The organism is Mesorhizobium xinjiangense, from assembly GCF_009749525.1.
Taxonomy (GTDB): domain Bacteria; phylum Pseudomonadota; class Alphaproteobacteria; order Rhizobiales; family Rhizobiaceae; genus Mangrovimarina; species Mangrovimarina xinjiangensis.
Genome location: NZ_WOAC01000024.1, coordinates 1 through 56,029 on the forward strand (window position 1 = coordinate 1; position 56,029 = coordinate 56,029).

General features: G+C 63.5%; 55 protein-coding genes and 2 tRNA genes. 38 read left to right on the top strand and 19 right to left on the bottom strand.

The window, feature by feature from the left end; translation table 11 throughout:
• Window positions 1-906 precede the first annotated feature (906 nt).
• From GM909_RS21075 to GM909_RS21095, 5 genes are read right to left on the bottom strand one after another with little or no spacing between them, the layout of a single operon-like run.
• Complete coding sequence (locus GM909_RS21075) at window positions 907-2,112, bottom strand: molybdopterin molybdotransferase MoeA (RefSeq protein ID WP_157019195.1); 1,206 nt, start codon at window positions 2,110-2,112, stop codon at window positions 907-909.
• A 2-nt stretch (window positions 2,113-2,114) separates the two neighbouring features.
• Window positions 2,115-2,609: a cyclic pyranopterin monophosphate synthase MoaC gene (gene moaC / locus GM909_RS21080; protein ID WP_157019196.1), complete on the bottom strand. Its 495-nt coding sequence runs from the start codon at window positions 2,607-2,609 to the stop codon at window positions 2,115-2,117.
• A 10-nt stretch (window positions 2,610-2,619) separates the two neighbouring features.
• Window positions 2,620-3,438, bottom strand: coding sequence for an indole-3-glycerol phosphate synthase TrpC (gene trpC / locus GM909_RS21085; RefSeq protein WP_157019197.1), 819 nt, complete (start codon window positions 3,436-3,438; stop codon window positions 2,620-2,622).
• A 4-nt stretch (window positions 3,439-3,442) separates the two neighbouring features.
• Entirely contained in the window at window positions 3,443-4,462 is a 1,020-nt protein-coding gene (gene trpD, locus GM909_RS21090) for an anthranilate phosphoribosyltransferase (protein ID WP_157019198.1), read from the bottom strand.
• Between the two features lie 10 nt (window positions 4,463-4,472).
• Window positions 4,473-6,362, bottom strand: coding sequence for a peptidylprolyl isomerase (locus GM909_RS21095; protein WP_157019199.1), 1,890 nt, complete (start codon window positions 6,360-6,362; stop codon window positions 4,473-4,475).
• A 149-nt stretch (window positions 6,363-6,511) separates the two neighbouring features.
• Here GM909_RS21095 and tpiA point away from each other — a divergent pair, with 149 nt between their 5' ends.
• The 4 genes from tpiA (at window position 6,512) to GM909_RS21115 (ending at window position 10,799) form a co-directional block, all read left to right on the top strand.
• Window positions 6,512-7,276 (top strand): triose-phosphate isomerase, encoded by a 765-nt coding sequence (gene tpiA, locus GM909_RS21100; RefSeq protein ID WP_157019200.1) that lies wholly within the window; start codon window positions 6,512-6,514, stop codon window positions 7,274-7,276.
• 157 nt (window positions 7,277-7,433) lie between these two features.
• Window positions 7,434-7,856 (top strand): preprotein translocase subunit SecG, encoded by a 423-nt coding sequence (gene secG, locus GM909_RS21105; protein ID WP_157019201.1) that lies wholly within the window; start codon window positions 7,434-7,436, stop codon window positions 7,854-7,856.
• A gap of 215 nt (window positions 7,857-8,071) precedes the next feature.
• Window positions 8,072-9,022, top strand: a complete 951-nt coding sequence (locus tag GM909_RS21110; protein ID WP_157019202.1) for a cation diffusion facilitator family transporter — start codon at window positions 8,072-8,074, stop codon at window positions 9,020-9,022.
• A gap of 148 nt (window positions 9,023-9,170) precedes the next feature.
• Entirely contained in the window at window positions 9,171-10,799 is a 1,629-nt protein-coding gene (locus GM909_RS21115) for a CTP synthase (RefSeq protein WP_157019203.1), read from the top strand.
• A gap of 116 nt (window positions 10,800-10,915) precedes the next feature.
• Here GM909_RS21115 and GM909_RS21120 read toward each other — a convergent pair whose 3' ends face one another.
• The gene (locus tag GM909_RS21120) at window positions 10,916-11,740 is read right to left on the bottom strand and encodes a D-alanyl-D-alanine carboxypeptidase family protein (protein WP_157019204.1); all 825 of its coding nucleotides are present in this window, start codon (window positions 11,738-11,740) and stop codon (window positions 10,916-10,918) included.
• A gap of 260 nt (window positions 11,741-12,000) precedes the next feature.
• Here GM909_RS21120 and GM909_RS21125 point away from each other — a divergent pair, with 260 nt between their 5' ends.
• From GM909_RS21125 to GM909_RS21185, 13 genes are all read left to right on the top strand, one after another.
• Complete coding sequence (locus tag GM909_RS21125; RefSeq protein ID WP_157019205.1) at window positions 12,001-12,891, top strand: VOC family protein; 891 nt, start codon at window positions 12,001-12,003, stop codon at window positions 12,889-12,891.
• Complete coding sequence (gene kdsA, locus GM909_RS21130; RefSeq protein WP_157019206.1) at window positions 12,888-13,724, top strand: 3-deoxy-8-phosphooctulonate synthase; 837 nt, start codon at window positions 12,888-12,890, stop codon at window positions 13,722-13,724. Before GM909_RS21125 ends, kdsA begins: the two co-directional genes overlap by 4 nt.
• A 68-nt stretch (window positions 13,725-13,792) precedes the next feature.
• Entirely contained in the window at window positions 13,793-13,996 is a 204-nt protein-coding gene (locus GM909_RS21135) for a dodecin family protein (RefSeq protein ID WP_157019207.1), read from the top strand.
• Between the two features lie 238 nt (window positions 13,997-14,234).
• Entirely contained in the window at window positions 14,235-15,509 is a 1,275-nt protein-coding gene (gene eno / locus GM909_RS21140) for a phosphopyruvate hydratase (protein WP_157019208.1), read from the top strand.
• A gap of 152 nt (window positions 15,510-15,661) precedes the next feature.
• Window positions 15,662-15,988 (top strand): FtsB family cell division protein, encoded by a 327-nt coding sequence (locus GM909_RS21145; protein ID WP_157019209.1) that lies wholly within the window; start codon window positions 15,662-15,664, stop codon window positions 15,986-15,988.
• A gap of 180 nt (window positions 15,989-16,168) precedes the next feature.
• Window positions 16,169-17,209: a pyruvate dehydrogenase (acetyl-transferring) E1 component subunit alpha gene (gene pdhA, locus GM909_RS21150; protein ID WP_157019210.1), complete on the top strand. Its 1,041-nt coding sequence runs from the start codon at window positions 16,169-16,171 to the stop codon at window positions 17,207-17,209.
• Window positions 17,210-17,223: 14 nt separating this feature from the next.
• Entirely contained in the window at window positions 17,224-18,666 is a 1,443-nt protein-coding gene (locus GM909_RS21155) for a pyruvate dehydrogenase complex E1 component subunit beta (protein WP_157019211.1), read from the top strand.
• A 13-nt stretch (window positions 18,667-18,679) separates the two neighbouring features.
• Complete coding sequence (locus GM909_RS21160; RefSeq protein ID WP_157019212.1) at window positions 18,680-20,080, top strand: pyruvate dehydrogenase complex dihydrolipoamide acetyltransferase; 1,401 nt, start codon at window positions 18,680-18,682, stop codon at window positions 20,078-20,080.
• Window positions 20,081-20,136: 56 nt separating this feature from the next.
• Window positions 20,137-20,775 carry an SGNH/GDSL hydrolase family protein gene (locus tag GM909_RS21165; protein ID WP_157019213.1) on the top strand — a complete coding sequence of 213 codons (639 nt, stop codon included), beginning with the start codon at window positions 20,137-20,139 and terminating at the stop codon, window positions 20,773-20,775.
• A gap of 17 nt (window positions 20,776-20,792) precedes the next feature.
• Window positions 20,793-22,238, top strand: coding sequence for a dihydrolipoyl dehydrogenase (lpdA, locus tag GM909_RS21170; RefSeq protein WP_157019214.1), 1,446 nt, complete (start codon window positions 20,793-20,795; stop codon window positions 22,236-22,238).
• 114 nt (window positions 22,239-22,352) lie between these two features.
• Window positions 22,353-22,637, top strand: coding sequence for a GlsB/YeaQ/YmgE family stress response membrane protein (locus GM909_RS21175; protein ID WP_157019215.1), 285 nt, complete (start codon window positions 22,353-22,355; stop codon window positions 22,635-22,637).
• 66 nt (window positions 22,638-22,703) lie between these two features.
• A complete protein-coding gene (gene lipA, locus GM909_RS21180; RefSeq protein ID WP_157019216.1) occupies window positions 22,704-23,672 on the top strand; it encodes a lipoyl synthase in 969 nt (322 codons plus the stop codon).
• An 11-nt stretch (window positions 23,673-23,683) separates the two neighbouring features.
• On the top strand, window positions 23,684-24,160 hold the full coding sequence (locus tag GM909_RS21185; RefSeq protein WP_157019217.1) for a type II toxin-antitoxin system RatA family toxin: 477 nt from the start codon (window positions 23,684-23,686) through the stop codon (window positions 24,158-24,160).
• A gap of 25 nt (window positions 24,161-24,185) precedes the next feature.
• On the opposite strand, the gene GM909_RS21190 is transcribed toward GM909_RS21185, so the two are convergent.
• Both GM909_RS21190 and GM909_RS21195 read right to left on the bottom strand, forming a co-directional pair.
• On the bottom strand, window positions 24,186-24,677 hold the full coding sequence (locus tag GM909_RS21190) for a CinA family protein (RefSeq protein ID WP_157019218.1): 492 nt from the start codon (window positions 24,675-24,677) through the stop codon (window positions 24,186-24,188).
• Complete coding sequence (locus tag GM909_RS21195; RefSeq protein WP_157019219.1) at window positions 24,674-25,885, bottom strand: bifunctional 2-C-methyl-D-erythritol 4-phosphate cytidylyltransferase/2-C-methyl-D-erythritol 2,4-cyclodiphosphate synthase; 1,212 nt, start codon at window positions 25,883-25,885, stop codon at window positions 24,674-24,676. The genes GM909_RS21190 and GM909_RS21195 overlap by 4 nt, the downstream gene beginning before the upstream one ends.
• A gap of 157 nt (window positions 25,886-26,042) precedes the next feature.
• On the opposite strand from GM909_RS21195, the gene dusB reads away from it, so the two are divergent.
• From dusB to hflX, 9 genes are all read left to right on the top strand, one after another.
• Window positions 26,043-27,074 (top strand): tRNA dihydrouridine synthase DusB, encoded by a 1,032-nt coding sequence (gene dusB, locus GM909_RS21200; protein WP_157019220.1) that lies wholly within the window; start codon window positions 26,043-26,045, stop codon window positions 27,072-27,074.
• Window positions 27,071-28,216 carry a two-component system sensor histidine kinase NtrB gene (locus GM909_RS21205; RefSeq protein WP_157019221.1) on the top strand — a complete coding sequence of 382 codons (1,146 nt, stop codon included), beginning with the start codon at window positions 27,071-27,073 and terminating at the stop codon, window positions 28,214-28,216. Before dusB ends, GM909_RS21205 begins: the two co-directional genes overlap by 4 nt.
• Window positions 28,213-29,670, top strand: a complete 1,458-nt coding sequence (ntrC, locus tag GM909_RS21210; protein ID WP_157019222.1) for a nitrogen regulation protein NR(I) — start codon at window positions 28,213-28,215, stop codon at window positions 29,668-29,670. Before GM909_RS21205 ends, ntrC begins: the two co-directional genes overlap by 4 nt.
• Window positions 29,671-29,930: 260 nt before the next feature.
• Window positions 29,931-32,201, top strand: coding sequence for a sensor histidine kinase NtrY-like (locus GM909_RS21215; RefSeq protein ID WP_157019223.1), 2,271 nt, complete (start codon window positions 29,931-29,933; stop codon window positions 32,199-32,201).
• Window positions 32,202-32,215: 14 nt separating this feature from the next.
• Window positions 32,216-33,577, top strand: coding sequence for a nitrogen assimilation response regulator NtrX (gene ntrX, locus GM909_RS21220; RefSeq protein ID WP_157019224.1), 1,362 nt, complete (start codon window positions 32,216-32,218; stop codon window positions 33,575-33,577).
• Window positions 33,578-33,596: 19 nt separating this feature from the next.
• On the top strand, window positions 33,597-34,973 hold the full coding sequence (gene trkA / locus GM909_RS21225) for a Trk system potassium transporter TrkA (RefSeq protein WP_157019225.1): 1,377 nt from the start codon (window positions 33,597-33,599) through the stop codon (window positions 34,971-34,973).
• 50 nt (window positions 34,974-35,023) lie between these two features.
• On the top strand, window positions 35,024-35,887 hold the full coding sequence (locus GM909_RS21230) for a D-amino-acid transaminase (RefSeq protein WP_157019226.1): 864 nt from the start codon (window positions 35,024-35,026) through the stop codon (window positions 35,885-35,887).
• Between the two features lie 138 nt (window positions 35,888-36,025).
• Window positions 36,026-36,274, top strand: coding sequence for an RNA chaperone Hfq (gene hfq, locus GM909_RS21235; protein ID WP_198174338.1), 249 nt, complete (start codon window positions 36,026-36,028; stop codon window positions 36,272-36,274).
• Entirely contained in the window at window positions 36,275-37,660 is a 1,386-nt protein-coding gene (gene hflX / locus GM909_RS21240) for a GTPase HflX (protein ID WP_157019228.1), read from the top strand. It begins immediately after the preceding gene.
• 27 nt (window positions 37,661-37,687) lie between these two features.
• Here the strand turns inward: hflX and mazG are convergent, their stop codons facing one another.
• From mazG to modA, 6 genes are all read right to left on the bottom strand, one after another.
• Window positions 37,688-38,518, bottom strand: a complete 831-nt coding sequence (mazG, locus tag GM909_RS21245; protein WP_157019229.1) for a nucleoside triphosphate pyrophosphohydrolase — start codon at window positions 38,516-38,518, stop codon at window positions 37,688-37,690.
• Between the two features lie 124 nt (window positions 38,519-38,642).
• The gene (locus tag GM909_RS21250) at window positions 38,643-39,128 is read right to left on the bottom strand and encodes a MarR family winged helix-turn-helix transcriptional regulator (RefSeq protein ID WP_198174339.1); all 486 of its coding nucleotides are present in this window, start codon (window positions 39,126-39,128) and stop codon (window positions 38,643-38,645) included.
• 166 nt (window positions 39,129-39,294) lie between these two features.
• The gene (locus GM909_RS21255) at window positions 39,295-39,636 is read right to left on the bottom strand and encodes a winged helix-turn-helix domain-containing protein (RefSeq protein ID WP_157019231.1); all 342 of its coding nucleotides are present in this window, start codon (window positions 39,634-39,636) and stop codon (window positions 39,295-39,297) included.
• Between the two features lie 64 nt (window positions 39,637-39,700).
• Window positions 39,701-40,792, bottom strand: coding sequence for a molybdenum ABC transporter ATP-binding protein (modC, locus tag GM909_RS21260; RefSeq protein ID WP_157019232.1), 1,092 nt, complete (start codon window positions 40,790-40,792; stop codon window positions 39,701-39,703).
• Window positions 40,789-41,490: a molybdate ABC transporter permease subunit gene (modB, locus tag GM909_RS21265; RefSeq protein WP_157019268.1), complete on the bottom strand. Its 702-nt coding sequence runs from the start codon at window positions 41,488-41,490 to the stop codon at window positions 40,789-40,791. Before modB ends, modC begins: the two co-directional genes overlap by 4 nt.
• Before the next feature lie 147 nt (window positions 41,491-41,637).
• Complete coding sequence (gene modA / locus GM909_RS21270; RefSeq protein WP_235912007.1) at window positions 41,638-42,432, bottom strand: molybdate ABC transporter substrate-binding protein; 795 nt, start codon at window positions 42,430-42,432, stop codon at window positions 41,638-41,640.
• Between the two features lie 165 nt (window positions 42,433-42,597).
• On the opposite strand from modA, the gene GM909_RS21275 reads away from it, so the two are divergent.
• From GM909_RS21275 to GM909_RS21300, 6 genes are read left to right on the top strand one after another with little or no spacing between them, the layout of a single operon-like run.
• On the top strand, window positions 42,598-44,040 hold the full coding sequence (locus GM909_RS21275; protein ID WP_157019234.1) for a hypothetical protein: 1,443 nt from the start codon (window positions 42,598-42,600) through the stop codon (window positions 44,038-44,040).
• 55 nt (window positions 44,041-44,095) lie between these two features.
• Window positions 44,096-45,400, top strand: coding sequence for an ABC transporter substrate-binding protein (locus GM909_RS21280; protein ID WP_157019235.1), 1,305 nt, complete (start codon window positions 44,096-44,098; stop codon window positions 45,398-45,400).
• A 28-nt stretch (window positions 45,401-45,428) separates the two neighbouring features.
• Entirely contained in the window at window positions 45,429-46,310 is an 882-nt protein-coding gene (locus GM909_RS21285) for a branched-chain amino acid ABC transporter permease (protein ID WP_157019236.1), read from the top strand.
• The gene (locus GM909_RS21290; RefSeq protein ID WP_157019237.1) at window positions 46,310-47,272 is read left to right on the top strand and encodes a branched-chain amino acid ABC transporter permease; all 963 of its coding nucleotides are present in this window, start codon (window positions 46,310-46,312) and stop codon (window positions 47,270-47,272) included. The genes GM909_RS21285 and GM909_RS21290 overlap by 1 nt, the downstream gene beginning before the upstream one ends.
• Window positions 47,260-48,021, top strand: a complete 762-nt coding sequence (locus tag GM909_RS21295; protein ID WP_157019238.1) for an ABC transporter ATP-binding protein — start codon at window positions 47,260-47,262, stop codon at window positions 48,019-48,021. The genes GM909_RS21290 and GM909_RS21295 overlap by 13 nt, the downstream gene beginning before the upstream one ends.
• Window positions 48,014-48,721 carry an ABC transporter ATP-binding protein gene (locus GM909_RS21300; RefSeq protein WP_157019239.1) on the top strand — a complete coding sequence of 236 codons (708 nt, stop codon included), beginning with the start codon at window positions 48,014-48,016 and terminating at the stop codon, window positions 48,719-48,721. Before GM909_RS21295 ends, GM909_RS21300 begins: the two co-directional genes overlap by 8 nt.
• A 16-nt stretch (window positions 48,722-48,737) precedes the next feature.
• On the opposite strand, the gene pncA is transcribed toward GM909_RS21300, so the two are convergent.
• Together pncA and GM909_RS21310 are read right to left on the bottom strand one after the other, a co-directional pair.
• Window positions 48,738-49,337, bottom strand: coding sequence for a bifunctional nicotinamidase/pyrazinamidase (gene pncA / locus GM909_RS21305; protein ID WP_157019240.1), 600 nt, complete (start codon window positions 49,335-49,337; stop codon window positions 48,738-48,740).
• Between the two features lie 28 nt (window positions 49,338-49,365).
• Entirely contained in the window at window positions 49,366-49,530 is a 165-nt protein-coding gene (locus GM909_RS21310; RefSeq protein WP_157019241.1) for a hypothetical protein, read from the bottom strand.
• A 211-nt stretch (window positions 49,531-49,741) separates the two neighbouring features.
• Between GM909_RS21310 and GM909_RS21315 the strand changes: the two genes are divergently transcribed.
• Window positions 49,742-50,569 carry a ferredoxin--NADP reductase gene (locus tag GM909_RS21315; protein WP_157019242.1) on the top strand — a complete coding sequence of 276 codons (828 nt, stop codon included), beginning with the start codon at window positions 49,742-49,744 and terminating at the stop codon, window positions 50,567-50,569.
• Window positions 50,570-50,943: 374 nt separating this feature from the next.
• On the opposite strand, the gene GM909_RS21320 is transcribed toward GM909_RS21315, so the two are convergent.
• A complete protein-coding gene (locus GM909_RS21320) occupies window positions 50,944-51,258 on the bottom strand; it encodes a YMGG-like glycine zipper-containing protein (protein WP_157019243.1) in 315 nt (104 codons plus the stop codon).
• A 439-nt stretch (window positions 51,259-51,697) separates the two neighbouring features.
• On the opposite strand from GM909_RS21320, the gene GM909_RS21325 reads away from it, so the two are divergent.
• Window positions 51,698-52,129 carry a hypothetical protein gene (locus tag GM909_RS21325; RefSeq protein WP_157019244.1) on the top strand — a complete coding sequence of 144 codons (432 nt, stop codon included), beginning with the start codon at window positions 51,698-51,700 and terminating at the stop codon, window positions 52,127-52,129.
• Window positions 52,130-52,211: 82 nt separating this feature from the next.
• Window positions 52,212-52,592: a hypothetical protein gene (locus GM909_RS21330; protein WP_157019245.1), complete on the top strand. Its 381-nt coding sequence runs from the start codon at window positions 52,212-52,214 to the stop codon at window positions 52,590-52,592.
• A 181-nt stretch (window positions 52,593-52,773) separates the two neighbouring features.
• Here the strand turns inward: GM909_RS21330 and GM909_RS21335 are convergent.
• Window positions 52,774-52,848: transfer RNA gene (locus GM909_RS21335), tRNA-Asn, on the bottom strand.
• A 199-nt stretch (window positions 52,849-53,047) separates the two neighbouring features.
• On the opposite strand from GM909_RS21335, the gene GM909_RS21340 reads away from it, so the two are divergent.
• On the top strand, window positions 53,048-53,323 hold the full coding sequence (locus GM909_RS21340; protein ID WP_157019246.1) for a hypothetical protein: 276 nt from the start codon (window positions 53,048-53,050) through the stop codon (window positions 53,321-53,323).
• 70 nt (window positions 53,324-53,393) lie between these two features.
• Here GM909_RS21340 and GM909_RS21345 read toward each other — a convergent pair whose 3' ends face one another.
• Window positions 53,394-54,833 carry an amidase gene (locus tag GM909_RS21345; protein ID WP_157019247.1) on the bottom strand — a complete coding sequence of 480 codons (1,440 nt, stop codon included), beginning with the start codon at window positions 54,831-54,833 and terminating at the stop codon, window positions 53,394-53,396.
• A gap of 336 nt (window positions 54,834-55,169) precedes the next feature.
• On the opposite strand from GM909_RS21345, the gene GM909_RS21350 reads away from it, so the two are divergent.
• Both GM909_RS21350 and GM909_RS21355 read left to right on the top strand, forming a co-directional pair.
• Window positions 55,170-55,243 (top strand) — tRNA-Cys (locus GM909_RS21350).
• 83 nt (window positions 55,244-55,326) lie between these two features.
• Window positions 55,327-55,995: a protein-L-isoaspartate O-methyltransferase family protein gene (locus tag GM909_RS21355; protein ID WP_157019248.1), complete on the top strand. Its 669-nt coding sequence runs from the start codon at window positions 55,327-55,329 to the stop codon at window positions 55,993-55,995.
• Window positions 55,996-56,029 lie beyond the last annotated feature (34 nt).

The following is a 56,029-nucleotide window of genomic DNA, read 5'->3' on the forward strand; positions in this document are numbered from 1 at the left end:
GCCGACAAAACCGACACCTCGTTCATTGCCATCATCCATCTCGCAGCCGCCGTCATAAATTCACGATGAATCTCAACAGGCCTTAGTCCAGGGGAAGCGGGAAAACGAAGTAATCGATGCCTTCTATGCGGACTGCCGTACGCTTTCGTTTGCTGGCAACGATCCGCTGTTCTGGGTTCAAAGGTCTATATGCGCCATGCAAGGCGGTCAGTTTGACATCTCAAACCGTTTTGTTGAGACAGCATATGGGCTGGCAGAGAAGATGAGGAGTTTTGACACATATCAAATCGATAACCACACCGCTCGACTGTTGCTCTCGCAGTCCCTTGAAGAAGGTATAAGTCCCAACTGAGATAGGGAACAGCATGCACAGTCACTGTTGAGGTCGGTACTGGCACGAAAATCCGATGATCTATATCATCCTCTTTCCGTAATGCGTCTCTATGCAGATCTAGTAGACAAGTGGGATGATTGTATGTCGACCGCCCAGAGATCGGCATTGAAGAAGATTATCGACGAGGCTGTGAAGAGTATCGCCGGATTTCGACAAACAGGACGATTTAGAAATTTGCCGGGCCTTCAAGAACGGCTGGCTGCGGCTAGTAGGCGCCTCGCAAATCAGGCTATTTGATCTAATGTCATCACAGTAACGCCTATTAGACGTAGCGCCGATCGGGAGCCGCCATGGGGTGGACGCCTAGACGACGGGCGTCGTATATTCAACCAGCCGGCCATTCAATTCATGAAAAACGATACCTGTGTCGCGTGTCCCCATCGCAGTCTCAGCGGTGTTTCCGAGCGCTCATATTCGGCCGTTCCCGGCCGTTCCCAGCAAATCCCGGAATTGCCTGATTATTCCCGGTCAACGACAATTAATTACGGAAGGTACAGCGCAGCGATATACTGTCAGCGAAGCATGAGCAGCCGGCAGGGTTCGCCGTCTCGCGCCGGCGGGGCGTGCGGCGGGCGGATGATCAGCGCCCGGGCATCGGCGAGGATCCTCAGCATGGAGGAATCCTGGATTGGCGCGGGGGTCGCCACCAGCCGGCCGGCCTCTTCGTTTATGGTGGCGCGCAGATAGTCCTGGCGGTGATCGTTTGCCGGCACCGGTTCCGCCAACACCCCGGGGCGGATATCGGGCCGCTCGTCGCGGCCGGCAAGGCGCGCCAGGAGCGGCTTGAGGAAGACATGCGAGCAGACAAGGCTGGCGACCGGATTGCCGGGCAGGCCGAGAATGCGTCGCGTGCCGAGCCGCCCGGCCATCAGCGGCTTGCCTGGACGCATGGCGATCTTCCAGAAATCCATCGCCGCGCCCTTTGCCGTCAGAACGTCATGGACGAGATCGTGGTCGCCGACCGACGCGCCGCCGAGCGTGACGATCACGTCGGCCTGCGCACTGACCGCCCGGTCGACAGCGGCCGCGATGGCATGGCGCTCGTCGGGCGCGATGCCGAGATCGAGCGTGCGCGCGCCCGCGGCGCGGGCCAGGGCGGCCACGCCATAGGCGTTGGAGGAGACGATCTGGCCGGGCCCCGGTTCGCTGCCGGGGGGCCTGAGTTCGTCGCCGGTCGCCAGGATCGCGACGAGCGGCCGGGCAACCACCTGCAGCCGCTCGTGATTGGCAGCCGCCGCGAGCGACAGGGCGGCCGGATCGAGCCGGCGCCCGTTGCCGAGCAGCAACTCGCCTTCGAGAAAGTCGAGCCCGCGCGGACGCACATTGCGGCCCGGGTCGACCGGCTCGAGAACCTCGATCACGCCGTCTTCGATCATGCGGGCGTTTTCCTGGATGAGCACGCTGTCGGCGCCTTCTGGCACCGGCGCGCCGGTCAGGATGCGCACGGCTTCGCCTTCGCCGACCGTGCCGTCGAAGGGGTGTCCGGCCGGTGCCGCGCCGACGACCCGCAAGCGGGCACCGGGTTTGTCGGTGTCGGCGGCGCGCACGGCAAAGCCGTCCATGGCCGAGGCGTTGAACGGCGGCTGGGTGCGCTGCGCGTGAAGCGTTTCGGCCAGGATGCGGTCGGCACAGTCGGCAAGCGGCAGGCTTTCCGCGCCGAGCCGGTGGGCGCCGGTCAGAAGCCGCTCCAGCGCTTCCTGGACCGGGACCAGGCTCATGGTCAGGCCCCGTCGGCGCGCCAGGCGCCCGACTTGCCGCCGGACTTTTCGAGCAACCTGACATTGGTGATGGTCATGCCGCGGTCGAGTGCCTTGGCCATGTCGTAGATGGTCAGGCAGGCGACGCTGGCGGCTGTCAGAGCCTCCATTTCCACGCCCGTCTGTCCCGTCACTTTCGTCATTGCGCGCACGCGCAGGCCCGGCAAGGCCTCGTCCGGGTCGATGTCCACCGTCACCTTGGTCAAGAGCAGCGGATGGCAGAGCGGCACCAGTTCGTGGGTCTTCTTCGCCGCCATGATGCCGGCGATGCGTGCCGTCGCCAGCACATCGCCCTTCTTGGCGTTGCCGGCCATGATGGTGTCGAGGGTTTGCGCCTGCATGACGATGGAGCCCTCCGCGACGGCGACGCGCTCGGTTTCGGCCTTTGTGCCGACATCCACCATATGCGCTTCGCCTGAGGCGCCGATATGGGTAAGCGTGGCGGGGCGACGCGTCATGACAATACCTTTACACCGCGTGCGCGGCCTCCGCTGCATCCCCTGTCAGAAGGGTCCGGGTCGCCGCGGCCACGTCGTCCTGGCGCATCAGGCTTTCCCCGACGAGAAACGCGTTGATGCCGTGCGTCGACAGATCGCGGCAGTCGGCATGGGCAAAAATGCCGCTCTCGCCGACCAGGATGCGCTCGGCGGGCGCCAGGCGGGAAAGCCGGCGCGCAGTGTCGAGGCTGACCTCGAAAGTGCGCAGGTTACGGTTGTTGATGCCGAGAAGCGGCGAGGAAAGCTTGAGCGCGCGCTCCATCTCGGTTTCGTCGTGAACTTCCACAAGCACGTCCATGCCGAGCTCGAAGGCGGTCTCCTCCAGGGCCCGCGCCTCATCGTCGGTGAGGCTCGCCATGATGATCAAAATGGCGTCGGCGCCCCACAACCGGGCCTCGAAGACCTGGTAGGGTTCGAACATGAAATCCTTGCGCAGCGCGGGCAGGGCGGTCGCCGCGCGCGCCGCCGTCAGAAACTCCGGCGTGCCCTGAAAGGACGGTGCGTCTGTGAGCACGGACAGGCAGGCCGCGCCGCCCGCCTGGTACGCTTCGGCCAGTCGCGGCGGATCGAAGTCGGGGCGGATCAGGCCCTTCGACGGGCTGGCCTTCTTGATCTCGGCAATCAGCGCGAATTCGCCTTTCGCAATCCTCGATCTGATGGCTTCGGCAAAGCCGCGCGGCCGGTCGGCATCGCCGAGCCGCGCCTTGATCTCGGCCAGCGGCAGCCGTGCCTTGGCGGCGGCGATCTCCTCGCGTTTATAGGCCGCGATCGTCTTGAGAATGTCGGCCATCGCCTCAGCCCGCCTTGCTGTTGGAGACGGCGACGAGCCGCTCCAGTGCCGCCGCTGCCTTGCCGCTGTCGATCGATTTGGCGGCAAGCGCGATGCCGTCTTTGAGGCTCGCGGCCCGCTCGGCCACGACGAAGCCGGCGCCGGCATTCATCAGCACGATGTCGCGATAGGCATTGCGCTCGCCTGAAAGCACGCCCTTGAGCGCGCGCGCATTGTGCTCGGCATCGCCACCCTTGAGTTGGGAAATGGAAACGCGCTTCAGGCCGACTTCTTCGGGCGTCACCGTGAATTCGCGCACTTCGCCGTCCTCGAGTGCGGCCACATTGGTTTCGCCGGCCGTGGTGATCTCGTCGAGCCCATCGCCATAGACGACCCAGGCGGCTTGCGAGCCGAGCGTCTTCAGCACCTCGGCGACCGGCCGCACCCATTCGGCGGCATAGACGCCGACCATCTGGCGCTTGACGCCGGCTGGATTGGACAGCGGACCGAGCAGGTTGAAGATCGTGCGCGTGCCGAGTTCCACCCTTGCCGGTCCGACATGCCGCATGGCCGCATGGTGTTTGGGCGCGAACATGAAACCCAGCCCCGCCTCGCGGATGCAGGCGGAGATCTGCGGCGCGTCGATCTCCAGATCGATGCCCAGGCAGGCCAGCGCGTCGGCCGCTCCCGAACGCGAGGACAGTGCCCGGTTGCCGTGCTTGGCGACCGGCACACCGCCGCCGGCGATCACGAAGGCGGCACAGGTGGAGATGTTGTAGGAGCCGGACGCATCGCCGCCCGTGCCGACGATGTCGATTGCGTCGTCGGGCGCCTCGACGCGCAACATCTTGTCGCGCATCGTCGCCACGGCGCCTGAAATCTCGTCAACCGTTTCTCCGCGCACCCGCAGCGCCATCAGGAAGCCGCCGATCTGCGCCGGGGTCGCTTCACCCGACATGACAATGTCGAAGGCCTCGCGCGCCTCCTCGAAGGTCAGGGGGGCGCCGTTGGCGACCTTGGCGAGATGTGATTTGAGATCACTCATCCGACCGGCCCTAGAAGCTCAGCGCCTGCTGCATGGCATTGCGGTTGACGGTCACCGCATATTCGCCCTGCAGGCGCGCCACGAGCTGGTCGAGCAGGTCGTCGGCCATGCCGGATTGATATTCCGTGCGGCCCTCCGGCGGAACCGATTCCGCGCTCGCTCCGGCCGGCTCGAAGACTTCCGCCACCATGAAGACGATCTGATTATCACCAGTCGGGCCGGGGACGACCCCGCTGTCGCCTTGCCCGACGCCGAACACCGCCGTGACACCGGCGGAGCCCAGCTCCGGATCGTCGACGCCGCGCCGCACGCCGCGTTTGATCTGCTTTTCAAGCGAGAGTTCGGCCGCGATGGTATCGAGGCTCGTCCCGTCGGCGATCTGCTTTTCGATTTCGCGCGCCTTGGCCGAGAGCCGCGACGCGATCTCGGCCGACGTCCAGTCGGCCACGACCCTGTCGCGCACCTCGTCGAGCGCGCGCTCGCGCCGCGGCGTGACGTCCTTGACCTCGTAGAACAGGAAGCCGGACGAGCCGATGTTGATAGCCGGATTCTCAATATCCGCTTCGGTCTCGAAGGCTTCCTTGAGCAGCTGCGCCGATTCGGGAAGGTCGTTCAGTACCGTTCCGTCGGGCGTCTGGCCGGACCTGTCGACCGCATCGACCGCGACGGCTTCGAGCCCGAGGCGGCCTGCCGCTTCCTCGATCGTCTCGCCGGCCGCACGGGCATCCTCGTAGCGGTCATGCACGTCGAGCAGAACCCGGCTTGCCTCCGCCAGAGCCAGTTCGTTGCGGATCTGATCGGCGACCTGGGGCAGCGGCTCCATGGATTCCGCCACGATGTCGGTCACGCGCAGGATGAGCGGCCCGAAGGCACCGTCGACGACGCCGCTGACCGCATTTTTCTGCAGGTCGAAGGCCACTTCGGCGACGGCCGGATCGCCGACGCGCGACTTTTCGATTCGCCCGAGCTTCACATCGTCCATCGACTTGCCTTCGCTGGCCACGATCTCCTCGAAGGATGCGCCGGCGCTGATACGCTCATGCGCCTGTTGGGCCGCTTCTGTGGTGGCAAATACGAGTTGCTCGATCTCGCGGCGCTCGGGCGTCGTGTAGGCGCTTTGGCGCGATTCGTAATCCTCTCTGACCTGCTCGTCCGTGATGGCGGCCGGATCCGCAATGTCGTCAGGCTCGAGCTTCACATAGACGATCTTGCGGTATTCGGGTGCCTCGTAGCGCGCCTTGTTTTCCTCGAACCAGGCCGAAAGGGCTTCCTTCGAAGGTTCCTCGATCGGCTGGACCAGCGAAGGGGGCAGGGCGAGGAATTCAACTGTGCGGTCCTCGCCCTGATAAAGGGCGACGGCGCGCAGGAACGTGTCCGGCACACTCATGCCGTCGGACACGGCTTCCACGATCTGCTGGCGGATCGCAACCTGCTCGCGGTTTTTCAGATAATCCTCCGGGCGCATGCCGACCTGGCTGAGAACGAACTCGAACTGATTGCGGTCGAATTGCCCGGAGGGGCCGCGGAAGGCGGGATCTTCCGCCGTGAGTGCCGCGATACGGTCCTTGGACAGGCCAAGTCCCATCTTGCGTGCCTGCTCGTCCAACACCGCGCCGGCCACGAGCTGGCTCAGCACCTGGGCATCGATGCCGAGCGCGGATGCCTGCTCGCGCGTGATGCGGCTGCCGAAGCGCTGCGACATGAGGGAAATCTGGCGGTCATAGGCGAGCCGGTAATCCATCGCCGACACTTCCGTGTCGCCGGCCGCCACCACGGTGGTGGACCCCAATCCGCCGGTCATCTGTCCCGAAATGCCCCAGACGGCGAAGCTCAGCACCAGCAGCAGAAGGAGAAGCTTCGCCACCCACGTTCCGGCGGCCTTTCGAAGTGAATCAAGCATGTATCGTCCGCGTCTCGTTTGCGGCCGCTCAGTTGCGGCGGCCCGACGCGAAGCAAATAGCGTTCTTGGCCGCCAGTGTCGATTGCTTTATGCCCGCAATTTGGTAGGCAGGCTGCCGGCCGGAGGGGCCACAAGCGAGGTTACGCCGCATGACGAAGCGAAACCGCCCGCTGGTCGCGGGCAACTGGAAAATGAACGGCACGGCCGCGTCGCTCGACATGTTGGGCGCGATCGGCAAGGCATTTGCCGAAGGTCTCGATAAACAGGCCGAAGCATTGATCTGTGTTCCGGCGACGCTGGTTCACCGGGCCCACGCAGCCGTGTCGGGCCTTCCCGTCGGCATTGGCGGCCAGGATTGCCACGCCGCGGCGAGCGGTGCGCATACGGGCGACATCTCGGCCGAGATGCTGAAAGACGCCGGGGCCGCCCATGTCATCGTCGGTCATTCGGAGCGTCGCACCGACCATGGCGAGACCGACGAAACGGTCGCCGCCAAGGCGGAAGCGGCCTGGCGCGGCGGATTGATCGCGATCATCTGCGTCGGAGAGACGCGGGAAGAGCGCGAGGCGGGCCGGGCGCTCGACGTGCTGTCGCGTCAGATCGTCGGATCGGTGCCGGCCGCCGCCAATGCGCAAAACACGGTCGTGGCCTACGAGCCGGTCTGGGCGATCGGAACGGGGCTGACGCCGACCCTCGACGATGTTGCAGACGCCCATGCCCACATCCGCGCCGAGCTGACGCGTCGGATCGGGCAGGAAGCGGAGGCGATGCGCATTCTCTACGGCGGATCGGTCAAGCCGTCCAATGCGGGCGAATTGCTGGCGCTCGATGATGTAGATGGCGGGCTGATCGGCGGTGCGAGCCTCAAGGCGGACGATTTCATCGCCATTGCGGAAAGCTTGACTGTCCGGTAACGAGGCGGTGCTGATTGCCTTGCGGCACGACCTTGCCCATATAGAAGACGGGACGCGGGGCATGCCAGGCTTGGAAATAAGCCAAAAGGCGTGTATTGAGCCGCGTCTCGATCTCGGCGGCGCCCGAAATTCTCACTAAACAATCACGGACGGCAACATGGATACCGTGCTCATTGTCATTCATCTCATGGTCGTGCTCGCCCTGGTGGGCGTCGTCCTGCTGCAGCGCTCGGAAGGCGGTGGGCTCGGTATCGGCGGCGGTTCCGGCTTCATGACGGCGCGCGGCGCGGCCAATGCGTTGACGCGGGCAACGGCGATCCTTGCTGCAGCCTTCTTTGCCACGTCGCTCGGCCTTTCGCTGATGGCGCGCTACGGCGAACAACCGACCGACATTCTCGACCGGCTCCCCGCGCAGAGCGGTCAGCAGCAGCAGCAGGAAGGCGGCGAGGGCGTTCTCGACCAGCTTGGCGGTTCGTCCACACCAGAAGCTCCCACGAGCGATGGCGCGGATGAAGGCGCTGCCGCTCCCTCGGACGTTCCCGCGCCGGAGCAGCCCGCCGAAATCCCGAGCGCCCAGTAACGCGCTACCATTGCTGACATTTTTCGGGGGTGGCTGGTTCGACCGGCCACCCTTGTTCTTGGGTGCAGCGCAAGTGGACCATCAACAGCAGATTGGCCAAGGGCGGCGATTTCCCTCTATACTGGCAGCGCTCATATGTTGACCGCCGACCCGGCTTTGCGTCATCGGGCAGCGGAGATTGCAGCGATATGGGTGAAGCTGAGAGGGGCAGACAGATGGCGTCACAATCCGGCTCCCGCCTGGTCATCTACGCGGCGCTCATCGGCAATTTCCTGATCGCCGTCACGAAATTCGTTGCCTCCTGGATCACCGGTAGCTCGGCCATGCTGTCGGAGGGTGTGCATTCCCTCGTCGACACCGGCAACGAGTTGCTGCTTCTCCACGGCTTGCGCCGCTCCGAGCAGGCGCCCGACCGCACGCATCCGTTCGGCTATGGACGCGAGCTCTATTTCTGGTCCTTCATCGTCGCGCTGCTGGTCTTCGCGCTGGGCGCGGGCGTCGCCTTCTACGAGGGCGTCACACATATCCTCGACCCCGAGCCGGCCGACAATGTGACGGTCAACTATGCGGTGCTGGCCATATCGGCCGTCTTCGAAGGCGTAAGCTGGTGGATCGGTCTCAAGGAGTTCAACCGCCGGCGCGGGCGGCTGGGCTTCTTCGAAGCGGCACGGCAAAGCAAGGACCCGAGCGTCTATACCGTGCTTTTCGAGGACAGCGCCGCGCTTCTCGGTCTCGCAATCGCCTTTCTCGGCATCCTGTTCGCGCAGCTTCTCGACATGCCGCAACTGGACGGCGTGGCGTCGATCGGCATCGGCTGCGTGCTGGGCGCGACCGCGGTGTTCCTGGCGCGCGAGAGCAAGGGGCTGTTGATGGGCGAGCCGGCGCTGCCACAGGTCGAGCGTGCCTTGACGGCGATCGTCGAGACGGATGCGGCGGTGGAGAGGGTGAACGGTATCCTGACGGTTCATCTCGGCCCCGAGCAGATCGTTGCCGGCCTGAGCGTCGAATTCGAGGACCGGCTCGACGCGACCGAAATCGAGGCCTGCGTGGAACGGCTGGAGGCGCGATTGCGCCGCGAGATACCCGCAATCACCGCCTTCTTCGTCAAACCGCAGACGGCGCGCGGGTGGGCGAGGCGGGCAATGGCGCTGGAGGATGGCCGTTGATCCCGGTCAGGCCACGGGCACGAAGGAGTCGGCCACTACGGGATCGGCGCGTTCCCGTATTTTTGCATGGGGGCTATTCGCCAAAATGGATGGAGGACGCAATTTTGCACTGGCGGAATCAATTCGCGCGCGCTAAGCCCTAACTCCCATGGCGCGATATGTATTCATCACTGGCGGCGTGGTTTCTTCCCTCGGAAAAGGCATCGCTGCGGCAGCACTTGGGGCTCTCCTGCAGGCACGCGGATACCGCGTGCGCATCCGCAAGCTCGACCCCTATCTCAACGTCGATCCGGGCACGATGTCGCCCTATCAGCATGGTGAGGTCTTCGTTACCGACGACGGGGCGGAGACCGATCTCGATCTTGGCCATTATGAGCGCTTCACCGGGCGCTCGGCCAACCAGCAGGACAACATAACCACCGGCCGCATCTACCAGAACATCATCGAGAAGGAGCGGCGCGGAGATTATCTGGGGGCCACGGTCCAGGTCATCCCGCACGTCACCGACGAGATCAAGAATTTCGTCCTGGAGGGCAACGAGGACTACGATTTCGTCCTGTGCGAGATCGGCGGCACGGTCGGCGACATCGAGGCCATGCCGTTTCTCGAGGCGATCCGTCAGCTCGGCAACGATCTGCCGCGCAACAACGCCGTCTATGTCCATCTGACCCTGATGCCGTGGATTCCGGCGGCGGGCGAGCTCAAGACCAAGCCGACCCAGCATTCGGTGAAGGAACTGCGCTCCATCGGCATAGCGCCCGACATCCTGCTCGTGCGCGCCGACCGGGATATCCCGGCCGACGAGCGGCGCAAGCTCTCTCTGTTCTGCAATGTGCGCGAATCCGCCGTCATCCAGGCGCTTGACGTGGCGCATATCTACGATGTGCCGATGGCCTATCACAAGGAAGGGCTCGACACGGAAGTGCTGGCCGCCTTCGGCATCGACCCGGCGCCCAAGCCGCGCATGGAGCGCTGGCAGGAGATCACCCAGCGCATCCATCATCCCGAAGGCGAGGTGACGATTGCCGTGGTCGGCAAGTATACCGGCCTCAAGGATGCCTATAAGTCGCTGATCGAGGCGCTTTCGCATGGCGGCATGGCCAACCGCGTGCGCGTCAAGCTCGACTGGATCGAAAGCGAGATCTTCGAGAAGGAGGACCCGTCTCCCTGGCTGGAGAAGGTGCACGGCATCCTGGTGCCCGGCGGCTTCGGCGAGCGTGGATCGGAAGGCAAGATCCTGGCCGCCAAGTTCGCCCGCGAGCGCAAGGTGCCATATTTCGGCATCTGTTTCGGCATGCAGATGGCCTGTATCGAGGCCGCGCGCTCGCTGGCCGGCATCGACAAGGCATCCTCGACCGAGTTCGGGCCGACGCCGGAGCCGGTGGTCGGGCTGATGACGGAATGGCTGAAGGGCAACATGCTGGAAAAGCGCACCGCCGCCGGCGATCTCGGCGGCACGATGCGGCTGGGAGCATATGAGGCGCGGCTTGCGGAGGGGTCACGGATCGCCGGGATCTATGGCGGCACGCAGATTTCCGAGCGCCATCGCCACCGCTACGAGGTCAATATCGATTACAAGCAGCGGCTGGAGGAGTGCGGGCTGGTCTTCGGCGGCATGTCGCCCGACGGCGTCCTGCCGGAGACGATCGAATATGCGGACCATCCCTGGTTTATCGGCGTGCAGTACCATCCGGAGCTGAAAAGCCGGCCTTTCGAGCCGCATCCGCTGTTTGCAAGCTTCATCGAAGCTGCCGTGGAGCAGTCGCGACTCGTCTGAGGCCCGGCGCGCATATCTTTGCTTCAAACGTTTCCGTTTGAAGCGAACGCGCGCCAGATCAATATGCTGGAGCATGTACCTTTCGCCCAAACGATTCCGTTTGAGCGGGACATGCTCTATCGCTGCACCGATTTGGGCAGGTACCGCCGGACAAGCTCTTCCATATAGGCATTGCGGCTGTCGGCCGTCTTCCCGCCCATCACCACGGCGACAACGCGCTTGCCGTCCTGATCGACGGAGGCGGCGAGATTGTATCCGGAGGCGCGGATATAGCCGGTCTTGATGCCGTTGGCGCCGCGCACGGTCTCCAGGATGTCGTTGTGGCCTTTGATGGTCCGGCCATTATAGGCGAAGACGCGCTTGGCGAAATAGTCGTAATATTGCGGAAAATCGCGCCGCAGCGAGATGCCGAGCCGCGCCATGTCTTCCGCCGTCGTGACCTGCGCGTCGTCGGGCAGGCCGGACGCGTTGCGAAACCGTGTCCGGTTCATGCCGAGCGCGCGCGCCTTCGCCGTCATCATCTCGGCGAAGCGTTCCTCCGTTCCGCCCAGATATTCGGCCACCGCGCAGGCGACGTCATTGGCCGATTTGACGACCAGGGCCGTGATCGCGGCCTCGGCGTCGATGCTGTCGCCGGAGCGGAAGCCGATTTTCGAGGGTGGGCGGCGTGCCGCTTGGGCAGAAATCGGGATCTGTGTGTGGAGAGACATGCGGCCCTGCTGCATTGCCTCGAACATCATGTAGAGCGTCATCATCTTGGTCAGCGATGCGGGATAACGCTCCGCCGTCGCGTTGTAGGCATACATGACGCGGCCGGTGTTGCCGTCAACCACGATGGCTGCGTGTTTCGGCGAGTCCGGCACTTCCAGCGCCGCCGGTTCGAGCACCTGGCTCGTCGTGCAGGCCGTCGCAATCAGGCCAGCAAGGATGAGTGCAACCATCCGCGGCCATATGTGCCCGTACGCAAAAATTCGGAATCCCCTCTCCACAAGGCCCATATCCATCTCGCCGGCCCGAACCGGCGCCCTCATGCCTGTCGCGTTCCCCCGCCAAACCAATGGCCCACATTCTTGCCATGGTTGATCGGTTTCGGCAAAAGCCAGTTGTGGTCAGTCCACAGACAGGTGACCGTGAGGCGCGAACCGGCATTGCGCGGCGATGGCCGCTTGAACATGCCGTCCAATCGGTGCAAAGCATCCGCATGACTTCTGCTGAGACATCGCCCCGTTCCATCGACCACCTCGTCTTGCCGACTGCGCGGCTCGACACGGCACGTGAAAGGTTGAGCGCCCTCGGCTTTACCGTGGCGCCCAACGGCGTACACCCCTTTGGGACCGAGAATGCTTGCGTCTATCTGGCGGACGGCACCTTTCTGGAGCCGCTGATCGTGGGCGATGCCGAAAAGGCCCGTGAGGCAGTCGGGGCCGGCAATGTCTTCGTCGCCCGGGACGAGGAATTTCGCCGGCAGGTCGGCGAGGAGGGGTTTTCGGCGCTGGTCTTTGCAAGCGATGATGCGCGCGCCGATCACAGCGCCTTTGCCGATGCCGGTATGTCGGCAGGCGAAATGCTCGCCTTTTCAAGGCCCTTCGTCGACGGTGTCGGCCGCGCCGACACCGCGTCCTTCCTGCTCGCCTTCGCCGCGATCGGCGAAGCCGCGCCCTTCTTCTTCGCCTGCGAACGCGTCAATGCGCCCGATGTCGACCGTGCGTCGCTCGAGCGCCATGACAACGGCGTCGTCTCGATCGCCGGCGTGACGATCGTGGCGGACGATCCCGATCGCATCATCGGCAAGGTGGCGACCATCGCCGGGGCGGCGCCGGGGAATGCGGTAGAAAGCCGGCGGTTGGAACTGTCTGGCGGGGCGGTGATCGACGTCGTCGATCCCGCGGCCTTTGCCCGGCACACGGGGACGAACGCGCCGCGCATTTCCGGTTTCGCGCTGGCGGCGGTGACCTTTCGCGTCGCCGATCCGGCCGTCGCCGAGCGCCTTTTGAAGGCCAATGGGATCGGCTGCGAAAAGCGGGGCGGAAGCCTCATCGTTCCGGCTGCGGCCGGTCAGGGAGCCGTCTTCATGTTCGAGGAAGTGCAATGAACGCGCCACATTCGACCGTCACCGTTGGCAATGTTGCTTTCGACAACAAGGCGCCGCTGGCCTTGATCGCCGGGCCCTGCCAGATGGAATCGCGCCAGCATGCCTTCGACATGGCCGGCGCACTGAAAGACCTGACCCAGACGCTCGGTATCGGTCTGGTCTATAAATCCAGCTTCGACAAGGCCAACCGCACGTCGCTCGGCGCTACGCGCGGCGCTGGGCTGGAAGCGGCGCTGCCCGTGTTCGCAGACCTGCGCAAGGAATTCGGTCTACCGATCCTGACCGACATTCATAACGAGGAGCAGTGCGCCCTCGTTGCCGAAGTAGTCGACGTCCTGCAGATCCCGGCCTTCCTGTCGCGCCAGACCGACCTGCTGGTCGCGGCGGCGAAGACCGGCAAGGTGGTCAACGTCAAGAAGGGTCAGTTCCTGGCGCCGTGGGACATGAAGAACGTCATCGGTAAGGTGACCGAGTCCGGCAACTCCAATGTCCTGGTGACCGAGCGCGGCGCATCCTTCGGCTACAACACGCTCGTCTCCGACATGCGTGCCCTGCCGATCATGGCCGATATGGGGGCGCCGGTGATCTTCGACGCCACCCATTCCGTGCAGCAGCCTGGCGGGCAGGGTGGTTCCTCGGGTGGCGAGCGGCGGTTCGTGAAGACGCTTGCGTCGGCCGCTGTGGCTGTCGGCGTCGCCGGCGTCTTCATCGAAACGCATCACGATCCCGACAATTCGACTTCGTCGGACGGCCCCAACATGGTGCCCCTGAAGGATATGCCGGCACTGATCGAAAAGCTCATGGCCTTCGACAAGGTCGCGAAGGGAAGCTGATGCCGGCGGTTGAGCTTGCGCTTTGCCGGCTGTAGGCTTTGCCGAGCGGGGGACGATGGGAGGATACCATGACAGTCGCCCGCGTTACCGAGATCACGGCGGATTCGGACAAGAGCTTCGAGGATGCCGTGGAAAAAGGCGTCGCCCGTGCGGTCAAGACGCTGAAGCACGTCTCAGGTGCCTGGATCCAGGAGCAAAAGGTCGTCGTCGAGAACGGCAAGATCACCGGCTACCGGGTCAATATGAAGGTGACCTTCATCCTGATGGACTGAACGGCCGATCCCGGCCCTCGTCGTCGGCGGTGCCTGCCGGGTGCCGCTGACCCGCGGTGACGCGGTGTCGGCAAGCGTGATTTGCTCTTATTGCCTGCGTAACACGATCGTGTCGCCTGCTGCCATTCCAAAGGCATTGTCGGCGCCGGCGAATCTCGGGCGCGCGGATTGTATTTTCGCGGTCATTGAGTAAGACGGGCACGGCTTTTCCAACCAGTTGAAGCGAGGGATCTTCGAGATGACCGCCATCGTTGACATTACCGGCCGCGAAATACTCGACAGCCGCGGAAATCCGACCGTCGAGGTCGATGTCGTGCTCGAAGACGGGGCGACGGGCCGCGCGGCGGTCCCCTCCGGCGCCTCGACCGGCGCGCATGAGGCGGTCGAACTGCGTGACGGCGGCCCGCGTTATCTCGGCAAGGGCGTTTTGCGCGCCGTCGATGCCGTCAACGGCGAACTGTTCGAGGCCCTTGGCGGTCTCGACGCGGAAGACCAGATCCATATCGATCGCACGATGATCGAACTCGACGGCACGCCAAACAAGAGCCGGCTGGGCGCCAACGCCATTCTCGGCATATCGCTGGCCGTAGCCAAGGCGGCTGCGCAATCGGCCGGTCTGCCGCTCTACCGCTATGTCGGCGGCGCGGGCGCGCATGTGCTTCCCGTGCCGATGATGAACATCATCAATGGCGGTGCCCATGCCGACAATCCGATCGATTTCCAGGAATTCATGATCATGCCGGTCGGCGCGCAAACCCTGCGCGACGCGGTGCGTTGGGGTTCGGAAATCTTCCACACGCTGAAAAAGGGTCTGAAGGACGCCGGCCACAACACCAATGTCGGCGACGAGGGCGGTTTCGCGCCGAACCTGAAGAATGCGCAGGCATCGCTCGACTTCATCATGGCCTCGATCGAAAAGGCCGGCTACCGCCCGGGTGACGACGTCGCCATTGCGCTTGATTGCGCGGCGACCGAGTTCTTCAAGGACGGCGCCTATGTCTATGAGGGCGAGAAGAAGTCGCGCGACCCCAAGGCGCAGGCAAAGTACCTCGCCAAACTCGTCGGCGACTACCCGATCATCTCGATCGAGGACGGTATGGGCGAGGACGATTGGGACGGCTGGAAGATCCTCACCGATCTCGTCGGCAGCAAGGCGCAGCTTGTCGGCGACGATCTCTTCGTCACCAATTCGTCGCGCCTGCGCGACGGCATCCGCATGGGGGTGGCCAATTCGATCCTCGTCAAGGTCAACCAGATCGGCTCGCTGACGGAAACGCTGGATGCCGTCGAGACGGCGCACAAGGCGGCCTACACCGCGGTCATGTCGCACCGCTCCGGTGAGACCGAGGACTCCACCATTGCCGATCTGGCCGTGGCCACCAATTGCGGGCAGATCAAGACGGGGTCGCTGGCGCGTTCCGACCGGCTGGCCAAGTACAACCAGCTCATTCGCATCGAAGAAGAACTCGGCACCCAGGCGAGCTATGCGGGACGGACGATCCTGCGCGGCTGAGGCCGGCAGCGATTCCGGTGTCGAAGGGCGGGACGTTGTCCCGTCCTTTTTCATGTCGAATCGTCCGACGTTTTGCGGCCGTCGCACGCCCATCCTAACCCGCTGTTAAGCACGTCCGCCCGATATTGGCGCAAAGAGGATTGCGTTCAGGCATGTGGACCCGCCAACACAAGAAAAGAAACACCGGGCGCTTCATCGTGCCCGCATTGTCCGTCCTGTTTCTCAGCTATTTCGGCTTTCACGCCTATCACGGCGAATTCGGCATCTATTCGAAGTACCAGCTCGAGGCGCGCGAGGCCGAATTGACCGCGATCCTCGACCGTACGCGCGCCGAGCGCATCCGACTGGAGCGCAGGGTCCAGCTTCTGCACGACGGCACGCTGGACAAGGACATGCTGGACGAACAGGCGCGCCGCGCGCTCAACCTGTCGCATCCCGACGAGGTGACGATCATGAAATCATTCATCGGCGCCAATTAACCGAAATCGGGTTAATTGTTGATATTTGTAATATTTTGAAACATTTGCTGCATGACAGCCATGCGTTTTTCCGCATGGCTCATCGCTCGCCTGCATGCTAGCTTCATGCGGAATTGGGGGGTGCAGCACGCGCGAAACTCCCCGCTATGTCCGTCAAGAGACATGTCCAGGGAGTGAAGCATGGCCGCGACGAAGCGAACGTCTGCGAAATCCAAATCCTCATCCGATTCACCTGTATCCCTCAAAGCGCCGAAGCCGGCCGATTTTACCAAGGAGCAGGAGCTTGACGCCTATCGCGGCATGCTCTTGATCCGCCGCTTCGAGGAGAAGGCGGGCCAGCTCTACGGCATGGGTTTCATCGGCGGCTTCTGTCACCTCTATATCGGCCAGGAGGCGGTCGTCACCGGCCTCAAGATGGCGATCGAGAAGGGCGACCAGATGGTCACCGCCTATCGCGATCACGGCCATATGCTGGCCATGGAGATGTCGCCGCGTGGCGTGATGGCCGAGCTTACCGGCCGCCGGGGCGGCTATTCCAGGGGCAAGGGCGGCTCCATGCATATGTTCTCCAAGGAGAAGAATTTTTATGGCGGCCACGGCATCGTCGGCGCCCAGGTGCCGATCGGCACCGGCATGGCGTTTGCCAATCAGTATCGCGAGAACGCGAATGTCTCGCTGACTTTCTTCGGTGACGGCGCGGCCAATCAGGGCCAGGTCTATGAGAGCTTCAACATGGCTTCGCTGTGGAAGCTGCCGGTGATCTACGTCATCGAGAACAACCGTTATGCGATGGGCACGTCGGTGTCGCGTTCCTCGGCCGAGACGGATTTCTCGCATCGCGGCCTGTCGTTCAAGATTCCGGGCATCCAGATCGACGGCATGGATGTGCGCGCCGTCAAGGCGGCCGGCGAGATGGCGGCCGAATGGTGCCGCGCCGGCAAGGGGCCGATCATCCTCGAAATGCAGACCTACCGCTATCGCGGGCATTCCATGTCCGACCCGGCAAAGTACCGCTCCAAGGACGAAGTGCAGAAGATGCGCTCCGAGCACGATCCGATCGAGCAGGTCAAAAGTCGCCTGGTCGAGAAGACGTGGGCGAGCGAGGACGATCTCAAGGCGATCGACAAGGAGGTGCGCGACATCGTTGCCGATGCGGCCGAGTTCGCGCAGTCCGATCCGGAGCCGGATGTGTCCGAGCTCTACACGGACATCACGCACTGACGGGAGGGTAGCACATGCCGATCGAAATTCTCATGCCTGCACTCTCCCCCACGATGGAAGAGGGCAATTTGTCGAAATGGCTCAAGAAAGAGGGCGACAAGGTCGAACCGGGTGACGTGATCGCCGAAATCGAGACCGACAAGGCGACGATGGAAGTGGAAGCTGTCGATGAAGGCACGCTGGGCAAGATCCTCGTTGCCGAGGGAGCCGAAGGCGTGAAGGTCAACGAGCCGATCGCCGTGCTTCTGGCCGATGGCGAAAGCGCCGACGATCTTTCCCTCCCCCTTGAGGGGAGGGAGGCGAGCGCAGCGAGCAGGGAGGGGTCGCAGAAGTCGGCCGAGGCGTCGGTCGACCCCACCCCGGCCGGCGAGCCGGCCGACCCTCCCCTCAAGGGGGAGGGTAAAGGCGCGAAGGCGCCCGCCGCTCCCAAGAGGGAAGTCGCGGCCGATCCGGATATTCCGGAGGGCACCGAGATGGTCCAGACCACCGTGCGCGAAGCCTTGCGCGACGCAATGGCCGAGGAGATGCGCCGCGACGCGGATGTCTTCGTCATGGGCGAGGAGGTCGCCGAGTACGAGGGCGCCTACAAGATCACGCAGGGCCTTCTCAAGGAATTCGGCGCCAAGCGCGTGGTCGATACGCCCATCACCGAGCATGGCTTTGCCGGCGTCGGCGTTGGCGCGGCCTTTGCCGGGCTGAAGCCGATCGTCGAGTTCATGACCTTCAACTTCGCCATGCAGGCCGTCGACCAGATCGTCAATTCGGCTGCCAAGACGCTTTATATGTCGGGCGGCCAGATGGGCGCGCCGATGGTCTTTCGCGGGCCCAATGGCGCCGCCGCACGCGTGGCCGCCCAGCACAGCCAGGACTACGCCGCCTGGTACAGCCATATTCCGGGCCTGAAGGTGATCCAGCCCTACACGGCGGCCGACGCCAAGGGGCTCTTGAAGGCGGCGATCCGCGATCCCAACCCGGTCATCTTCCTCGAAAACGAGATCCTTTACGGCCATACCTTCGACGTTCCCAAGCTCGACGACTTCGTGCTGCCGATCGGCAAGGCGCGCATTCACCGGCCGGGCAAGGACGTCACCATCGTTTCCTTCGGCATCGGCATGACCTATGCCGTCAAGGCGGCGGAGGAACTGGAAGGGCAGGGGATCGACGCCGAGGTGATCGATCTCAGGACCATCCGGCCGATGGACCTCGATACGGTCATCGAGTCGGTCAAGAAGACGAACCGGCTGGTCACCATCGAGGAAGGCTACCCGCAATCCTCCGTCGGCGATTTCATCGCCAACCAGGTCTCGCAGCGCGCCTTCGACCATCTCGACGCGCCGGTGACGACGATCGCCGGCAAGGACGTGCCGATGCCCTATGCGGCAAACCTGGAAAAGCTCGCGCTGCCCAGCGTGGCGGAGGTCGTCGAGGCGGTGAAAGCCGTCACGTACCGGTCGTAGGGGAGGGCAAGCCATGCCGATCAACATCACCATGCCGGCCCTCTCACCAACGATGGAAGAGGGCAATCTCGCCAAGTGGCTGGTTAAGGAGGGCGACACGGTCGCCCCCGGCGACGTGATAGCCGAGATCGAGACCGACAAGGCGACGATGGAAGTCGAAGCCGTCGACGAGGGAACGGTCGCCAAGATCGTCGTGCCCGAAGGTACGGAGGCCGTGAAGGTCAACGCGCTGATCGCGGTATTGGCCGAGGAGGGCGAGGACGCCGCCGAAGCCGCGAAGGCCGCCGGCGACGGAGCATCAAAGGCGAAATCGGCCGACGACGGGGCCGCGGAGAAAGCGGAAACTCCCTCTTCTTCCGTTGAGGGGGAGGCGTCTGCGACGCAAACGGAGGCGGGTGCCGACGCCAAGCCCTCAGAATCGACACCCACCCCGGCGCCCAGCGCCGTCTCTTCCCCCAAGGAGGAGAGAAAAGACGGCCGCGTCTTCGCTTCGCCGCTTGCCCGGCGCATCGCCAAGGACGCCGGCGTAGATATTGCGGCTCTCTCCGGCTCTGGCCCCAAGGGCCGCGTCGTCAAGGCCGACGTCGAAAAGGCGATTTCCGAAGGTGGCATACCGAAGGCTGCGGCCGAGGCCAAGGCGCCGGCCGGCCCCGCGCTCAAGCCGATGTCGGACGACGCGGTGCTGAAACTGTTCGAGGAGGGTTCCTACGACCTCGTTCCGCATGACAATATGCGCAAGACCATCGCCCGCCGGCTGGTCGAGGCCAAGTCGACCATCCCGCATTTCTACCTGACCGTCGATTGCGAGATCGACGCGCTTCTGGCGCTGCGCAAGCAGCTCAACGACGCCGCACCCGTCCGCAAGGGCGAAAAGGGCGATGTGCCGGCTTACAAGCTGTCCGTCAACGACATGATCATCAAGGCGATGGCCATGGCGCTCATGGCGGTGCCGGAGGCCAACGCCTCGTGGACCGAAGCCAACATGGTCAAGCATCACCATGCCGATGTCGGCGTCGCGGTCTCGATCCCGGGCGGGCTCATCACGCCGATCGTGAAAAAGGCTGATGAGAAGACCTTGTCGGTCATTTCGAACGAGATGAAGGACCTCGCCGCGCGCGCCCGTTCCCGCAAGTTGAAGCCCGAAGAATATCAGGGCGGCACGACAGCGGTCTCCAATCTCGGCATGTTCGGCATCAAGGACTTTTCCGCCGTCATCAACCCGCCGCATGCGACCATCCTGGCCGTCGGCGCCGGCGAGCAGCGGGCGGTGGTCAAGGACGGGGAGATCAAACCCGCCACCATCATGTCGGTGACGCTGTCGACGGACCACCGCGCCGTCGACGGGGCGCTCGGCGCCGAACTGCTCGCCGCCTTCAAGACCTATATCGAAAACCCGATGGGGATGCTGGTGTAGCAACGCTATCCCTTCCCCATTGGGGAAGGGGTTCAGCATGGCGAGAAGGGGACAGCATGAAGACCATCCTCTGCTATGGCGATTCGCTGACCTGGGGCTACGATCCGCGTGGGCCGGGACGCCATGCCTTGCACGATCGCTGGCCGAATGCCCTCGAGGCCGCGCTCGGCGCGGACGTCCATGTGATCGCTGAAGGGCTCAACGGACGCACGACCGTTTTCGATGATTTTGCCGCCGGCGCCGATCGCAATGGCGCGCGCACCCTGCCGACGCTGCTGATGACCCATGCGCCGCTCGACCTCGTCATCCTGATGCTCGGCACCAATGACATGAAACCCTTCATCTGCGGCCATGCGATCGGCGCCAAGCAAGGCATGCAGCGCCTGATCGACATCGTGCGCGGGCATGACTATCCGCTGGACGCCGAGCCGCCCGAAATCCTCATCATGTCGCCGCCCGCCCTGTGCGAGACGGCGGACCCGGATTTCGCAGCCCTGTTCGCCGGCGGGATCAGGCAGTCGCAAATGCTGGCGAGCCTTTATTCCGATCTCGCCGACATTGAAGGGTGCGGCTTTTTCGACGCCGGATCGGTGGCTGTGACGAGCCCGGCCGACGGTGTCCATCTCGATGCCGACAACACACGTGCCATCGGTCGCGGTCTCGAGCCGATCGTGCGCGTGATGCTGGGCATGTGACAAGCAAGGAGATCAAAGTGGCCGACAACTACGATGTCATCATCATCGGCTCCGGCCCCGGCGGCTATGTGACGGCGGTGCGTTCGGCGCAGCTCGGCTTCAAGACGGCGATCGTCGAGCGCGAGCATCTGGGCGGCATCTGCTGCAACTGGGGCTGCATCCCGACCAAGGCGCTGCTGCGCTCGGCCGAGATCATGCACTATGCCGAGGACGCCAAGAGCTACGGCCTGACGATCGAAGGTACGGTGAAGGCGGACCTGAAGGCGATCGTCGAGCGCTCGCGCGGCGTGGCCGAGCGCATGAATGGCGGCGTCGGCATGCTGATGAAGAAGAACAAGGTCGACGTCATCTGGGGCGAGGCGAAGCTGACCAAGCCGGGCGAAATCACCGTTTCCAAGCCGTCGAAGAAGCCGATGGAGCCGCAGGCGCCCCTCCCGAAGAACATCAAGGGCGAGGGAAACTATACGGCCAAGCACATCATTCTGGCGACCGGCGCCCGGCCGCGTGTGCTGCCGGGCATCGAGCCCGACGGCAAGCTCATCTGGACCTATTTCGAGGCCCTCGTGCCGAAGGAAATGCCGAAGTCGCTCATCGTCATGGGCTCGGGCGCCATCGGCATCGAGTTCGCCAGCTTCTACCGAACGCTCGGCGTCGAGGTAACGGTGGTGGAACTGTTGCCGCAGGTCATGCCGGTCGAGGACGCCGAGATCTCGAAATTCGCCCAGAAGCGGTTCGAGAAGCAGGGCATGAAGATCCTGCTCGATGCCAAGGTGACGAAGGTCGAGAAAGGTGGCAATTCCGTCACCGCCCATGTCGAGACAAAGGGCGGCAAGGTGGAGAAGATCACTGCAGATCGGATGATTTCAGCCGTCGGCGTGCAGGGCAACATTGAAAATCTCGGCCTGGAAGAGCTGGGCGTGAAGACGGACCGCGACTGCGTCGCGATCGACGAATGGTGCCGCACCAATGTGCCCGGCCTCTATGCCATCGGCGACGTCGCCGGCCCGCCGATGCTGGCCCACAAGGCCGAGCACGAGGGCGTCGTCTGTGTCGAGAAGATCGCCGGATTGCCGGGCCTTCACCCGCTGGACAAATCGCTCGTGCCGGGCTGCACCTATTGCCAGCCCCAGGTCGCCTCGGTCGGTCTGACCGAAGCCAAGGCAAAGGAGGCCGGCCACGATATCCGTGTCGGACGCTTCCCCTTCGTCGCCAACGGCAAGGCCATCGCGCTCGGCGAGGACCAGGGCCTGGTCAAGACGATCTTCGACAGGAAGACGGGCCAGCTTCTCGGTGCCCATATGGTGGGCGCCGAGGTGACCGAGCTCATCCAGGGCTTCGTCGTCGCCATGAACCTGGAGACGACGGAGGAAGAGCTGATGCACACGATCTTCCCGCACCCGACCCTGTCGGAAACGATGAAGGAAAGCGTGCTCGACGCCTATGGCCGGGCGTTGAACATGTGAAGCGGCGGCGCGCCTGTCCGCCGGGGGTGTTAAGGCCCGGCCGGGCGCCATATATTCGGTTCCGGAAAACTGCGTCATTGTGACGGCGGCCATGTCCGGCAAGAGGAGCTGACGATGGATCAAAGCATGGGAATCATGGGCATGCCGGGCGTCGGCTTCTTCGGCATGCTGCTGGTCGGCTTTCTCGCCGGCTACGTGGCCGAGCGCACGATGAACCGCGACCACGGCCTGTTGACCAACATCCTCGTTGGCATTGCCGGCTCATTCGTCGGCGGAACGCTGGCGAGCCTGATCGGAATCCATTATCAGGGCTTTTTGGGCAATCTGGTCGTGGCGATTGCCGGCGCCGTCCTCATCCTTTGGTTCTTTGGCCGCTCGCAAAAGGGCGCACGAAACTAGAAGCAATTCCGGGCAATCGGATATCCGTCCGGAACTGCGAAGCGATGAACCGATCTAGGAAATTCCATGGTCACCGTACTCGATACCGTTTCACCCCGTCCCAGGCTGCGCCATCCCGAAAAGGCGCATCGCCCGGACCAGGAGGTGCTGCGCAAGCCCGACTGGATCCGCGTGCGCGCACCGGTTTCCAAGGGCTATTCCGAGACGCGCCAGATCGTGCGCGAGCACAATCTGGTGACGGTGTGCGAGGAGGCGGGCTGCCCCAATATCGGCGAATGCTGGGACAAGAAGCACGCCACCTTCATGATCATGGGCGAGATCTGCACGCGCGCCTGCGCGTTTTGCAACGTCGCCACCGGCAGGCCGCTGCCGCTCGACGGATCGGAACCCGAAAGCGTCGCCAAGGCGGTCGCCAAGATGGAACTCAACCACGTCGTCATCACGTCGGTTGACCGCGATGATCTTGCTGACGGCGGCGCGCAGCATTTCGCAGACGTCATCCATGCCATTCGTGACCGTGCTCCCGGCACGACCATTGAAATTCTCACGCCTGATTTTCTGCGCAAGGATGGCGCATTGGAAGTGGTCGTTGCCGCAAGGCCGGACGTATTCAATCACAACCTCGAGACCGTTCCGTCGAACTATCTGACGGTCAGGCCAGGTGCGCGCTATTTCCACTCGATCCGGCTCCTGCAGCGGGTCAAGGAACTCGATCCGACGATGTTCACCAAGTCCGGCATCATGGTCGGGCTCGGCGAGGAGCGCAACGAGGTGCTGCAGCTCATGGACGACCTCAGGACCGCCGATGTCGACTTCCTGACCATCGGCCAGTATCTGCAGCCGACGAAGAAGCACCATCCGGTGAAGACGTTCGTCACCCCGGACGCGTTCAAGTCCTACGAGACGGTGGCCTACACCAAGGGTTTCCTGATGGTCTCATCGAGCCCGCTTACGCGTTCTTCGCACCATGCCGGCGAGGATTTTGCCAAGCTGAAGGCGGCGCGCGAGAAGAAGGTTCCGGCTGGCAGCGCCTGAAACCACCAATCATGCCCAAATTCGAAACAGAACGCCAAGTGCCCCATCCGCCGGAGAAAATGTTCGCGCTCGTCGCCGACATCGAGCGCTACCCCGAATTCGTGCCGATGTGCGAGGCGCTCAGCGTGCGTTCGCGCAAGGAAGGCCACGGGGTGACGATCGCGATCGCCGACATGACCGTCGGCTACAAGGCGCTTCGCGAGACCTTCACCAGCCAGGTGATCGCGCGCGCGGCCGATTGCGCCATCAACGTCAAATATCTCGACGGGCCGTTTCGCTATCTCGACAACAAATGGCGCTTCGAGCCGGACGGCAAGGGCGGCACGATCATCCATTTCTTCATCGACTACGAGTTCAAGAGCCGCATTCTCGGTGCGATGATGGGCGCCATGTTCGACCGCGCATTCCGCATGTTCTCCTCGGCGTTCGAAACGCGCGCCGACGAGATTTACGGCCCGAGCATGTCCCGCTCAAACGGAATCGTTTGAGCGAAAGGTACATGTTCCAATAAATCTATCCGGCGCGCCTCAGCATCTTGAGCATCAATTCCAACGCCGTGCGCACCGTCTCGCGCCGTATGAAGGCGCGGCCCCGGTCGTCGAACTGCCGCTGTTCGGCAATCACTTCGTCGCCATGGGCAAGTCCGAACCAGACGAGCCCGACCGGCTTTTCCGCCGAGCCGCCGCCGGGTCCGGCAACGCCGGTCACGGCAACTGCGATGGACGCGCGGGAGTGGGCCACGGCGCCGGAGGCCATTTCAAGCGCGGTCTCGCGCGATACCGCGCCATGCGTTTCGAGCGTGGCCGCCCGCACGCCCAGCATCTCGCGCTTGGCCTCGTTGGAATAGGTGACGAAGCCGCGGTCGACGGCGGTGGACGAGCCGGCAATGTCGGTCAACGCGGCGACGATCATGCCGCCGGTGCACGATTCGGCGGTCGCCAGCATGATGCCGCGTTCGGTGCATGCCGCCAGAACGTCGCGCGCCAATGGTTCGATCCCGTTCATTCGGCGAGGCTCCCTGGATAGACGACGCTCGCCGTCGCGATCGCCGCGATGCCTTCCTCGCGGCCGACAAAGCCGAGCTTTTCGTTCGTCGTCGCCTTGATTGAGATCCGCTCGGCGGCGATGCCGAGCATGCGTGCGATCGCGTCCTGCATGGCGGCGCGATGCGGACCGATCTTCGGCGCCTCGCAGATGAGCGTGATGTCGGCATTGGCGATGCGCCCGCCCTTCGAACGCACGATACCGGCTGCATGCTCTGCGAAGATGTGCGAGGCCGCGCCGCGCCATTGCGGGTCCGACGGTGGGAAATGCGTTCCGATATCGCCTTCGCCGCAGGTCGCCAGAAGCGCGTCCGTCAGTGCGTGAAGCCCGACATCGGCGTCTGAATGGCCCGACAGCTTCGCATGATGCGGGATCGCCACGCCGCACAGCGTGACATGGTCGCCCGGTTCGAATGAATGGACGTCGTAGCCATTGCCGGTTCGCACATCGGGAAAATTCGTCATGCTGCCCGCCAACCTCTCATCTGCCATTGCGATGTCGCGCGCCCAGGTCAGTTTGACATTGTCGGGCGAACCCTCGACGACGCGCACATCGAGCCCGGCCCATTCGGCGATTGCCGCGTCGTCGGTGAAATCCTGCCGGTCTTGTGCCGCCGCCTTCTCGTGGGCGTCGAGTATGACGGCGAAGGGAAAGCCCTGCGGGGTTTGCGCGGCGAAAAGGCCCTGGCGATCGACCGTGCCTTCAATCATTCCGGATTCGCCGGCGCGCTTGAGCGTGTCGGAGACGGCGAGCGCCGGCAGGGCGCCGCTCTGCGCCGACAGCGCATCGATCACGCGGCCGATCACCGCGTGGTCGACAAATGGACGCACGCCGTCGTGAATGAGCACGGAACGCGGAGCGGGGGCTTGCAGGGCCTGCAAGGCCTTGAGCGTCGAGGCCTGGCGCGTCGGCCCGCCTGTCACCACCTGAATACGGCCGCCCATGTCGTCGGCAGTCGCCTCGAAGAGCGCACGGTCGTCGGCGTGAATGGCGACGACGATCCTGCCGATCGCCGGGTGAGAGGCGAAGGCATCGAGCGTATGTTTGAGTATGGCCTTGCCGCCGATCGATCGGTATTGCTTCGGCCCGTCGGCTGAATGTCCGGCCCGTTCACCGCGCCCTGCGGCGACGATGACGGCTGCAATTTCGTCGGGCTGGCCGCTGGGCATGTCGATCCTCGTGTCGGATGCGTCACGCTTAATCGTCCATTGCTGGCATGGCCAGAAATTTCGTCGGGTTGAGCCGTTGGTGCGGAATTCTGCATTGCAACATCGATGCAGAATGTCTACTGAATAAGCAAAAGAGTGATTTGCGCGGTTTTTGTGCATGTTTGAAATCGCTGATCTTGCAGCGCCATTGGCGTTGGGCAGAACGACAATTCCAAATCGGGTTTTCTTGGCGCCGCTGTCCGGCATCACGGATCGCGCCTTTCGTTCCCGTGCGCATGAACACGGTGCCGGTATGGTCGTTTCCGAAATGATCGCGAGCGGCGAACTGGCCCGGGGACGCACGGATTCGCTTCGCCGCCTGGAGCGCGCGGAGCAGCCGCTGCATGTCGTGCAACTGGCCGGGCGCGAGGCGCGCTGGATGGCCGAGGGCGCGCGCATCGCGGTGGCCGAGGGCGCCGACATCGTCGATATCAATATGGGCTGTCCGGCCAAGAAGGTGACGGGCGGCTATTGCGGGTCGGCCCTGATGCGCGATCTCGACCTTGCGCAAGCGCTGATCGAGGCGGTGGTGCAGGCGGTCGACGTGCCGGTGACGGTCAAGATGCGGCTTGGCTGGGACGATGCGGCGCTGGTGGCGCCGGAGTTGGCGCGCCGCGCCGAGCAGGCGGGCGTCGCCATGGTGACCGTGCACGGGCGCACGCGCTGCCAGTTCTACAAGGGTGCGGCCGACTGGTCGGCCATCGCCGCCGTCAAGCAGGCGGTTCGCATACCGGTGGTGGCCAATGGCGACATTTGTTCGGCTGGTGATGCCGCCGAGGCGCTGCGCCGGTCGGGCGCGGATGCCGTCATGGTCGGGCGCGGCCATTGCGGTGCGCCCTGGCTTGCCGGCGTGATCGCCGCGGCGGCGAAAGGATCGGCAGCAGAAGCTGTGCCGCGCTCGCCGGCAGAACGTGCCGATTATGTCACGAGCCATTACGAGGACATGCTGTCGCTCTATGGGGTGGCCACGGGCGTGCGCCACGCGCGCAAGCATCTCGGATGGTATCTCGACCGTCACGCTCCGGAGCTTAGCGGGGAGTGGCGCACGCGCATCATGACGTCGCTCGAGCCGCGCGAGGTGGTCGACTTGATGCGCCGGGCGCTCGCTGCCGAGCCCGGTCGCGCGAATTCGGAAAGGATAGCCGCATGAGCGCCGCACCGCTCGCCCAGTCGTCGAAGCCGGACGCGGCGCAGATCGTTCTCAACACGATCCGTCATCCCGTCATCATGGTCGATGAGGCGGGCTACATCACCTATGCCAATTCCGATGCCGAGGACTTCTTCCGCTTGAGCGCCGTCATCCTGGCGCGCAACACGATCGATGGCTTCATCCCCTTCGGCAGCCCGCTTCTGGCGCTGATCGAGCAGGTGCGCGAGCGCCAGTCGCCGGTCAACGAATATCGCGTCGACATCTCTTCGCCCAAGCTGGGAAGCGACCGCCTGGTCGATCTTTATGTCGCGCCCGTGCCGGAAGTGCCTGGATCGGTCGTCGTCATGTTCCAGGAACGCTCGATGGCCGACAAGATCGACCGCCAGATGACGCATCGCGGCGCGGCGCGCTCGGTCACCGGCCTGGCGGCGATGCTGGCGCACGAGATCAAGAACCCGCTGTCGGGCATCCGCGGCGCCGCGCAGCTTCTTGAAGGCGCCGTCGGCGACGAGGACAGGGCGCTGACACGGCTGATCACCGACGAGACCGACCGCATCGTCGCGCTGGTCGACCGGATGGAGGTGTTTTCCGACGAACGCCCCATCGAGCGCATGCCGGTCAATATCCACGTGGTGCTCGATCACGTGAAGGCGATCGCGCAGAACGGCTTTGCCAAAGGCATCAAGATCGTCGAGGACTACGATCCTTCGCTGCCGCCCGTCTACGGCAATCGCGATCAGCTCATCCAGGTCTTCCTGAACCTGGTGAAAAACGCTGCCGAGGCGCTCGGCTCCCAGCCCGGCGGCGAGATCACGCTGTCCACCGCCTTCCGTCCCGGCATCCGGCTTTCCGTGCCCGGCACGCAGGATCGCGTTTCCCTGCCGCTCGAATTCTGCGTCCACGACAATGGCGGCGGCGTGCCCGACGACATCCTGCCGATCCTGTTCGATCCCTTCATCACCACCAAACAGAATGGCTCGGGGCTTGGTCTGGCGCTGGTGGCCAAGATCGTCGGCGAACATGGTGGCGTGATCGAATGCGATTCCTCGCCGCGCGGAACGACTTTTCGAATTCTCATGCCGGCCTGGAGGGAAGACAGTTTCGCTTCCGGCCAGGAACACGAAGGAGCCAGTGAACGATGAATCGCGGCAGTATTCTAGTCGCCGACGACGACGCCGCCATCCGCACCGTGCTCAACCAGGCACTGTCGAGGGTCGGTCACGACGTGCGTGTAACCTCGAATGCCGCGACGCTGTGGCGCTGGGTGGCGGCGGGCGAGGGCGATCTCGTCATCACCGACGTGGTGATGCCCGACGAGAACGCCTTCGATATGCTGCCGCGCATCAAGAAGGCGCGCCCGCAGCTTCCCGTCATCGTCATGAGCGCCCAGAACACTTTCATGACGGCCATCCGCGCTTCGGAGAAGGGCGCCTACGAATATCTGCCCAAGCCGTTCGACCTGTCCGAGCTGCTCAACATCGTCAATCGCGCCCTGTCCGAGCCCAAGCAGGAGCGGATCGAACAGCGCAACGACGATCAGCCCGAATCCATGCCGCTGGTCGGCCGCTCGGCCGCGATGCAGGACATCTACCGCATGCTGGCGCGCATGATGCAGACCGATCTCACCGTGATGATCACGGGTGAATCGGGAACCGGCAAGGAACTGGTGGCGCGCGCCCTGCACGAATATGGCCGCCGCCGCAACGGGCCTTTCGTCGCCATCAACATGGCCGCCATTCCGCGCGATCTCATCGAGTCTGAACTTTTCGGTCATGAGAAGGGCGCCTTCACGGGTGCGCAGAACCGCTCGACGGGACGTTTCGAGCAGGCCGAGGGCGGAACGCTTTTCCTCGACGAGATCGGCGACATGCCGATGGAGGCGCAAACCAGGCTGCTGCGCGTTTTGCAGCAGGGGGAGTACACCACCGTCGGCGGCCGCACTCCCATCAGGTCCGATGTGCGCATCGTTGCCGCGACCAACAAGGATCTGCGCACGCTGATCAATCAGGGACTGTTTCGCGAGGATCTGTTCTACCGGCTGAATGTGGTGCCGCTCCGGCTTCCGCCGCTGCGCGAGCGCGCCGAGGACGTGCCGGACCTGGTGCGCCACTTCTTCAAGGCCGTCGAAAGCGAGGGGCTGCAGCCGAAACGCATATCGACGGCGGGCGTCGACCTGTTGAAGCGCTATGGCTGGCCGGGCAATGTGCGTGAGCTGGAGAACCTGGTTCGCCGGCTGGCGGCGCTCTATCCGCAGGATGAAATCACCGCCGAGATCATCGATTCCGAACTGAACGCCGCCGGTGCGCCGGCGCCTGGAGCGTCGGCCTCCGCTCTGCCCGACGACATCTCCATCGGCCAGGCCGTTGAGCATTTTCTGCAGCGCTATTTCTCGTCATTCGGCGAGGAATTGCCGCCCGCCGGGCTCTATCAGCGCGTGCTGGCCGAGGTTGAATACCCGCTGGTGCTCGCGTCGATGACGGCCACCAGGGGCAACCAGATCCGCGCGGCGGAACTGCTCGGTCTCAACCGCAACACGCTGCGCAAGAAGATCAGAGAGCTCGGCGTCAATGTCTACAGAACCTCGCGACACGGCTGACGGGGCGATTTTTCTTCCCCGCGCTCCCATGCCAGTGGTTCGTTTCCAACATTTGCATCCCGTTTGTATCGGCTCTGAGGGCAAATATTGGAAACAAAAGAACCACTAGCAAGTCTATGATTCCAGTGGAACTTTTGAATTTGACATTCGATCTCTGGTGCGACATCGAGTGGGTATCGAATGTCAAATTCGTTCCACTAGTTGCAGAATCGCCACATTGCGTTGCATTGCTGCAACGCAGACCTTGATTCGCGTGGGCCATGGCGACCGATACAGATTCCCTGCCGAGAGCTTCCTATCTGGCGACACGTGCGCCGGGGGAGGGTCGTCGTCTGATGGCGCTGCCCGGCGTCGTCGCGGTGATTGCCGCGCTGATCAGTGCGGCCGTCTCCTTCGTCATCCTGGTCGGCCTGGGGCCGGTTGCGCCGACGAGGCAGGTCACGCTGACGCTGATTGCGATCAACTCGGCGCTCATCCTGCTTCTAGTCGTTCTGATCGGACGCGAGATTCATCGCATCCTCATGGCCAGGCGGCGCGGCAAGGCGGCGGCGCGACTTCATGTGCGTATCGTCGCCCTGTTTTCCCTGGTCGCCGCCATTCCGGCGATCATCGTTGCCCTCGTCGCCTCGATCACGCTCGATGTCGGGTTGGACCGATGGTTCGAGATCAGGACCAAGGCGATCGTCGGCTCCTCCCTGTCGATCGCCGAGTCCTATGTTCAGGAGAACGCGCGCAATCTGCAGAACACCGCACTCTCCATGGCCGTCGATCTCGATCGCAACCGGGTTCTTTACGGTCTCGACCGGACGGGTTTCCAGCAACTGCTCAACCAGCAGGCGGTCGGGCGCGGCCTGGCCCATGCGGCGCTGGTACATGGTGATGGATCGATCATCATGCGGGCCGACACTCGCGCCGATTTTCCGATGCCCGATCCGCCACCGGGCTCCGTGCGTGATGCTGCCAGCGGCGATGCGGTGCTGATCGAGCCGCGCACGCGCAACATCGTGGGCTCCGTCATCAAGCTGCGCGAGATCGACGACGCCTATCTGTATACGATCCGGCTGGTCGATCCCGAGGTCATCCGTGCCCGCCAGATCGTGCGCGCCAATGTCGACGACTATCGCGATCTGGAGACAAGCCGGGCGACGGTGCAGCTTGCCTTTGCGCTGGTCTATCTGGGACTGACGCTCATCATTGTTCTGTCGGCGATCTGGACCGGCATTGCCGTTGCCGACAGGCTCGTGCGGCCGATCCGCAGATTGATCGGCGCCGCCGACGAGGTGGCGACCGGCAATCTCGACGTTTCGGTGCCGGTGCGCAACTCCGACGGCGACGTGGCCTCGCTTGGCGACACGTTCAACAAGATGCTGCTGCAGTTGAAGTCGCAGCGCAACGAACTGGTCGCGGCCAAGGATCAGATCGACGAGCGCCGGCGCTTCTCCGAGGCGGTGCTCGCCAGCGTCAGCGCCGGAATCATCGGCGTCAACACCGATGGCGCCATCACCATCGTCAACCGATCGGCCGAAACCATGCTCGGCATTCGTGCGGCGAAATCGCTCGGCGAGAAATTGCAGAACGTCCTCCCAGATGTGGGCAGCGTGTTCGAGATCGCGCGCGGTTCGGGCCGATCGGTCTACCGCGATCAGGTGACGTTCTTCCGATTGGGAGCCGAGCGCACCTTCAATATCCAGATCACGGTCGAGAAGGGGGATGCGGATGAAGATGCCCCGTCCTATGTGGTGACGGTCGACGACATCACGGATCTCGTCCAGGCGCAGCGGGCAACCGCCTGGGCCGACGTGGCGCGCCGCATCGCGCACGAAATCAAGAATCCGCTGACGCCGATCCAACTGTCGGCCGAGCGCATCAGGCGGCGCTACGGCAAGGTCATTACCGAGGACCGCGAGGTCTTCGACCAGTGCACGGAAACCATCATCCGCCAGGTCGGCGATATCGGCCGCATGGTCGACGAGTTCTCCGCTTTTGCGCGCATGCCCAAGCCGACGATGCAGGCCATGGATCTGCGCGAAGCACTGCGCGAAGCGTCATTCCTGGTCGAGGTGAGCCGCTCCGACATCGCTTTCGAGCGCGATTTCGGTGATGAACCGCTGCTGGGGACTTTTGACAGCCGGCTGATGAGCCAGGCTTTCGGCAATCTGATCAAGAACGCCGCCGAAGCGATCGAATCGGACGACACGCGCGCATCCGACGAACCGGGTGTCGTGCGCATCTCCGCGCGCCGGGAAAATGACACGATTACCATAGATGTGGCCGACAACGGCAAGGGATTGCCGCGCGAAAACCGCCAGCGTCTCCTCGAGCCCTACATGACGACGCGCGACAAGGGCACGGGGTTGGGTCTGGCCATCGTCAAGAAGATTGTTGAGGACCACGGAGGCCGGCTGGAGCTCCATGACGCTCCGGCCGAATTTCACGGAGGGCGAGGGGCGCTCATCCGCATCGTCTTGCCGGCGGCGGCCGTCGGGGACGAGGCGAAAATGGACAGAAACGAGCAGACAACTGATGTTTGAACGGAAGGTTTGATATGGCGTCGGACATCCTGGTCGTCGACGACGAAGAAGACATTCGTGAACTCGTCGCCGGCATTTTGAGCGATGAAGGCCATGAAACGCGCACGGCCCATGATGGTGACAGCGCCCTTGCCGCCATTGCCGAGCGCGTTCCGCGGCTCATCTTCCTGGACATTTGGCTGCAGGGATCGCGCCTCGACGGCCTGGCCCTGCTCGACGAGATCAAGACGATCCATCCCGGCGTTCCGGTGGTGATGATCTCCGGCCACGGAACGATCGAGACGGCGGTCTCTGCGATCAAGCGTGGCGCCTACGATTTCATCGAGAAGCCGTTCAAGGCCGACCGGCTGATCCTGGTCTGCGAGCGCGCGCTGGAAACGCAGAAGCTGCGGCGCGAATTGTCCGATCTCAAGAAGCGCTCGCCCGATACGTTCGATCTGGTCGGCATGTCGCCGGCGATGAACCAGCTTCGTCATTCGATCGAACGCATCGCGCCGACCAACAGCCGCGTCATGATCATCGGCCCGTCCGGTTCGGGCAAGGAAGCGGTGTCTCGTGCCATCCACGCCCTGTCGGCGCGCAAGGATGGCCCGTTCGTCTCGCTCAACGCGGCCACGATTACCCCCGAACGCATGGAAATCGAGCTCTTCGGCACCGAGCCCAACGGGACCGAGCGCAAGGTGGGTGCGCTCGAGGAGGCGCATCGCGGCACGCTCTATCTCGATGAGATCGCCGATATGCCGCGCGAGACCCAGAACAAGATCATGCGCGTGCTGGTGGAGCAGCAGTTCGAGCGTGTCGGCGGTGCCAAGCGCGTGAAGGTCGATGTGCGCATCATCTCCTCCACGGCGCAGAATCTGGAGGCGATGATCGCCGAGGGCCGCTTCCGCGAGGACCTCTATCACCGCCTGGCGGTCGTGCCGGTCGTGGTGCCGCCGCTTGCCGAGCGGCGAGAGGACATTCCCTATCTGGTCGACCATTTCATGAAGCAGGTCGCCCGCCAGAGCGGCATCAAATACCGCCGCGTCGGCGAGGATGCGCTGGCCGTGCTGCAGGCGCATGGCTGGCCGGGCAATGTGCGCCAGTTGCGCAACAATGTCGAACGACTGATGATCCTGGCGCGCGGCGACGACGTTGAAGCGCCGATCACGGCCGATCTGCTGCCCGCGGAGATCGGCGATGTGATGCCGCGCGCGCCCAACCAGTCGGACCAGCACATCATGGCATTGCCCTTGCGCGAGGCCCGCGAGCTGTTTGAGAAGGAATATCTGTTGGCCCAGATCAACAGGTTCGGCGGCAATATCTCGCGCACGGCCGAATTCATTGGTATGGAAAGATCGGCTCTGCACAGGAAGTTGAAGTCGCTGGGCGTCTGACCGAACCGGGAAAACAGTTATGCGGGTGATCATTTGCGGCGCGGGCCAGGTCGGCTACGGCATTGCCGAACGGTTGGCGGCCGAGCGCAACGACGTTTCCGTCATTGATACGTCGCCCGAGCTGATCCGCATCATCCGTGACCAGCTCGATGTGCGCGGCTATGTCGGACACGGCGCGCATCCCGACGTGCTCGAGGCCGCCGGCGCACAGCAGGCCGACATGTTCATCGCCGTGACCTTGCATGACGAGGTCAATATGACCGCATGTCAGGTCGCCCATTCGATCTTCAACATTCCAACGAAGATCGCGCGCATCCGCGCCCAGTCCTATCTGCTGCCGCACTACCAGGACCTGTTCTCGCGCGACAATCTACCGATCGACGTGGTCATCTCGCCCGAGCTCGAGGTCGGCGACATGGTGCTGCGCCGAATCGCACTGCCGGGCGCGACCGATGTCGTGCGCTTCGCCGACGACAAGGTGGCCATGGTCGCCATCGAGTGTCTGGAGGAATGCCCGGTCATCAACACGCCTCTGTCTCAGCTTTCGGAGCTCTTTCCCGATCTGCCGTCGACTGTGGTGGGGGTGTTGCGCGACGATCATCTGTTTATTCCGCATTCGGCAGACCAACTGGTTGCCGGCGATCTTGCCTATGTGGTGACCACAAAGGAGCAGGTGCGCCGGACGCTCGGTCTGTTCGGCCATGAGGAAAAGGACGTTCAGCGCATTCTCATCGCCGGCGGCGGCAATATCGGGCTATATGTCGCCAAGGCGCTGGAAACGCGCCAGAGGCACACGAAGGTCAAGATCATCGAGGATACGCGGCAACGCGCCGTCGCGATTGCCGACAAGCTGCGCCGGACCGTCGTGCTGCACGGCAATGCGCTCGATCAGAAGATGCTTTTGGAGGCCGATGTCCAGGACGCCGACCTGATGGTCGCCGTGACCAACAATGATCAGGTCAATATCCTGTCAAGCGTCATGGCGAAACGACTGGGCTGCAAGTCCAATCTGGCGCTGCTCAACGACCCGACCTATCACGACTTCACCCGCATGCTCGGTATCGACGCCTATGTGAACCCGCGGTCCGTGACGATTTCGCGCGTGCTGCAGCATGTGCGGCGCGGGCGCATCCGCGCCGTCCACAGCATTCATCGCGGGGCGGCGGAGATCATCGAGGCCGAGGCGCTGGAGACGTCGCCGCTCGTCGGCGCGCCACTGCGTGATCTGGATTTGCCTGACGGGATGCGCCTGGGCATCGTCTATCGGGACGGTAAGGCTATTCGGCCCGACGGCGCATCGGTGATCAGGCCGGGTGACCGTGTTGTCATATTCGTTCTGGAGGGGGCAGTACGCCAGGTGGAGCAGATGTTCCGCGTCAGCCTGGAGTTCTTCTGAGCCTCATCGCGAGTTTCAATTCAAATTCCACACAACCGCAGAGGGGTCAGATGCCGCGGATTGCATTTGTGAACGGACGTTATGTGCCGCACCGGGCCGCCACGGTGCATATCGAGGATCGCGGCTATCAATTTGCCGATGGCGTCTATGAGGTTTGCGAGGTCGCGCACGGCTATGTCATGGACATGACGCGCCATCTCGATCGGCTGGGCCGCTCGCTGGGTGAGTTGGCCATGGCCTGGCCGATGCGGCGCAACGCACTGGAATTGGTCATGCGCGAAGTCATCCGGCGCAATCGCGTCGAAAACGGCCTTGTCTATCTGCAGGTGACGCGTGGCGTCGCCCCGCGCGACCACGTGTTTCCGGCTGCCTCGACCCGTCCGGCCCTGGTGGTGACGGCCAAGCGCACCGACCCCGCGGCCGCGATGCGCAAGGCCGAAACGGGCATTGCGGTCATCACCGTGCCCGAAAACCGCTGGGACCGCGTGGACATCAAGACGGTTGGCTTGTTGCCGAATGTCCTGGCGCGTCAGAAAGCCAAGGAGGCCGGCGCCCAGGAGGCCTGGTTCATCGATGCCGATGGCACGGTGAAGGAGGGCGCGGCGACCAATGCATGGATCGTCACCAAGGACGGCGTTCTGGTCACCAGACCGGCCGATCATGGCATTCTGCGCGGCATTACCCGGGCCACGGTATTCGACGTGGCGGCCAAGCTCGGCATGACGATCGAGGAGCGCAGTTTCACTGTTTCCGAGGCGAAATCGGCCCGCGAATCGTTCATAACAGCGGCGACGACGGTGGTCATGCCGGTGGTGCGCATCGACGGCGATCCGGTCGCCAACGGGCATCCGGGCACGGTGGCACTTTCCCTGCGCAAGGCCTTTTTTGACGTTGCGGAAAAAACCCAAGCCTGATAACCGCAGTAGGGCGCGAAAACGATACCCCGATACGTGACAGTTTCGGCGACGGGTGTTGCCGGATTATTCGGGTAGCGCTAATATATGCCGGCGTCGATATGCACGGACAAGAACGAACGGCGAAAGAAAAGAAGAATGGCAGAACGGTCGCAGAATCTTCAAGATCTCTTCCTCAATTCGGTACGCAAGAGCAAGACACCGCTGACGATCTTTTTGATCAACGGTGTGAAGCTTACGGGTGTTGTGACGTCGTTCGACAATTTTTGTGTGCTCTTGCGCCGCGACGGCCATTCGCAACTTGTTTACAAGCACGCCATTTCCACCATCATGCCGAGCCAGCCGGTTCAGATGTTCGATGGTGAGGAAAATGGCCGGGAAGGCTGATTGAACCAAAAATCGCCGGTCGAACGCCGGAGAGGGAAGGGCGGAACGGCTGACGGCCAGGCCGTGCCGGAGGTGACTGCGCGTGCCGCTGTCATCGTTCCGGAATTGCCGCGGGCTCTTCGCGACAACGGCACTGATCGCGTTCGGCCGCGGCTGACCCGCACGCCGGCTGCGCGCCTCGAAGAGGCGGTCGGCCTGGCGCGCGCCATCGACCTCGACCCTGCCGTCGCGGAGATCGTCACGATCAACGACCCGCGTCCGGGCACCTTGCTCGGCAGCGGCAAGATCAACGAACTGGCTGCCCGCATCAAGGAGGTCGGCGTCGAGCTGGTGGTCATCGACCACCCGCTCACGCCAGTCCAGCAGCGCAATCTGGAAAGGGCGCTCGACGCCAAGGTGCTCGACCGCACCGGCATCATCCTGGAAATTTTCGGCCGTCGCGCGCGCACCAGGGAAGGTGCGCTGCAGGTCGAACTCGCCCATCTCAACTATCAGCGCGGCCGCCTGGTCAGAAGCTGGACGCACCTTGAGCGCCAGCGCGGCGGTGCCGGCTTCCTCGGCGGCCCCGGCGAGACGCAGATCGAGGCCGACCGCCGGCTTCTGCAGGAGCGAATCACCCGATTGAAGCGCGAACTGGAGACAGTCCGGCGGACGCGTGACCTGCATCGCTCCAAACGAAAAAAGGTGCCGTTTCCAGTGGTTGCGATCGTCGGCTACACCAATGCTGGAAAGTCGACCCTGTTCAACAGGCTCACCGGCGCCGGCGTGCTCGCCGAGGACATGCTGTTCGCCACGCTCGATCCGACCTTGCGCCGGCTGCGCCTGCCGCATGGTACGATCGTCATCCTGTCCGACACGGTCGGCTTCATTTCCGACCTGCCGACGCATCTGGTCGCCGCCTTCAGGGCAACGCTCGAAGAGGTGGTCGAGGCCGACCTGGTCATCCATCTGCGCGACATTTCCGATCCCGATACCGCCGCCCAGGCCGAGGATGTGGAGCGCATTCTGGGCGATCTCGGCGTGGACACGACGCCGGAGGGGCGCGTCGTCGAAGTGTGGAACAAGGTCGACCGGCTCGATGCAGCGACCCAGCAAAGGCTTTCCGACGCCGACACGGCCATTGATCGTCCATCGCATGTCACGGTTTCGGCTCTGACGGGCGAGGGGATCGACACGCTGCTGCAACTGATGGAGCAACGCGTTGCCGGTGATCTGGCGGAGTTTTCCGTCGATCTGGGTCCCGGTCAGTTGCGCCATGTCGATTGGCTCTACCGCAATGCGGACGTGCTAGCGCGCGAAAACCGTGACGATGGAGGTGCCGCGTTGCGGCTGCGCACCACAGCGGAGATCCGCCGCGAAATCACACGGCGTCTGACCGCCCCATGAGGGCGGTCTTGCGGCTGGCCTGCCGTGTCAGCCGCTCTTTGTGGCCTTTGCCTGCTGCCACAACTCTTCCATCTCCTCGAGCGAGGCTTTGTCGAGCGGGCGGCTTTGCGCATTGAGCTCAGCCTCCACGAAATGGAAGCGGCGACGGAACTTGGCGTTGGTGCCGTTGAGGGCCTGTTCGGCGTTGATGCCGACATGACGGCCGAAATTCACCAGTGCGAACAAGACGTCGCCGTACTCGTCGCGGCTGGCCTTCAGATCGCCATCGGCGATCGCCTGGCGCAACTCGCCGATCTCTTCTTCGATCTTGTCGAGGACCGGTTCGGCCTCTTTCCAGTCGAAGCCGACGCGCGCGGCGCGTTCCTGAAGCTTCAAGGCGCGTGTCAGTGCCGGAAGGTTGACCGGGACGCTGTCGAGAAAGCCTGCCCCGTGGTCTTCGGCCGGTTCGCCGCGGGCCAGTCGTCGGGTCCGCCGCTCGGCCTTTTCCTCTTCCTTGATGCTGTTCCACATGCCCTTGGCCATGCCGGCGGCGCGCGCCTCCTCATCTCCGAAGACATGCGGATGGCGCCGGATCATCTTGCTCGTGATCGCCTCCACCACGTCGCCGAAATCGAACGCGCCCTCTTCTTCGGCCATGCGGGCATGAAAGACGACCTGCAGCAGCAGGTCGCCCAGTTCCTCGCGCAAATCATCGATGTCGCCACGCTCGATCGCATCGGCGACTTCATAGGCCTCCTCGATCGTGTACGGGGCGATGGTGGAGAAATCCTGCTCCAGATCCCACGGGCAGCCCGTGCCGGGCGTGCGCAGTGCGGCCATGATCTCGATCAGGCGTGAAATGTCTTTGGATGGATGCATGAGAACAGCGTTCGATATTGAGGGACGGAACGACCCCTGTGGAGGGTCTTGAGGCCGTTCGATCAGCTGTCGGGCAGGCACATCGAACGTCGGTCAACTCATTCCACAGCGGTGATGCGTGCGTCTACTCTTCGGAAACGTCCTGGCGCAGTTTTTTGAGCAGGCGCACCAGTTCCGTTCGCTCTTCTGCGGTCAGGCTGGCGCCGAGGCTTTCGTCGGTGGCGGCAATGGCCGGGATCGCCTGCTGAAGCAGATCCGCGCCCTTTTCGGTCAACCAGATCGTCTTTATGCGCCGGTCGCCCGCCATCGGCCGGCGTTCGAGAAGTCCCTCGCGCTCCAGGCGGTCGATCATGGGAACCAGGGTCGACTTGTCGAGCCCGCGGGCCTTGGCAATCAGGCTTTGCCGTGATCCGGGATTGCGCTCGACAAGGACGAGCAGCGCGAACTGTTGCGGGGTGATCCCCAATTCGTGCAGACGTTGTTCTGCAAGCCGAAAGACGGCATTGTGTGTAATGCGCAAGTGCCGGCCGATCAGGCCCGTCAGGATTCCCTGATCGAGTGTTTCCATATCAGGACCGCTATCCGACCCGTCCAGGGTATTGGTCAACATGATACCTCGAGTTTCTTGATATGAACGCGGGGACATGCGGGCGCCCCGACGCACGAACCATTAGCATAATAAGACTTGCCGGCGAAGTTGCGACAACCAACCATTGGTCCAGCATTGTTTGGACGGTCAATGGTTGTTGCGCCTACCGGTTTGACGCCGGGGGCGATCAGGATTGATCGAGGGCAGCCTGCAGGGCGGCCAGGTCGTTTGCGGCGGCTTTGCTGGCGGCCTGTTCGATGTCGCGAAACCGGGCGACGACCTGCTTGCCAAAGGAGGTCAGCCGTGTGCCGCCGCCTTGCGCCCCGCCGGCCCTGGTCTCGACCAGCGGCCTGGCGAACATCCCGTTCATCTCTTCGACCAGGTTCCAGGCGCGGCGATAGGACATGTTCATGGCGCGGCCGGCCGCCGATATCGAGCCATGATGGGCGATATGTTCGAGCAGGGCAATCTTGCCCGGACCGATGCGGCCTTCCGGGTCGAGATTGATGCGCAAGCTGATGGACGGCAAGCCGACTTCTCCGGTTATCTTGGGATGGTGCGGGCATGACGCCTGGCGGTCAAGAGAGCGATGGTCAAGAGAGCGATGGGCCGCCCGGTTCAAGCGCGACGCCCTTGACGACGGCGAAGACGGGCTTGCCGACCTTGAGGTCGAGGGCCGCGCCCGAGTGGCGCGTGATGCGCGCCGCGATCGATACGCCGTTGCACTCGACCCTGACATCGATCGACGGACCGTGGCCGTTGCCGATCTCGGCGACGACGCCGGCAAGGATGTTGAGCGCGCTGAGGCCATCGGGGCGCTGCGTCGCAACGAGCACGTCACGCGCGCGAATGCGCACGCGCACCGGCCGACCGACGCGTCCTGCCGACCCGGCGACACGGATTGATCCCAGCGGCGAGGCGAGCCGGCTCAGGCCGTCCTCGCCGCCGTCATGCTCGACGACGGCATCGACGACGCTGCCCGTCTCGTGCCGTTCAAATCCACCCAAAGCGCCGAGCCGCGGCAACAACTCGTCCAATGGTCCGGCCGCCGCCGCACGGCCGGCCGAAAGCACCACGAGGTAATCCGCCAGCCGGGCGACTTCGCCGACCGAATGGCTGACATGGACGATGGGCACGCGCGTCTCGTCGCGCAGCCGTTCCAGGTAGGGCATGATTTCGGCCTTGCGCGCATCGTCGAGCGAGGCCAGCGGTTCGTCGAGCAAGAGCAATGCCGGGTTCGACAGCAGCGCCCGGCCGATGGCGACACGCTGGCGCTCGCCGCCCGAAAGCCCGCCCGGCCGGCGCGCCAGAAGGTGGCCGACGCCGAGCATCGCAACGATGTCGTCGAATTCGACCGAATGGCTGCGTTGGCGCGAAAACCATCGCCCATAAAGCAGGTTCTGCCGGACGGTGAGATGCGGAAACAGCCGGGCGTCCTGGAAGACATAGCCGACACGGCGGCGATGCCGCGGGACGAAGATGCGTTTCGACGTATCGACCAGCACCGTGCCGCCGACGGCGATGCGGCCCGTGTCGGGACGCGCCAGCCCGGCGATCAGGTTGACGGCCGAGGTCTTGCCTGCGCCGGACGGCCCGAACAGTGCGGTGACCTTGCCGGAACTGGCGAAGGAGAGATCGAGTTCGAACTTGCCCAACCGCTTGCTGACGTCGACCTCGATGGTCATGGCGCATGCAGCCTTCTATTGGCGCGCTGCGCCATCCACTCCGACAGGAGGAGCGCCGTCATCGATATGACGACCGACACGAGCGTCAGGCGCAGCGCCCCGAGATCGCCGCCCGGAACCTGGGTGAAGGTGTAGATCGCCGAGGGCAGGGTCTGGGTCTCGCCCGGTATGTTGGAGACGAAGGTGATCGTTGCCCCGAACTCGCCCATGGCTTTGGCGAAGGACAGGATCATGCCGGCGATGATGCCGGGCACGGAGAGCGGCAAGGTCACGGTCAGGAAGACCCAGGCCGCGTTTGCGCCGAGCGTGCCGGCGGCGTCCTCGATGCGCCGGTCGATCGCCTCGATGGAAAGGCGTATCGCGCGCACCATCAGCGGAAAGCCCATGATCGCGCAGGCGAGCGCCGCGCCCGTCCAGCGGAAGGCGAAAACGAGCCCGAAATGCTCCGCCAGAAAGGCGCCGATCGGCCCGCGCGTGCCGAAGGTCAACAAGAGCAGATAGCCGGTGACGACGGGCGGCAGGACAAGCGGCAGGTGCACCAGCCCGTTGAGCAGGGCCTTGCCCCAGAACTGCCCGCGCGCCAGCAGCAGCGCGATAGCGATGCCGAGCGGCAGGCTCCAGACCATTGCCCAGAATGCCACCTTGATGCTCAGGCGCACCGCCTGCCATTCCTCGCCGCTCAATTGCATCCAGTCCATCGCGCCGCGCCTTTTAGCGCGCATATCTTTGCTTCAAACGGCAACGTTTGAAGCAAAGATATGCGCGCCAGATCAATATGTTGGAGCATGTACCTTTCGCTCAAACGATTCCGTTTGAGCGGGACATGCTCCAGGTGACGATTCGCATCAGTTCGACTGCGCGGGCATGATGACCGTAAAGCCCTGGCGTTCAAAGGCCGCGATTGCTGGCGGTGATGACAGGAAGGCCATGAACGCCTCGGCTCGCGGATTTTTCGAGGCGGCGAGGATGGCGGCGGGATAGACGATCGGGGGGTGGCTTTCGTCGGGGAAGGTGCCGACGATCCTGACGGCCGTGTCGGCGGCGGCATCGGTACGGTAGACGATGCCGAGCGGCGCTTCGCCGGTCGAAACCAGCTTCAGGGCGGCCCGGACGTTTTCGGCTTGCGCGATCTCGGTGCGGATATCGTCCCACACGCCCAGAAATTCGAGCGCCGCCTTGCCGTAGATGCCGGCGGGAACGGCATCGGCCTGGGCCATTGCAAGGCGGCCGCCGGCGAGCTTCTCTTTCAGGGCAAAGCCCGGCGCGATGGTCAGGGTAACGTCGGAACCGGCCGGGGCGATCAGCGCGAGGCTGTTGCCCAGAAGGCGCGTCTCGCTGCCGCGACGGGTCAGGTCATTGCCGGAGAGATGCTGCATCCAATCGAGATTGGCCGAGATGAAGATGTCGGCGGGCGCGCCCTGCTCGATCTGCCGGGCAAGCGCGGAACTGCCGGCATAGGAGATTGCGGCGGGCTCTCCGGTCTTATCGGCCCAGGCCGCGTTGATCTCGTCGAGCGCGTTTTTCAGGCTCGCGGCGGCAAAGACGACCAGCCTATCGTCCGCCCGCGCGGCCGGTGCAGAAATGCCGATGGCGAGCGCGGCCAATGCGAGCCATGCAAGGAAGATGCGGCGTGCAGTCATGATGTCGGACATCCCGGTGCAGCGAGTTGGATCGGTTGAGACGCTATATACAACCATGCATAACACTCGAATAGGGGCCGGGAAAGGCATTTGCCGAGCGCGCCACTTTCATGCGAGCGCCGGCCGTGCAAATTTCCTCGTCGCGATGATTGGGGGCAGGGCGGTATGGCGCTGGCGGTTCGAATTGGGCGAAGGCTGTCGTTGTCGTGGCAGGGCGGACTTGCCGCGTCGCTCGTCATGGCCGTTTCGACGCAGCCCGCTCTGGCGCATGCGGCCGAACGCGGCTTTGTGTTGCTGCTTCCGACCGGCCACTACCGGCTCGGCGGCGCGCTCGCCGTCCTGGCGAGCTTTCTCCTGCTGGCATTCGTGCCGCCGCGCGCGCTGGCGGAGCAGGCGCGCCGGGCGCTTGTCGTTGGGCGCTGTCGTGCGGATGGCCGCGTCACGGCCAGCCTGCTCGCCTTCCTGTGGCTCGTGTTTCTCATTCTGACGGGCTGGTTCGGCAGTCCCGACCCGCTTTCCAACCCCTTGCCGCTCTTCTTCTGGTCGATCTTCTGGATCGGATTGACGATCGCACAGGGGCTGATCGGCAATCTGTGGGCATGGCTCAATCCGTGGACCAGTCCGCACAGCCTCTTCGTCCGGGCGACGGGATGGCGGACACCTTTTGCCTGGGCGCTGAACCGGCTGGGCTACTGGCCGGCGCTGGCCGGCTTTTTCGCCTTTGCCTGGTTCGAGCTGGTCTATCCGGCGCCGGACGATCCGCGACGTCTTGCGCTCGTGGTCGGCACCTATTGGCTCTTCACATTTTTCGCCATGCTGGTCTTCGGGCCGAAATGGCTGGCGCGCGGCGAATGCATCTCGGTCTTCTTATCGTTCGTGTCACGCATGGCGCCCTTGGCCTGCGACACGGGCAGGGCGACCGGGACGACGCTGTCGCTGCGTTGGCCCGGGGCGCGTCTGGTCGAGAAGGGGCTGCCGTTCAGCGGGGCGTTATTCGTACTCTTCGCGCTCGCTGCCGTCTCCTTCGACGGCCTGATGCATACATTCACCTGGTTCGGCCTCAACGGTCTCAATCCGCTCGAATTTCCGGGCCGCTCGGCCGTCATCGGCGTCAACAGCATCGGATTGCTTGTCTTTTTCACGCTTTTGGCGGTGGTCTTCTTCCTCGCCGTCGACGTGGGCGAGCGCCTTGCCGGCGGCACGGTGTCAACCGCAGAGGCCGCGGGCCGCCTCGTTCTCACCCTCGTTCCGATCGCGCTCGCCTATCATTTCGCCCATTATCTGGGCGCCTTGCTGGTCAGCGGCCAATATGCGCTGGCTGCAATCTCCGATCCCTTCGCCACCGGCCTCGATCTCTTCGGCACGGCCGACATGCCGATCGTTGCCGCGGTCACGTCGGGCGCCGATGCGGCCTGGATCGTGTGGAACCTGCAGGCCGCGGCAATCGTGGCAGGCCATATCCTTGCCGTGGCCGTCGCCCATGTCGCCGCCTATGAGCGCGAGCGCGACGCGCGCCACGCCGTCGTCAGCCAGTTGCCGCTGGCTCTCCTCATGGTCGCCTATACCGTGTTCGGCCTTTGGCTTTTATCGACTCCGTCGGTTGCCTGAACGCCCTCGCTTGCCTATGCGTAAGCGGCCGCAATTCTATCGCAAGGGAACGGGCATGATTGACGCGACTTCGAACAACCGCTCCAACCGCAACGGTCTGAGCCGGCGAACGGCGCTCAAGGGCATCGGCGCCGCGGCCGGGCTGATGGCAGGGCCCGGATTCGTCCGCTATGCAGGGGCGCAAACGTCCGCTCCCATCCGCATCGGTTTCCAGGCGCACCGCACGGGCATCGGCGCGGCGTATGGGCGTTGGTACGAGCGCACGACCAACGCCGCCGTCAAGGCCATCAACGCCGCCGGCGGCATCAACGGCCGTCCTTTGGAAATCGTCGTCGAGGACGACGGCACCGATCCCAAGCGTGGCGCCGAGGTGGTCGAGAAGTTCGCCAACCAGCACAAGGTCGACTTGGTCTTCGGCACCTTGTTCAGCCATGTCGTCGTCGGCTCGGCGCCGACGGCCGGCGAATTGAAGATGCCCTATTACGTGGTCAGCGAGGGCTATCACGTCGCCTCGGGCAAGCTGAACCGCTATGTCGTCCAACCGGGCATCACCGATGTGCGCTCTCAGGTTACCTCGATGGCGCCATGGGTTTCGTCCAATCTCGGCAGGAAGGCGACCATGATCTTCCCGGACTATGCCTTCGGCCACGACCACCGCGACTTCTTCACCGCCGCCATGAAGGCGCAGGGTGCCGAGGTGATCGCGCAAGTGGCGATCCCGCCGACCGAAAGCTCCTTCACGCGCTATTTTCCGCAGATCCCGCGCGAGACGGAGGTGCTCTACCACGTCATGGTGGGTCCCGCGGTGCTGACCTTCGTCAAGGAACTGGGCGAGTTCTACGGTTCGAACAGGCCCGAGATCTTCGGTTTCATCGATTCGCTCGAAGCCGTCGATATGGCGAGCCCGGGACTGGAATTCCTCGAAGGCACCTATTTCTGGGAAGGCATGCCGCGCTACCTGCAGGCTGACGTCGGCGATGCCGAACGAGCCTATCGCGACGCCGTCGGCATCGACGAAAACGGTGCGTCGAAGGACGACCCTCAGGACGTGTCGACCGCCGCCCATATGTTCGGCTGCTGGGAAACGCTCTATGTCATCAAGGCCGCCATGGAGGCGGTCGACTACAAGGGGCCGCAGGACCGGGCCAAGGTGATCGAGGCGACCGAGGCGATGACGGAATTTCCCGCGGGGCTTGAGCATCCCCAGGGACGCAAGATCTTCAACGGCAAGATCCACCAATGCTTCGGTCACCAGAACATCTCTCTGGTCAAGGACGGCAGGCTCGAGGTCATCCACCGCACGGCGATCGAGGACGGGATGTACCAGCCGGAAGCCGATTACACCTCGATGTCGTTCTAGCTGACGCCATCAGCCGGGAAGACGACGTATGGCCTTCGGTCCCTATCTGCTCCTGGCCACGCTGGAAGGCCTTGTGACGGCGGCCGTGTTGTCGCTGACGGCGCTCGGCCTGTCGCTCGTCTTCGGCGTCATGCGCATCGTCAATGTCGCCCATGGCGAGTTCTTCATGCTCGGTGCCGTGCTCGCCTGGTTCTTCTCCACCCTGGTCACGGGCCATCCGGCCCTCGGCTTCCTGCTGGCCCTGGTGCTCAGTCCGCTTGTCGTTGGAGCGGTGGCGCTGGTGAGCGAAAGGCTGGTCCTGCGCCGTCTCGACTACAATCCCGAAGCCACCATCGTCGCCACGATCGGCCTGCTCTACATCATCCAGCAGATTGTCCTGACGGTCTACGGCCCGGAAGCGCGACCCGTCGTTGCGCCTTTCGATGTCCGCATCGCGCTGCCCTGGTTCGGCTATTCCGGCTACAAGCTCGCCGTCATCGCCGCCTCGGTGCTGGTCATTGCGGCCACATGGTTCCTGCTCACCAAGACCCGGATCGGTCTCGTCATGCGCGCCACCCAATATGACCGCGAGACGGCGCAGAATTTCGGCATTCCGGTCGACCGCGTCTATGCCGGCGTCTTCGCGCTCGGCGCGGCATTGGCCGCGATCGCCGCCGTTCTCGTCGTTCCGATCCAGCAGGCGCACTATCTCATGGGGCTCGACCCGCTGCTCCTGTCCTTCATCGTCGTCATCATCGGCGGCCTCGGCTCGCTGCGCGGCACGGTCGTTGCGGCCCTCCTGATCGGACTGTCAGACGGCATCATCTCGGTCTTCTTCTCACCGACGCTGGCCAAGATGATCGCCACGCTGCTGGTCGCCATGGTGCTCGTCTTCCGCCCGCAGGGGCTCTTCGGCACGGCTGCGCGGTGATGGCGGACAAGACGGCAATGCGCAGCCTGCTTCTGCATGTGGCGGTCATCGGCGTCCTGCTCGCCTTGAACTTTGTTCTGCCGGAATATCACCGCGGGGTGTTCTCACGCATCCTGGTGCTGGCCGTCTTCGCCATGGGCTACAATCTGCTCTTCGGCTATTGCGGCCTCTTGAGCCTCGGCCATGCCATGTTCTTCGCCGCCGGGCTCTACGGCGCCGGGCTGACGGTCTATCATCTCGATTGGGGCGTAGCCGCCGGTTTCGCCGCCGGCATCATGGCCGGCGCGACATTGGCGCTCGCCATCGGCCTGTTGGCATTGCGCACCACCGGCGTCGCCTTCATGATCGTGACATTGATGTTTTCGCAGGTGTTCTACCTGACGACGCTTTACTTCACCACGTGGACGCGGGGCGAGGAGGGGCTGGTGCTGCGCCAGGACGTGCGCCAACTCGGCCTGGGTGGCGTGAGCCTTGACCTTAGCGATCCGGCGACACGTTATTTCGTCGCGCTGGCGCTGTTTGCGGTCGTGCTCTTCGCCACGCTGGCCATCGCCCGCGCGCCGTTGGGGCGCGTGCTGGTGGCGATCCGCGAGAACGAGGAGCGCACGCGCATGCTGGGCTATGACGTCTTCGCCAACAAGCTGGCGGCGGTCGTCCTGTCGGGCCTGTTCTGCGCCGCGGCGGGCGCAGCCTACGCGCTTCTGTTCGGCTATGTCGGATCGAGCTTCGCCGCGATCCAGTATTCCATCCTGCCGCTCCTGTGGGTGCTTCTGGGCGGGGCGGCAACGACGCTCGGGCCGCTCGTCGGCACGCTCTTCATGTTCTATGTGATCGACATAGCCTCGGGCTTCACCTCGGCCTATATGCTGGTCGTCGGCGTTGCCCTCATTGTGCTGGTGCTCTTCTTCCCCAGGGGCATCGTCGGCGCGATCCGGGAAAGGTGGCTGCCATGGCTGCCGTAAAGCCGCTTCTCGCCGTCCGCGACGTCCACAAATCCTTTGACGGGCTGACGGCGGTGGACGGCGTCGACTTCGATCTGCCGGCCGGCGAGATCCGTGCCATCATCGGCCCCAACGGCGCCGGCAAGACCACCTTCGTCAATCTGGTCTGCGGGCGGGTGATGCCCGATTCCGGGCAGGTCCTGTTTGCCGGCGAAGACATAACCCATCTGCCGGCCCACGCACGCGTCAGGCGCGGCATCGCCTACACCTTTCAGATCACCAGCGTCTTTACCCAGCTCTCCGTCTACGACAATGTCGCCCTTTCCGTGCAGCGCACCCTGATCGATCACAAGGAGCGAGGGGAAAGCCGCTTTTCTGCGGCCGATCTGCGCCGCGGCGTCGACCATGCGCTGGAGCGGGTTGGGCTTTCCGATCGCAGCGCCATGCCGGCGGGCGAACTCGCCTACGGCCACCAGCGCCTTCTGGAACTGGCGATGGGCCTGGCGTTGAAGCCGCGCCTGCTGATCCTCGACGAGCCGACCCAGGGATTGTCGGACAGCGAGATCGAAGGCTTTGGCGTCCTCGTGCGGGAGATCGCAGCAGACGCGACCGTGCTCCTGATCGAGCACAACATGCCCGTCGTCATGGCACTCGCCCACCGCATCACCGTCATGGACCAGGGCAGGGTGCTGGCCGAAGGGTCACCCGACGAAATCCGGGCAAACGCCGACGTCCAGCACGCCTATCTGGGGGTGTCCGGCGATGCCTGACGCACTGAAGATAAACGCCATCAACTGCTTCTACGGAAACGTTCAGGTCCTGCGCGATTTGTCGATCGACTTGCGCAAGGGTGAGGTGCTGTGCCTGCTCGGGCGAAACGGCGCCGGCAAGACGACGACGCTGAAGGCGGTGATGGGCCTGGTGAAGGTGCGCGGCGGCTCCATCATGCTGGGCGACACCGACCTTGCGCGGCTGGCGCCGCACGAGGTGCCGAAGGCGGGCGTGGCTTATGTGCCGCAGGGCCGCCGCCTGTTCTCGGATCTCACCGTCGCCGAAAACATCGAGATCGGCCTGATGGCGCGCGGCAAGGGCAGGGCGGTGCGCGACGAGGTGCTGGACCTCTTTCCGGTTCTGCGCCAGCGGCTCGGCCAGCGTTCGGGCACGCTTTCGGGCGGCGAACAGCAGATGCTCGCCATGGCGCGGGCACTGTGCATCGAGCCGGCTATCCTGCTGCTGGACGAGCCGACCGAAGGGCTGATGCCGGCGATGATCGCCCGCATCCGTGAAACCGTGGCTGAATTGCGCCGGCGCGGCGTCTCGACGATCCTCGTCGAACAGCGCGTCGACGCCGTTCTGCCCGTGGCCGATCGCGTGGCCTTCATCGAAAACGGCCGCAATCGCCGCACACTCGACGTCGAGGAATTGCGCGCCGATCCCGATGCCATTCACCGCTATGTGGGCGTGGGGTAGCGCGGTCGCCGCGGGATCAGGCCAGCACCACGCCGGCCTCTTGCATCTTTTGCCGCATCGCGGCGAGCGAGCCGGCAAGGTCGATGGCGCGGCAGCCCGCCTCCACGACCGTCACCGCAAAACCGGCCCTTGCCGCGTCGATGGCGGAATAGGCGACGCAGAAATCGGTCGCCAGGCCAACCATCGTCAAATCGGTGATGCCGCGCTCGCGCAGATAGCCGATAAGCCCGGTCGGTGTCGTATGGTCGTTCTCGAAGAAGGCCGAATAGCTGTCGATGTCGGGCCGGAAACCCTTGCGGATGACAAGCTCGGCCTGGGTCCAATCGAGGTCCGGGTGAAAGGCCGCCCCGTCGGTGCCCTGCACGCAATGGTCGGGCCACAGCGTCTGCTCGCCATAGGGCATGGCGACGCTGTCGAAGGAGCTCTTGCCGGAATGCTCGGAGGCAAAGCTTGAATGGCCCGCCGGGTGCCAGTCCTGCGTCAGGATGACATGCTCGGCGTCAGCGATCATCCGGTTGACCAGCGGCACGATCTCGTGACCGCCTTCGACCGCCAACGCGCCCCCAGGGCAGAAATCGTTTTGCAGGTCGATGACGACAAGGGCCTTTTCGCTCAACTCCGTCTCCTTCCAATCGGCGCGCGCCTCAACGCATTGCCGGGCGATGGTGGCCCACAAGCGGCTTGTTTGACAAGGCGGTCATGCCGCCGTTCAGCCGTCCGGTGCGTTTGTGTCGGGAGGCATCGAAACGGCATTTGAAATCGGCACTGGGGGCACCAATATTTGACTTTGCGGCCATTTTCTCATTCATACGCAATTTCCGGAACGGACGGCCTGCCAAGCCGCAGCAATTTGGAATGGCTCTCTACGTTGCCGTCTTGACCCGATAAGCGGCTGTATAATAATAGTTTTTATCGACAGGGTGGATTGGCCGCGCGTGTCGGTTAGAAGCTCTCATCGTACTGGCCGTTCGGTATCACGGGCGGCTTTCAACACCACAGGCCACAATAGGATTGCAACTGATGACCTCAGTCGCCGCCAATTCCAACGCCAAAGCCGAGGCCCCGCGCTTCCCGATCCCGGCCAATGTCTATGCCGAGACCGTGACGTCGGTGACCCATTATACGGACCGGCTGTTTTCCTTCCGCATCACGCGGCCGCAGACTTTCCGGTTCCGCTCCGGCGAGTTCGTAATGATCGGCCTGCCGAATGCCGAAAAGCCCGTCTTCCGCGCCTATTCGATCGCAAGCCCGGCCTGGGACGAGGAACTGGAATTCTATTCGATCAAGGTGCCCGACGGCCCGCTGACCCAGCATCTGCAGCAGATCGAGCCGGGCGACACGGTGCTTTTGCGCCAGAAGGCAACGGGCACGCTGGTCACCGACGCGCTGACGCCGGCCAAGCGGCTCTACATGATCGCCACCGGCACGGGCATCGCCCCGTTTGCCAGCCTGATCCGCGATCCGGACACCTACGACAAGTTCGAGCAGATCATCGTCACCAACACCTGTCGCGGCAATGCCGAGCTCGCCTATGGCGACCAGCTTATCAAGGCGCTCGGCGAGGACCCGCTGATCGGCGAACTGACGGACGGCCGCATCAGCTATTTCAGCTCGACGACGCGCGACGAATCGCCTCAAACGGGCCGCATCACGTCGCTGATCGAGAACGGCGGGCTGTTCGAGGCGCTCGGCGCCGAGTCTTTCGACCGCGCCAACGATCGCGTGATGATCTGCGGCTCGCTCGACATGATCCATGATGTCAGCGAGTTGGTGAAGGCGGCCGGTCTCGAAGAGGGATCGAACGCCAAGCCGGCCGATTTCGTCGTCGAACGCGCATTCGTCGGCTGAGTCGCGGAAGCATTTGCCGCAAGGGCGAATGCCGCCTTCGGCTGAGATTTCTTCAGTTGCCGATCTGTTCAGCGATCGCGCGCCTCTCACGGGCGCGCAATTGATCTATTGAGCGCGCCTTGCGGTGCGCCTTTGCGAAATCGTGCAGATGCAATCCCGATTCGCTCCCCCGTCCATGCGTCCTGCATGGACGGGGGGAATGGTGCCGATGCCCGAAGTTGCCAGATTGCGTGGGAGATACGCTTTTCGAGAATCGCTACCATCCGCCCGAAAGATGAATGAGTTCCAGCTCGGAACATATTCCGCGATCACGGAAATATGGCGGTCGGGACACCCATGCCGGCATCCCGCCCGAAACTCGTTCCTTGTCGCCCTCAATAGTTGCCGTTGTAATAGCGCTCGTCGCACGGGGCCGTGTAGATCGAGCCGTCGGGGCGCTGATAGCGGCAGAGTTCTTCGCCTCGGCGCGGCGTCGTGGCCTGGCCGACTGCGGCGCCCAGGATCGCGCCGCCGGCCGCGCCGATCAGCGTGCTCTTGGTGTCCCGGCCGATGGCCTGTCCGGCAAGTGCGCCGGCGCCGGCGCCAAGCAGTGCTCCGGTGCCCGCGCGCTGCTCGGATTCGGTGGCGCAGCCGGCAAGGGCCAATGCGGCGATGACTGCCGAAGCAAATGTGAACTGACGTATCTGCATGGTCGATGCTCTCCGTTTGAAGCCCCGGGTTCGCCTGCGGTTACAATAGGGCGGAATAAAGATCGGGGAAATGATCGCCGGCCAAAATGTCCGTTCGCCTCCTTGGGTCTGCGGCAGCGAGAAGCAGGACCACTGATGGGAGCAAAAAAGTGGACGCGGCGACGGTGTTGCCTTCCACCCGCCCCAAAAACCCTCGTGGGACGGATGCCGCCGCGTCCTGCGAACCAGTAAATGACGAACCGCTGCAGCGGACAAAATGACTTCATGTGTCAAGCGGAAACAGGGTGAGGCCACGCATGTTGCCGTTCCGCAGTATGGCGACGATAACGGGGCAACCGTGAGCAGACTGGAGCCTGCAATTCGGCAGGTTACCATCGACGGCAGGTGTGCTATTCTCGAAATGTAACGAAATGAAACACATCGTTAAGAGGAGGAACGCATGCCTGAAACAAATGGTCTCTCGCAACGTTGGGAGCAATATCGCCCTACAAAGTCAGTCTGGCTATGGTCGGTCGTCGGCGCTGCTGTCGCCACGGTTCTGATCGGCTTCACGGCCGGTGGATGGACGACCGGTGGCTCGGCCAAGCTCATGGCCGCGCAATCTGCGCGCGACGCAAAGGCAGAACTTGCCGCAACCTTCTGTGTCGAACGCTTTGTCACCGCAGATGGGGCAGACAAGCATTTCGCCGAACTGAAGGAGGCGTCCAGTTGGCAGCGGGACGATTTCATCGAAGACGGCGGTTGGGTGAAGTTTGCCGGAATTGAAGATGCGATTCCGGGTGCGTCGGAGCGTTGTGCCGGCGAGATCGCGGCCATGGACGAATTGCCGGTGAAACAAGTGGAGGCCCCGGCTCAGCCCTCCGAAGGGTAGACAAGGGCCGATATTGACTTACGGTGCATGGGCACATGACAACTGCGACCGATGCATCGATGCGGGAGGCTCAGGACGGAAGATGAACACTGCTTGCGTTCTGAGTTCGCTTGTTGCAGCCACGATATCCGTGGCAGGCACCGTCCCGGCCGTGGCCGACACCCAGATGTGGGTGGCTGCCGAAGACCTCGAGCGCCACACCTGCCCATCGGCAGAGTGTGGCGTAGTCGGACGGTTCTACTTCAAGGAACGGGTATTTGTTTACGAGACCATGAAGGGATGGTCCCGCGTTTCTCCTTACCAGGCTGCCGGTTGTTATGACGGACGGTCTTCATACGTTGAGGTCGGTCGTAGCGAATGCACAATTGCGAACGGCATCGACGAGGGCGAATTCGCCGAATGGGTCAGAACGGAGAACCTGTCGAAAGAGCAGCCCGAAAAGCCGTATGAGGTGCACGGATAGTGTTCAGTCGGTGCGGCACCCGGTCCGGGCCGACCGATACAACCGCTATTAGCGCGCGTTTGCTTCAGACGGAATCGTTTGAAGCAAAGATATGCGCGCCAGATCAATATGCTGGAAGGCTGGGAATTGCTTCCTGCCAACGACGAATTTTCAATGAAAGCAACGCTTTAGATATAGAAAGTGGCTCCCCGGGCCGGATTCGAACCAGCGACCAACCGGTTAACAGCCGGTTGCTCTACCGCTGAGCTACCGGGGAAAGCCCGCTCTCGCGAAGTGGGGTGCCTATAGCAAACCCTGTTTGGATTTGCCAAGCATGTTTTCACATTTTTTGACGCAGTTCGTTTGCGTGGTCTCGAAATCTCCTCAGCTTACCCGCATATAGCCGCACCGCTGGAACTGTGTTCCGGCTCCAGCGTAGTGTCAGGACGCATGGCAGATACAGTCAGGATTTTCCCATGGCAGCACAGCCGGGCCGCGACGACGACGCGGCGCCCACGATTACCGTCTTCGGACGCACGTTCAGACTGCCGCGCTCGCGCGGGCTGCGCGTGGGACTCGGGGTGATGCTGATTGTCCTCGGCATTTTCGGTTTCCTGCCGGTGCTCGGTTTCTGGATGATTCCGCTGGGCCTGCTGGTGCTCTCCTACGAGTTCCACCTCGTGCGCAGGATGCGTCGGCGCGGCATCGTCCATTGGGAGCGCCGCAAGGGGCGCCGCAAGAGGCGAGATTGATGCTGCCGGCCGCGCACGAGACGCATTTCGCGAGTGCTGTGCGAGCACGGCCGGTGCGCCCACTATGCCTTCAAGGCGTTGCCTCATCCCTGAAATCGGGGAACGCGTCACCGGAATAAAGCGGTGTGGCGACGCTTGAATATGACGAGGCAAGCTGAAAGGCGCTCAGATCGTCGAGTGTGTCGGAGACGATCTGCATGCCCATCGGCATGTTCTGCGGGCCGATGCCGATCGGCGCATTCACGACGGGATAGTGGCCGAGCAGGTTCCAGGGCCATGTCAGCGCAAAGCTCAGGCCCTTGACCTTTTCCTCGCCGATCGTGACGGTGTCCTCATGCGGATGCAAGCCGTGTTCTGCGGGGATCAAGGGGGTCGCCAGGGTGGGCATCACGAGGGCCTTGAAGCCCCGCGTGAAGACTTTGTCTTGCACCGATCGATGATACTTGCTCAACAGCTCGTCCGTCGCCACCGCGCCTTGCGGGCCAAGCTTGTCGCGGACGCGATCCAGGATTGAGCGGACATAGGGCGTCAGTTGGTCCTGCGCCTGATCCGCCGTCGCCAGCATGCCGCCCATGCTGGTCGAAAACAGACCCACGAGGTAGGTCTCCATATCGGACGACTGGAACCCGAGATCCACGACCTCGACATTCGCGCCCAATGTCTTCAGATGCGCCAGCGCGGCGTCCATCGCCTTGCTGACGGCCGGGTCGATCGGCGTCATGCTGGTGCCCGGATCGTAGGCGATCTTCCATCCTTCTATGGGTGCGTATGTCGAGGGGAATTCCAGCCGCGGCCGTAGCGAAGAGTGAACGGCGGGATGCGGCCCGACCATGGCATTGGTGAACAGATTGAGATCGTCGAAGGTCCTGGCGAGCGGGCCCTCGGTCTCATAGGGCACCTCGCTGGTCGGGATCCGCCCGAAAGGTGCCTTGAAGCCGTAGAGACCGCATAGCGAGGACGGGATGCGGATCGAGCCGCCCATGTCCGAGCCGAGCGCCAGTGTCGTGAAGCCGGCAGCCAGTGCAGAGCACGATCCGCCCGATGATCCGCCCGGCGTATAGGCGAGGTTCCACGGGTTGCGCGTCACTCCCCACAGGCGTGTCACCGTGGTCATCCAGGAATAGACTTCCGGGATAGTGGTCTGGATGTGAAAGACGACGCCGGTCTGCCGCAGACGTTCGATCACCGGGTTGTCGGCCTTGTCGGGCGGGGCATTTTCCAACAGGAGAGAGCCCATGGTCGTGACCCAGCCCTTGACCTCATATTCGTCCTTCACCGCAACGGTGATTCCTTCCAGGGAGCGCGGGTTCTTGTCCTTGTAGCGCTTGTCCGATTCCTGCGCTGCCGCGCGGGCCTCGTCGAAATGACGGTAGGTGATGCAATTGACCTTGTCGTTGAGTTCTTCGATCCGCTTGATCTGCGCCTCCAGCACATCCGAGGGAGCAAGGTCTCCGTCCCGGAAGCGCTTCAGCAATTCGGTTGCGGGCAGATAGGTCGGATCTGCGGCCACGGCAACTTTGGCTGGTGGCCTAGCAGGTGATTATCGCAGGTTGCGGATTGCCTGCCGAGGTTGAAATCCCCGTCAACCGGCACGGCTTGTCGGCAGTGCTGGCTGCGGCGGGGCTTCCCGACAGGAAAACGCCCCCGCGGGGCCAATCATAAGCAGCGGCACCCCTGAGAAAGCGTATCATCCAAGCCACAGCCGCTAACCCTTTTGGCAAATGTTTGCCGCTTGGGCCTTGCGGCCCGAAAAAAGAACGCCTATTCAGAACGCGCAAAGGCGGTGATTCAGATTTGAATTTGGGCCGTCGGGCAAGCGACTGATCTGAATGCGTTTTTTTGGCTTGGCCTCGTGGCGGAGTGGTTACGCAGAGGACTGCAAATCCTTCTACCCCGGTTCGATTCCGGGCGAGGCCTCCAGCATTTGATTGTGTCGCACGGGAGCGGGTACGCTTGGCTCCAACGAGACTGATGCCGCATTGCGGCAAGCACGGGCAGACGGAATGAACGCTGATTTTGCTGCGCAGCGCATGAAAATGGTCGAGGGCCAGCTGCGGACCACGGATGTCACGAATGTGGACGTCCTGGAGGCGTTCGCGTCCGTCCCGCGCGAGGCGTTTGTATTCTCTCGGCGCCGCGATCTGGCCTATATCGACGAGGATATCGATATCTCTCCGCCGAACGGGCCGGGTCGTTTCCTGATGGAACCGTCTCCTCTTGCCAAGTTGCTTCAATTGGCTGAAATCGGCCATGATGACGTGGTTCTCGATGTCGGCGTGGGTACGGGCTATTCAAGCGCCATCCTGTCGCGTGTCGCCGGTTCGGTGATCGCTTTGGAGAGCGACGAGACCCTTGCCAAAAGCGCCGCCGATACGCTTTCGGAACTGGGCTATGACAATGTTGCGGTCGTCAATGGAGATTTGACGATCGGTTGTGCCGCCGAAGCTCCATATGACGTCATCATATTGCAAGGTGCTGTCGATGAGGTTCCGGCAGCTTTGATGGATCAGTTGAAGGAGGGTGGCCGCCTCGTTGCCGTCGAGGGTGTCGGCAATGCCGGGGTGGCGCGGCTTTATGTCAGGAAGGACGGGCTTGTGGCCAGTCGGCGCGGATTCAATGCGGCCATCAGGCCGTTGCCGGGATTTCAGCGCCAGCCGGCATTCGAGTTCTGACAGGTTGCAAGAGCAAGGCCGTGCCGTCATTGTG

Excerpts from the sequence above, each read along its gene's own strand:
- mazG (WP_157019229.1), bottom strand. The coding sequence starts at position 38,518 with ATGCATCCATCCAAAGACATTTCACGCCTGATCGAGATCATGGCCGCA.
- trkA (WP_157019225.1), top strand. The coding sequence starts at position 33,597 with ATGCGGGTGATCATTTGCGGCGCGGGCCAGGTCGGCTACGGCATTGCC.
- GM909_RS21205 (WP_157019221.1), top strand. The coding sequence starts at position 27,071 with ATGAGCGCCGCACCGCTCGCCCAGTCGTCGAAGCCGGACGCGGCGCAG.
- GM909_RS21175 (WP_157019215.1), top strand. The coding sequence starts at position 22,353 with ATGGATCAAAGCATGGGAATCATGGGCATGCCGGGCGTCGGCTTCTTC.
- secG (WP_157019201.1), top strand. The coding sequence starts at position 7,434 with ATGGATACCGTGCTCATTGTCATTCATCTCATGGTCGTGCTCGCCCTG.
- GM909_RS21165 (WP_157019213.1), top strand. The coding sequence starts at position 20,137 with ATGAAGACCATCCTCTGCTATGGCGATTCGCTGACCTGGGGCTACGAT.
- GM909_RS21190 (WP_157019218.1), bottom strand. The coding sequence starts at position 24,677 with ATGAACGGGATCGAACCATTGGCGCGCGACGTTCTGGCGGCATGCACC.
- GM909_RS21095 (WP_157019199.1), bottom strand. The coding sequence starts at position 6,362 with ATGCTTGATTCACTTCGAAAGGCCGCCGGAACGTGGGTGGCGAAGCTT.
- GM909_RS21340 (WP_157019246.1), top strand. The coding sequence starts at position 53,048 with ATGGCAGCACAGCCGGGCCGCGACGACGACGCGGCGCCCACGATTACC.
- hfq (WP_198174338.1), top strand. The coding sequence starts at position 36,026 with ATGGCAGAACGGTCGCAGAATCTTCAAGATCTCTTCCTCAATTCGGTA.
- ntrC (WP_157019222.1), top strand. The coding sequence starts at position 28,213 with ATGAATCGCGGCAGTATTCTAGTCGCCGACGACGACGCCGCCATCCGC.
- GM909_RS21295 (WP_157019238.1), top strand. The coding sequence starts at position 47,260 with ATGGCTGCCGTAAAGCCGCTTCTCGCCGTCCGCGACGTCCACAAATCC.
- GM909_RS21310 (WP_157019241.1), bottom strand. The coding sequence starts at position 49,530 with ATGAATGAGAAAATGGCCGCAAAGTCAAATATTGGTGCCCCCAGTGCC.
- dusB (WP_157019220.1), top strand. The coding sequence starts at position 26,043 with ATGTTTGAAATCGCTGATCTTGCAGCGCCATTGGCGTTGGGCAGAACG.
- GM909_RS21355 (WP_157019248.1), top strand. The coding sequence starts at position 55,327 with ATGAACGCTGATTTTGCTGCGCAGCGCATGAAAATGGTCGAGGGCCAG.
- GM909_RS21160 (WP_157019212.1), top strand. The coding sequence starts at position 18,680 with ATGCCGATCAACATCACCATGCCGGCCCTCTCACCAACGATGGAAGAG.
- trpC (WP_157019197.1), bottom strand. The coding sequence starts at position 3,438 with ATGGCCGACATTCTCAAGACGATCGCGGCCTATAAACGCGAGGAGATC.
- GM909_RS21195 (WP_157019219.1), bottom strand. The coding sequence starts at position 25,885 with ATGCCCAGCGGCCAGCCCGACGAAATTGCAGCCGTCATCGTCGCCGCA.
- kdsA (WP_157019206.1), top strand. The coding sequence starts at position 12,888 with ATGAACGCGCCACATTCGACCGTCACCGTTGGCAATGTTGCTTTCGAC.
- modA (WP_235912007.1), bottom strand. The coding sequence starts at position 42,432 with ATGACTGCACGCCGCATCTTCCTTGCATGGCTCGCATTGGCCGCGCTC.
- GM909_RS21280 (WP_157019235.1), top strand. The coding sequence starts at position 44,096 with ATGATTGACGCGACTTCGAACAACCGCTCCAACCGCAACGGTCTGAGC.
- GM909_RS21320 (WP_157019243.1), bottom strand. The coding sequence starts at position 51,258 with ATGCAGATACGTCAGTTCACATTTGCTTCGGCAGTCATCGCCGCATTG.
- GM909_RS21275 (WP_157019234.1), top strand. The coding sequence starts at position 42,598 with ATGGCGCTGGCGGTTCGAATTGGGCGAAGGCTGTCGTTGTCGTGGCAG.
- GM909_RS21185 (WP_157019217.1), top strand. The coding sequence starts at position 23,684 with ATGCCCAAATTCGAAACAGAACGCCAAGTGCCCCATCCGCCGGAGAAA.
- GM909_RS21215 (WP_157019223.1), top strand. The coding sequence starts at position 29,931 with ATGGCGACCGATACAGATTCCCTGCCGAGAGCTTCCTATCTGGCGACA.
- GM909_RS21115 (WP_157019203.1), top strand. The coding sequence starts at position 9,171 with ATGGCGCGATATGTATTCATCACTGGCGGCGTGGTTTCTTCCCTCGGA.
- moaC (WP_157019196.1), bottom strand. The coding sequence starts at position 2,609 with ATGACGCGTCGCCCCGCCACGCTTACCCATATCGGCGCCTCAGGCGAA.
- GM909_RS21120 (WP_157019204.1), bottom strand. The coding sequence starts at position 11,740 with ATGGTTGCACTCATCCTTGCTGGCCTGATTGCGACGGCCTGCACGACG.
- GM909_RS21110 (WP_157019202.1), top strand. The coding sequence starts at position 8,072 with ATGGCGTCACAATCCGGCTCCCGCCTGGTCATCTACGCGGCGCTCATC.
- GM909_RS21285 (WP_157019236.1), top strand. The coding sequence starts at position 45,429 with ATGGCCTTCGGTCCCTATCTGCTCCTGGCCACGCTGGAAGGCCTTGTG.
- GM909_RS21155 (WP_157019211.1), top strand. The coding sequence starts at position 17,224 with ATGCCGATCGAAATTCTCATGCCTGCACTCTCCCCCACGATGGAAGAG.
- GM909_RS21075 (WP_157019195.1), bottom strand. The coding sequence starts at position 2,112 with ATGAGCCTGGTCCCGGTCCAGGAAGCGCTGGAGCGGCTTCTGACCGGC.
- lipA (WP_157019216.1), top strand. The coding sequence starts at position 22,704 with ATGGTCACCGTACTCGATACCGTTTCACCCCGTCCCAGGCTGCGCCAT.
- modC (WP_157019232.1), bottom strand. The coding sequence starts at position 40,792 with ATGACCATCGAGGTCGACGTCAGCAAGCGGTTGGGCAAGTTCGAACTC.
- pdhA (WP_157019210.1), top strand. The coding sequence starts at position 16,169 with ATGGCCGCGACGAAGCGAACGTCTGCGAAATCCAAATCCTCATCCGAT.
- GM909_RS21290 (WP_157019237.1), top strand. The coding sequence starts at position 46,310 with ATGGCGGACAAGACGGCAATGCGCAGCCTGCTTCTGCATGTGGCGGTC.
- ntrX (WP_157019224.1), top strand. The coding sequence starts at position 32,216 with ATGGCGTCGGACATCCTGGTCGTCGACGACGAAGAAGACATTCGTGAA.
- GM909_RS21250 (WP_198174339.1), bottom strand. The coding sequence starts at position 39,128 with ATGTTGACCAATACCCTGGACGGGTCGGATAGCGGTCCTGATATGGAA.
- GM909_RS21330 (WP_157019245.1), top strand. The coding sequence starts at position 52,212 with ATGAACACTGCTTGCGTTCTGAGTTCGCTTGTTGCAGCCACGATATCC.
- GM909_RS21325 (WP_157019244.1), top strand. The coding sequence starts at position 51,698 with ATGCCTGAAACAAATGGTCTCTCGCAACGTTGGGAGCAATATCGCCCT.
- trpD (WP_157019198.1), bottom strand. The coding sequence starts at position 4,462 with ATGAGTGATCTCAAATCACATCTCGCCAAGGTCGCCAACGGCGCCCCC.
- modB (WP_157019268.1), bottom strand. The coding sequence starts at position 41,490 with ATGGACTGGATGCAATTGAGCGGCGAGGAATGGCAGGCGGTGCGCCTG.
- GM909_RS21300 (WP_157019239.1), top strand. The coding sequence starts at position 48,014 with ATGCCTGACGCACTGAAGATAAACGCCATCAACTGCTTCTACGGAAAC.
- GM909_RS21145 (WP_157019209.1), top strand. The coding sequence starts at position 15,662 with ATGTGGACCCGCCAACACAAGAAAAGAAACACCGGGCGCTTCATCGTG.
- GM909_RS21315 (WP_157019242.1), top strand. The coding sequence starts at position 49,742 with ATGACCTCAGTCGCCGCCAATTCCAACGCCAAAGCCGAGGCCCCGCGC.
- GM909_RS21135 (WP_157019207.1), top strand. The coding sequence starts at position 13,793 with ATGACAGTCGCCCGCGTTACCGAGATCACGGCGGATTCGGACAAGAGC.
- tpiA (WP_157019200.1), top strand. The coding sequence starts at position 6,512 with ATGACGAAGCGAAACCGCCCGCTGGTCGCGGGCAACTGGAAAATGAAC.
- GM909_RS21230 (WP_157019226.1), top strand. The coding sequence starts at position 35,024 with ATGCCGCGGATTGCATTTGTGAACGGACGTTATGTGCCGCACCGGGCC.
- eno (WP_157019208.1), top strand. The coding sequence starts at position 14,235 with ATGACCGCCATCGTTGACATTACCGGCCGCGAAATACTCGACAGCCGC.
- GM909_RS21125 (WP_157019205.1), top strand. The coding sequence starts at position 12,001 with ATGACTTCTGCTGAGACATCGCCCCGTTCCATCGACCACCTCGTCTTG.